Here is a 57,671-nt window from a genome sequence, read left to right on the forward strand (position 1 = left end):
CAAGGCTATTACCGAACTTAGCAAATTATCTAACACAGAGATCCAGATTTCGTATGATACCAAAGTGACACGGCTGCACGCCAAAACGTACATTTTCCACCGTGATACTGGATTCACCACCGCCTATGTCGGCTCTTCCAACCTGTCCAACCCGGCGCTGACCAGTGGTATGGAGTGGAACCTCAAGGTGACGGAGAAGGATTCACTCGACGTGCTGCGCAAGATTGAAGCGACCTTCGAGAGTTACTGGAATGACCGTGAATTCACGCGTTATGTAGCTGAAGATGAAGGCCATGAGGCACAGTTGAAGGCGGCTTTGAATCGTAAAAAAGATCAATCCAACCACTTTCACCTCGACATTCAGCCTTACGATTATCAAAAAGAAGTGCTGGAGCAGCTGCACGCTGAGCGTACGCTGTATGGACGAAACCACAACCTGATCGTCGCCGCCACAGGCGTTGGCAAAACGGTCATCTCTGCCTTTGACTACAAGCGATTCCGGGCAAGATATGCGGGAGCCAAGCTGCTTTTTGTCGCCCATCGGGAAGAAATCTTGAAGCAAAGCCGGGACACGTTCCGGTATATTCTGAAGGATATGAACTTTGGTGAGCTGCATGTCGGGAATCACCGAGCGGAGGCGCTGGACCACCTGTTTGTTAGCATTCAGAGCCTTAACGCTATGAAGCTGACGGAGATCACCAGCCCAGATTATTACGATTACATCATTGTGGATGAATTCCACCATGCCGCAGCGCCTTCGTACCAGAAGCTGTTGTCTCACTATGAACCGAAGATTTTGCTAGCACTTACTGCAACACCGGAACGAATGGATGGCAAAGATATTACCGCCTACTTCGATCATACGATTGCCGCCGAGATCCGTCTAACCGATGCGATTGACCGGAAACTACTGAGTCCTTTCCAGTATTTTGGCGTCACCGATACTGTCGATCTATCCCAGGTAAAGTGGTCGCGCAAAGGCTACGATCTGAACGAACTGGAAAAGCTCTATACCCATAACAAAATCCGTGCCAACCAGATCATCCAAAGTCTGAACAAATACGTAACCGATCTGGACGATGTGAAGGGGCTTGGTTTCTGCGTAGGGGTGGATCATGCGATGTATATGGCCAAAATATTTAACGAAGTCGGCATTCCATCCATAGCCCTGCATGGCGGGTCGAGCGAACAGGAACGTCATTCTGCGAAAGGACAGCTGGTGAACGGGGAACTGCGCATGATCTTTGTCGTTGATCTGTACAATGAGGGCGTGGATATCCCTGAGGTGAACACCATCCTGTTCCTGCGTCCTACCGAGAGTCTGACCGTATTCTTGCAACAGTTGGGACGTGGACTGCGGATGGCGGAGGGCAAAGAGTGCCTGACCGTGCTCGACTTCATTGGGCAAGCGCACCAGGAGTACAGGTTCCAAGATAAATTCCGCGCCCTGATTGGCGCTACCAAACATTCCATCTCGTACTACGTCGAGAACGGCTTTTCGAACCTGCCTCGCGTCACGTTCATTCAGTTGGAAAAGCAAGCGAAGGAATACATCATGCGCAACCTCAAGCAGATGAGTCGTAATCGCAGAGCGTTGATCCAGAAGCTGCAAACGTTCCAGCAAGACACCGGACTGCCGCTGACCTTGGCTCATTTTGTGGAGCATCACGGGATGACACTAGTTGAATTGTATGGTGGACGTACGGGGAGAAGGTATTTCCGGGGCATGTTGGCCGAAGCCGGATTAACAGCACCTATTGAAGATGAACACGAAGAGTACATCCGCAGATTGCCATCTGTGTTGACGATTAACTCCCGAAGCTGGCTGACGTTCCTGATCGACTTTATTGAAAAAGGGAAAGAACCGACCAACGCTGATGAACAGCGCATGTTGATTATGTTCTATTACACCTTCCACCGGGCTGCGCCCGAGAAACTAGGGTTGAGTAGTATCGAAGAGGGTGTGCAGCGTGTGCTGTCTTGTGAAGCATTCCGAGCAGAGCTTGTGGATATTTTTCAATATAATCGGGCTCATCTGCGATTTGTGGATAAAAGCAATTCGTTCCCGTACACTTGTCCACTGGATATCCACTGTATGTACTCCATGGACCAAGTGCTTGCCGCCTTCGGTTACTGGAGTGCTGAGCAATCTCCCACCTTCCGTGAAGGCGTGAAGTATTTTGCAGATGAACAGACGGATATTTTCTTCATTACACTGAACAAATCGGACAAAGATTTCTCTCCTTCTACGCTGTATGAGGATTATGCGATCAACGAGCGTTTGTTTCACTGGCAGACCCAGAGCCGCGTATCCGAGCATACAGCCACCGCGCAGCGTTATATTCATCATCGGGAGACGGGCAACCGAATCGTGCTGTTCGTGCGGGAGTATAAGGAGGAGCATGGCTATACGTCTCCATTTCTCTTTCTGGGCGAAGCCGATTATGTGAGTCATGAAGGGAACAAACCGATGAGCTTCGTGTGGCGATTACGGGACGAGATGCCTGCGAAGATGGTGGCGGTGGCGAATAAGTGTATTGTTTGAATTCAATCATTTATTTTATAAACAATTTAATTAAAAAAGTATTAAAATTTCCGTGCTGACCATTATTTTAAGTTAATCTTATTCTCTTCACAGTTAATAAAGAAATAAAAACAGCCTCTTCTTTTGGAAGAGGCTGTTTTTAATATACAACAAGTGAGGTTGATTTTCAAACAAGGGTATATTGTTTAAGATCAACGTACTGTCCATTAACTAGCTGATCATACACCTCTTTAGCAGTAACTGTAGAGTCAAGAAACCTAAAAGCAGAAGCAGCCACATATTCATTATCAAGGTCACAACTTAACCATTTTCTGTTATGAAGTTCAGCTATTTCTCCAGTTGTATTAGATCCACCAAAAATGTCAACAACAATATCATCAGGATCAGTAAGAAATTTAATAAAAAACTCCGGTAGTTTTCCTGGAAACCTGGCGGGGTGCCCTTTTACTCCGATTTTTTTGCAGTATCGAAGATACTTTGAGTTACTTTCAGAGTTGGGTATTTGAAGTAAATTTGAAGGTATTGCTCCACCATTGTCCTTATTAAACCCTTCACCTATGTCATGACCAGATGGTCTTTCTTTTGGATCATAGTATTTTTTTGAATCCTTTAATAACTTTTGCATTCTTTCAGAGTAAGGCACCAGTACATTACGAACATCCGCTTTCGGAAAAGCAGATTTGGAGAACCACCACACTGTATTAACTGAATCTTTAGCCCGAATTTTCCTTTTGTTTACCCATTCTATTGGGCTAGGTAACTTTGAGGAATTATACCAAAAGAATTCTTCCGCTAAATGGAACCCTAATTCTTCTACAAATTTAATAAGAATTTTATAGTTGTATAGCGAACGAACAGGCACTCCTCTTTCGTAGGCTCCTCCAAGATCAACTACAAAACTCCCATCCTCACACAGTTTTTCCTTGACTTTAGCAGCAAATTGACTTAACCACTCAATATAATCATCGCCAACTTTATTTCCATATGACTTTTGACGTAGTAATGCAAAGGGTGGTGAGGTCATTACAAGATTGATCGAATTATCATCTAAAGATTCAAGTAATTCAAGGGAATCTCCATTGTATGCTTTCCCTAACCTAGTTTCATAAGCAAGTCTTAAATTCATTTGTACAACTCCTATACTTTTCTTTTCACACAATAGGTTGAATTTCACACTATAGTGTGAAGAGTATATGTGTTAATTATAATATAATTCATGTAAAAAAGGAACCCTGCTTGAGGTGGCTAATGAACACAGATGATATTAAAGAAGAGTACAAATATGAACAAGAGTTACGCTCCTTAGGTGAACGTATAAGGGTATTGAGAGAAAAATCTGGATTTTCCCAAGAAACATTAGGTTTCAAGGCACGACTCCATCGTAATTACATAAGCAAACTTGAATTAGCTCAAAAAAACCCATCTTATACTACTCTTCTAAAGATAGCAGCGGCCTTATCCATTAGTCTAGAGGAATTAATTACTCAAAATTCAAAAGGGAACGACATTAAAGGAGATTAAAAATGCCATTTAACGACAGGGAGCATCAGGAGAAATTAGTAAATCTAAATGTAATGTGGGAAAATTTAAAGGTACTTAGTAGCTTTGCAAAACAAGAGTTTGGGATAGATGACATTTTTCAAGATAACGATGGTAAGGTAATGCAGCAGTTAACAATATTGAATTTTACCAATCTTGATGGACGTGAAGGTAATGATGGTATGGATGAAAATGGAGTAGAGTGGGAGATGAAGAGCGTAAACATAAATAAGACTTCTTCGATTTCCACACACCATCATTTAAATACGAAAATCATAGAGAAGTATAGAAAGGTTCCATGGTCTATTGCTGTATATAGAGGAGTAGAGTTACTGGAAATATACGCCATTCATCCTTATAAATTGAACGAAGAATATTTTAATAAATGGGAACTGTCGGTTATTAATCATAACAGACAGTTAAACAACCCTAAAATTAATTTAGAGTTTGTAAGAAGGGAAGGTACTCTTATTTATTTTGAGGGCGACTTGTTACGAGATCCAAAATCAATTTATGATTATAAATTTATGGAAGACAATGTAGCATATGATTTTTCTACTCGTATGACTAGGTCAATTGAAGAGGTTGTAGATGAATTAGATTCTTTGGTTTTTGGTTTATCTAAGGATATCAAGAAAATTGAGACCGCTGGAAAAACTGAATATTGTATAAATGAAGAAGGTTTTCTGAAAATCTTGCATCATCAAAAACATGTTCACTTATTTATATGGGTTGATATAGAAGAGCGTGATTGGGAAGAAAGCTTTGAATTGAAAGGTATGCTTAAAAAAGCTAAGGACAATAAGAAGAGTGAGAAAATGGGGAGTGGGAAGTATAACTATAGCTATAAACTGACTAATAAAAGGAGTCTTGAAACTAATCCTTTGGATGAACCAATGTCATTGATAAAAAGAAGTTTTGAGTGTGCTATATCCGGTAGACACTGTTAAATTTCAACGAATTCGCTTAAGAATAGTAAATTAAGGTTATTTTTTATATTTAGTTTAAGTCAGCTTACAGAAGATAATGTATCCGAAGGATAATGTTCAGTAGAGTGTGGTCTATCTAAGTATCATGCTGCGGCGAACTGTGGTTTTGCACAGCTATAGTTTAGCATTTATGAACCCTTGTCCATTCAAACCACTACATATGTTAAAGAAGTTGTTGGAATAGCCCCACTACAGTTGAAAGTACCGTTATTTCGTCATTACGACGATTTAACGGTACTTTTGCTTTATCAGTGAAGTGATACTGAATTACATATGTTTTTTTATAATAGTTAAACATATTGATTAACATATTTAATTGCATATGATATATTTATATTAAATTAGAACTAGGAGCTGATCGCTTGACAATGTCGCTTCAAGAAACGATTAGAAAAGCCTTGAACATGAGCAAGGAAGAAGGCGCAAAAAGACAAATTTCTCTCATGATTGATGAGAGAACACTACAGATGACTGATATTATTGTGGAGCAATTTAAGGGCTTAACTGGAGGGAAAATGGCAACATCTCGAAATCAATTGATTGAAACAGCAATTGATGAGTACGTTAAGGCTGCGGCGGAAGTGCTTTTGCAAGATCACTTAATTAACATTGAGGAATTGATTGACACTAAAGAAAAGGATGACGAAGCAGAATTCGAAAAACAATCCTCAGAAAGAATAGTGACGGGGGAGAAGAATCTAGCAATCTTTACAGCTAGAAATGAGGGGTTTGAACAGGTTTTCTTGAAAAAGCAACAATGGTATTCTGTGCGAATTGCTGAATGGCGAATCCCGACTTTAGAATATGTGGCTTGTTATCGAGGTGCTCCCTACAGTGGAATCACACACTACGCCAAGGTAAAAGATATTAAGCCATACCCAAATACAAACAAATACATCATTTTCTTCGATGGACCACCTGTTGAATTAGAGAAGAAGATTGGATTGGGTAGTACTCCTGTGATAGAAGTAAGGGGGAAGGTTAGATATTCATCGTTCGATTTATTACTAAAGGCAAATGAAATTTCAGATTTGTGGGAATAGAAATCACGTACCTCCCCAAACAATCGTATCATTAAGCGACGGAAAATTGTGGTTTTGTATAGCCGCGGGTCGCCTCCATGTGCAGTAAGTCAAATTGTCACCTGCCAGTCATCTGGTTGGTGGCTCTTTATGACATAATAAGCGTAATTATAAGGATTGAGGGATTCAAGATGTTCGATAATCGAGAACAACTCCAAAAAAAAGCTAACCAACATGCACGCGAGCAAGCCAAAGGATCAGGTGCATCCATATATTGTATAAAGAAATAAAAAACGTGTACTAGAAGATGCAGAAGGGAATAAATTCGAGATCGTTTCTGATTCAACTGGCAACCGGCGGGAATTATAATATAATGAATGATACTCGACCTATTATGACAGTTTTTGCAGGCATCAATGGGGGAAAAGCACAATTAGCTTGCATATGAGAAATTCGCTAGGGGAGCTGGTTGATCCAAACCAGATCGCACGGGAATTAACTCCTAATGATTAAAGAAGTGCAGACCTGTAGGTAGGGCGGGAAGCAGTAAAAAGAATTCGTTCCCTCAAAGGGAAGCCACCCTTCTACTATTGAAACGACCTTATCAGGTACACTCGTTTTGAAGCATATGCAAATTGCCAAAGAAGCCGGATATATGATTGTGTATTATATCGGCCTCCAAGACGTCCAAATGCATTTAGAACGTGTAGCTTCTCGTGTCCAGCAAGGTGGACATTGAATTGCTGAAAAGGACTGATAGGGTGTACTGCATTTCACATCACATCATTATGCCCTTAATAACATTTTTAGCTACGCGTATATTATCTGAAGAAGAATCTCTTAGCATCTGCACAATTTCGCTTATTTCTTTCTCATTCTCAGTTACCTCGAACTCTTCCTCCATCTCTATATAAGCAAATAATTGAATCAAATTAACATCTAAGGACTCAGCGATCTTTGCCAAGTTCACCAAAGAAACGTTCTTTTCTCCACGTTCAATCTGTCCTATGTATGAAAAATGAAATCCGCCTTTTTCTCCGAGGGATTCCTGTGAATACCCTCTTTCTTTGCGTAGTGCGCGAATTCTGGCTCCGACCAGCTTCAAAACTTCTCTGTCCTCGTTCACGGTATTCACCTCTCTATGTTCAAAAGTGTAGACAAGTTTCCTCAAGGTAAACACCAAACGAAGAATACAAATAATTTAATTGATTACTATAAGTATCATTTTATTGTATAATACTGGTATTAACTCTTTGGAGGGATGACAATGGCAAGAAATTGGTCCATAACCGGAGCACATTGTAATCACCAAGTAGATTTTACTCCACGTTTGCAAGACCATGATATATCCATACAACCTAGGTCCAAACATACTCCTGCTTACCACATGCTACGTACTACAACAATGGGCTATCACCAACATGCTAAGTATCATCTCAAACTTGCCGCCATCATGCGTAATCACAAACAGTTCAAAGTATGCCTGATTCTCTGCGATTGGGCTCTAGCCTCCATGATCAAGGCGCTTTATACCTATAAGTATCATTCAGTTCATCCACCCAAAGAACTCACCATGAATGAAATCTTGCCTCTAGTGCATACGGACACTGAACCCGGATTGGATATCGCTTTGTTCATCGGCACGATGCAACATATGTCATCTTTAGAGGAACGCCAAGAGGACCAATATTTAGACCTTGATAACATCGAAAAGCTTTTTCAACGGACAGAAGACATATTGGAGGAGTTAGCCACTCGATTGAATGATAATTCAACAAAGTTTTTCTGATATAAGGCGTATCATGATGACCTGGAGGTTCTTTTCATATGGAATGGGACTGAAGGGTTATAAGTAATGAAAGTTATTTATTTGGGGAAAGGGAAAATCAGGATAATAGGTGGATGTATTTGCAACAAACTTCTGCTAACATTGTAAAATCCTAATTCTAACGGCGGAGAATGATATGAGTACAATTAAAGTAACACCAGAGCAACTGTTGCATGTATCTAAACAGATTGAGCAGGGCAGGCAGCAGTTGGAAGGTATACGTAATGACCTGACTGCAAAGATCGGATTCATCCAGTCTCAGTGGGCGGGAGCGACGCAAGAACGGTTTTTCTATGATTTTCAGCAGTCACGTTCTGTTCTGGATCGAGCGCTGGAAAGTATGGTTAAGTCATCCCAAGATCTGTTCGCGATTGCCGAGAGATTCGACCAAGCAGATCAGGAACAGGTGAGCTTGGGAGCCGTTGCTGGACAGATTGCTGCCCATACAATGATGAACCATAATACAGGTAACCCAGAAGAGCAACGACGAATGGTATATAATCCTTTGTTTGGAGTTAACATGCCTGCCAGTGAAGCAGAGGATGGAATGCCAGGGCAAAAAGAGTTTGTTAAGTATTGGGAAAATGGTGGCACCTATGAAGAAATGAGAGCTGGACCGAAGCAACCGGAGTCTGGCGGTGGGGATATATATGATGAACAGATTAGTGCATTTAAGGAAGGTCATCATCCCGTAACTGGAGAATCCATACCAGCATGGCAAGCAGCAGTTTCTATAGGAGGTTTACAGACTGCTAAGCTAGTGTTGGCTTTTACAGGAACGTATAATAAGGGTTATAAGGTTCCGACTGGAGGATTGAAGTTTCCAAAGTCTAAGCTAGATAACTTGAATGGTGTAAACCCTGTGATATTTAACAAAGATACCGTTATTAGTTCTGCTACTGCTCCCAAAAAAGGTGGAGAAACCGTTGTAGGACATGCTTTGCAGAAACATGCAGGGCGAAACCCAGATATATGGGGAAGAGTTAGAGGTGGGCCTGAACAAATTAATCAAGTAGCTCAAAAGCATTTACAGGATATACTTGATGCTCCAAGTGAATTTAAGAAAACTACAAATAATAGAGGTATTACTTTCCTCGAAAAGAATTTACCTGATGGTCGCGGAGTAAGGCTTAACCAAGATGGTTCATTCAAAGGATTTATCGATCAATGATGGAGGTTGTGAATTTGGAAAGTTTAGAAATCATTTTAATTGATTTTAACAAAAATAATCTGGATCAATTCATGAAAAATGATTTGAACATTCAGGTGGATCGGATCAAAAGTTCTCACTTTTATGATAACCGTAGTAAAAACGATATTGAATTTCAGCAAATAGAGAGCCTTGAAGAGATTCTTTCTCCTAAGGGAACGGGGAATATATTATTATCTCAGCTTAACCTAGGTCATACCTATAACGACGTGATGATTGTATTTTCATTCGATGAGGAATCTGGAGATATCGTTATGAATTTTCCTGAAGAGGAGTTGTTCAGCGGAGAAAATTCAGAGACAACGTTAAATGCTCAGAAGTTAATAGAGTATATTCTTGATATTAAGAAGAAGTATGCAATTGAAAAAGTTAGAATCGGTTATGAACCAGCTATGGATGATGACACTTGCTTGGTCGAGATTGATAAAGAAATGATGGATACAAATGTTATTGTCTCGAAACTGTTAGCTTAGAATCCTTCTGAACCAGAGTTTGATGCAGAACAATTAGACTTTATATTGGCAGAAAGCCCATTTCAACTCGAATACGAGTAGTCATGGGTTATTCTCATCTCCTCAATCCAATCTACTGCACTACAAAATCAATCCTTCCCTTACCATGGCAAATGGTATAATGGCAAAAAGGGAGATTCTGGCGCGGGGCTCGAAGGCTCCCACAGCAGAAAGGATGTTATACCACATGCCTACATACAACAAATTGGTGCGGGACAAGATTCCGCATATTATCACATCCAGCGGTAAGGAATGCCGCACACGCATTCTGGACCCGGAGGAATATAAGCAAGAATTAAAAACAAAGCTGAGCGAAGAATCGGAAGAATACATGAGTGCAGCGAGTGATCAGGAAGCGCTAGAAGAACTGGCCGACATGCTCGAAGTGATCCGAGCGCTGGCGGAGGTACACGGGGCGAATGCGGCGCAGCTGGATAAGCTGCGGGCTGACAAAACCGAGGAGCGCGGTGGATTCCAGGAACGGGTGTATCTGATCGATGTCGACGAAGCTTAACGTTAAACTCAACTCATTACAAATAACTTGGCTGATGAACTGATCACCCGGATGCATCATGCGTCCGGGATTATTTTGTCACTGTGAAATAAATTCCCTTGCCGGAAATAATAGTGAATTCATTAATTCTTACATAATAGTTCCAGTGATATGGGGTGTTATCTGGATAAACAATAATATATTGTGGATCATTGAAGGAGTAACGTTGTTGCAAAGAGTAACTTATTATTGCATTAGAAATTCCTAAGCTTACAACAAATGAAGCCGCTAGTACTATTGAAACTATTGCAATGGGTTTAACCTTTTTATAAATTAATGTGATTGTAGTGGCGATGGTTAACAAAGCAGAAATGATGAGTTCATTATTTGATCCCAAGATCGCGAAATTCTGTTCTTGGTTCGTAAAAGGATAGAACAAATTAATTCCATTACCAAGAAGGTCTATAAGAAGATGCCCGATGAATAATGTGGCCATCGTACTTATCCATGCCCAGAAGAATCGAACGTTTAAGGTTTTATAGATGATCCAGCCATATGCAGCTCCAATTAAGGGAACCATAGCAAGAGAATGTAACAATATATCACCAAAGTACTTAGTGATGTCAGGAGTGATAGCAATAATACAACCCAAAACAATAGTAATTATATAGTCTTTAGTAAGAAATAACCGCTTATTTAGAAAAAGTAATAGAATCGTTCCGCCTGTAATCAAGTGTATAGCCATATGAAGAAACATTTGCATCAAGTTACCTCCTGAGCCTAGTTCATACATTTAATTCTTTTAGTGATGTTTTCTCACTTCACACAAAATCACTTTTCCCCACCCTCCACATAAACCATAATCGCTTGATACAAAAACCTCAAAAACCCCTCATCGCCAAATTGATCAAAATAACCCGCATAGCGACGATCTGTCGTATAGGCTTCTGCGATGCACCTCAGAATCTCTGCATCACAGACCATGAACTGTTCCAAGCAACTCTTCCATTCACGCACTAACGCTTGCACCTCACCAGAAGCAGGGGACAGATCCTGATGCTTATCTAATTCCCGAAATACCTGCTCCATGTTGACCGAGAACTGCTGGTAAGCTTGTTCTTGCTCTTCCGCAGACAGCTCGCTCACATTAGCTTCGAATTCCTGATATTTCTTCGTATCCCCGTAGACAAACTTCGCCTCGGATTCAAACTGTTCTTGAATAGACAGAATGGGAGAATCGTCAAACAGGTTGAGATGAGAGATATCTCTCCCATCCACATACTCGTCCAACTGGTCGATGATGGTTTCGAGCTTTTGTTTGCGTTGAACGAGTGTACTGCGATGCTCTCTTAGGATATCTTTCTGTTCTTTTTTGGAGAGTTGCATCATGGCTGCAATGTCTTTTAATGAGAAATTCATTTCTTTAAACAATAGAATCATCTGCAGATTCCCCAGTGCCTCTTGATCGTAATACCGATAGCCATTGTCCTCGACTTTACTCGGTTTCAATAGATCCGTTTTATCGTAATAATGTAATGCGCGTTTGGTGATGCCGGTAATCTGAATGATATCTTTAACGGTGAAATAGGGTGTCTTCATTCCAAAAGTCCTTTGTTTCAGCAAGGATGACACTTGCCGGAGTGATGGTTGCTTCGGTAATCGGTGTACCTGTTTTGTTCAGATAATATTGGATTAGGTGATAACCGCAGGCATAGCCAGCCGCATAGGGCATACCTACGGGAGTGAAGTTTTGCAGTGTGGCAAGTTCATCGCCGTATAGATAGGGATTAATCTGGTCAAAACCGGTGACATGCAGTTGGTCTTTTAATTTTGGTTTGATAACTTTATTCAAAGTCTCCATATCCGTTTTGGCTACCCAGGGGCCTAGCAACTCTTCTCCATACAGGGATGTCGCAAAGCTCTCGGCCAACCCCTCGCTAACAACCATCTCGCCAAGCGTGATCTGTGGATTCCACTGGATATATTGATATCTCACGTTATGATTGCATTCATGGGCTAACACGGATTGCATACGAGGTAGAGTATATCTACTCGGAATCAGGTTCGCAATAATATAACCCGGGATTCCACCATCTCCACTGATGCCTTTGTTCATGGTGAGTGAAGGACTGTTCTTATCGCCTAATAAAATCGTGTATAGATATTCGGAGACCGACAGGTCAATCCCTTGATCTGTAAAGGTGGATAGACTTGTACGAACAGCTTCATGACACTGTTGCCAAAATGCTTCAGACGAAATCGCTGCTAACGATTCGTTAAGCTCAGGTGTGATATCTGCGGGAGCGATATTCATAAAGTTATTCATCATGATCACGTCGAAGCCGTGAGGCTCATGAGAGCGAAACGGAATCTGTTGAATGTTCCATTTGTTCATGAATGGACTCATCATTCGCTCGCGGTATAACTCCAATTTGTCATCAGGTGCAGCCTTGATGATCTCTTCATAGATTTTATCTGAACGCAACGCTGTTATCTTCATCATTATTCTCTCCTTCAGGTAAGCTTGAGTTTATTATCAAGTATGACCTGACGTAACAGTCAAGGAGGAAGTTGCGATACGTTTAAGTGCATTAATCGATCCGATTCTAAGATAAGTTGTAAAAAAAATTTGGCTGCAATCCAGATATCTATGGAGAAAAAAACCAAAGTTTTTGAACGTTTATAATCGCCTCACACACGTTATCCACGTTTTTTTAATCCCCCAAGCCACATATATGAACAACGCTACCAATAGAAAGGCAGGTACGAAGATAGGTTGTGCCAGGTTGCCAACGGACATTGACGTGAGCTGTGAACCAACCAAACTGAACGCACCAACCCCAACAAACAAAGCGACATTCCATAAGGCAAAAGGGAGTAATCTTCCTACATTACTTCGATACCGGGTAATCATCATGATCATCACCAGTGTGAAAAGAACGAGGAACAGCGATTCAGTGATAGACGTCCATCTTCCCAGCTGACTCATTGACTCGATCGCTTGGTCGCTTATGGAACCACCTGAAGTCCACTGTTGTGATTGAGCTATCCGATCCGATTCCAAGGAAACATAAATGCCATAAAATAAAATCATTAGTACGAGATACATAAGCATCGCTACGTTTATACGACGTTTATCTGGTTGTTTGTTTAAAATAACGTTCATAGATTCACCTCTTAACCTGAATAGTGGGTTATCTCATGAAAATAACATTGAAACCGATCTGACACCAAAAATGGATATCTTTGTAGTATAATCCATTTGGTTCTGGATCGAAACCATGCACGAAGGAGGAGTGCTATGAAAAAGAAAATGTTCTTTTTGCTACTAGTTATAGTACTCGTTACTTCAGCGGTAATTATGATATGGTTTTCTAGGTTAGAACCTCCCGCATATCAGGTGGAAAATGATAACGATACCAACTCCACAGGCATGCATAACCAAGCATCTTCATTATCCAATATCATTGAAATCACGAATGAAGAAGCAAGCCTACAATTACCTCTTAACGACGTCCCAGAGTATAGGCGCTACCTGATGAATGAACCGGACTTCCAAACTGAAATAGATCGTACACAATTGGAGGTATTGGAGGTGCCTTCTTCGGAAACATATTCGATGCTGAAGTATGGCTGTGGAAACAAAGCTTGCTATACCCTTTTGGTGAAAACTGATGATAGAGAGACCCATAGCTTGCCGATGCCTGAGGGCATTTTACAAGATTATAAACTTTCCTCTGACTATCAGCAGGTGTTAATTCGATATGCTTATGATGAAGGCGGTCTGGTTAAGAGACAAATCCTTGTTGCCGTGGATCTCAAAAAATTAGAAATCATCCCATATGCATCAACTGATTTGGAAGAAGCATTCATGTTGAAACCGACTTGGCCCATCATCTCTTATGAATGGATAGACAATAACCATTTCACGATTGAAACAGCAGCATTAGAAACAAGTGAATATAACGTACTTAAAGACTGGTTTGATTCCAATGATCGTGAAACGAGGAAGGTAACCATTCGGTTAAATTCATTGGATTAATTTTAGCTATTTAGATGAGAGGGGCATGGATTTGAAAAAAGAAATAGCTTCATTGATATTGTTGAGTGCAGTTCTTTTTGGAGGATGCCAATCAGATTCGTTAGTTTCTATACAGCAGGAACGGGTTGTGTCTCCCATCATGCAGGTAACTAAGAAGCCGAAACAAGAAACAAATTCAAAATTGAAATTAATCGGATCTTCTAAGGATGAACAAGTAAAACTTTATGCAATTAAAGAAACGAAAGATGCAATTGAAAGAGTAACTCTAGATATAAATGGGCGCGCAAAAGATTTTGATTGGAGCATTTCTCATCATTCGGGAACGAAGCCGCAGTTATTTTATACCGATCTTACCGGTGATGGTAAGGAAGAGGCTGTAATAATCATTCAGACTGGTCGAGGGACAGGCTTGGATAACTATGAAATTCATGTCGTTAACTCCGATAACTTATCTGAAATTAAAGTACAGCGTTATGAGGATATTGTTGCTGAGCATATTGAATCGCGTATATCTAAAAATGATGATGGTACATTAGCTATTACAGTGAATTCAAAAGGACAAGTAGATAATTTCAATTATGATTTCGATCCAGCACCAGACTATAATCAAGATGAGCTTGCTTTCGGCGGTGTTGTTATTTATACATTGGATAATCACAAAATAAAATTAAGTCTTCCCGGCTCTGTTGGTATATCTCCTACATATGTGTGTGACTTCAATATCACGTATACCTTCGATAAAGCCGACAACGAATTTATCGTTGATCAGATTGAAGTTAAACCTGTTGAAGTAAGATAAAATGTCTTCAAAAAACGCTTACAAACTTTCAATTCTACCCTACCTTTTCGGAAATGAAGCTGAGATAATGGGAGAGTAAACGGGCATGAATTAATCCCTATATCGTCCATCATGCACCCACAATAGAAAAATAAATGCTGCATATCCATAGGAGGATTATCAATGAATACTCAACCACTGGAACTGATCCAGTCCACTTCAGGCCAAGCGCTGCTTGCCCAAATGTATGGTCAGCAGCAACTAGAAGAACAGACAGCACGTTATACAAAGCTCAATGAATCATTCGAACAGTATTTTGGCGTACAAGAGGGCAGCAAATTGTTCAGCGCGGCTGGACGTAGCGAAATTGGTGGCAACCACACGGATCATAATCATGGCAAGGTGCTCGCGGGAAGTATTACGCTGGATACGATAGCGGTGGCTGCGCCAACGACGGATTCGGTAATTACCTTTTATTCAGAAGGCTATGAACAGAAATATGTAATCGATCTCACAGATTTGGCACCGAAGGCTGAGGACGACGGCACTACGGCGTTGATCCGTGGTATGGCTGCGGGATTTGGGCAGTTCGGATACAAAGTGGGCGGCTTCCAGGCGTACATCTCCAGTAACGTGTTCTCGGCGTCCGGGCTGAGCTCGTCGGCATCGTTCGAGATGCTGATTTGTACGATTCTGAATCATTTCTACAATGATGGATCACTGGATGTGGTGGTTATGTCCAAGATTGGTCAGTATGCGGAGAACAACTATTGGAATAAACCATCCGGTCTGCTGGATCAGATGGCTTGTGCCTACGGTGGGCTGATTGCGATTGATTTTGAGAATCCGGCCGAGCCTGTAATTGAGCCTGTACAATGGGATTTCCAACAAAACGGCTACTCATTGGTCATTGTAAACACAGGTGGGAATCACGCGGATCTGACGGAGGATTACGCTGCTGTACCATATGAGATGAGAGCGGTTGCTAAAGCGTTGGGCAGCGAATATGTCCGAGAAATTACGGCCGAGGCGATGTATGCCAATCTCAAACAGGTACGTGAAGCAGCGGGGGATCGTGCGGTACTGCGTGCGCTGCATTTCTTGGAGGAAAACAATCGGGTGGACGGTCAGGTACAGGCCTTGCGTGAAGGGCGTTTTGCTGATTTCCTGAATCTGATTACGGCATCCGGGAATTCTTCCTGGAAGTGGCTCCAGAATGTATACCAGAGCGGCTCGGTGAAGGAACAGGAGATTGGTATCGCACTGGCGTTAACTGAAAATTATCTGCAAAAGCTGGGTGATGGCGCTTGCCGTATACACGGCGGTGGATTTGCAGGGGTCATTCTGACGATTCTTCCCAACGAAAAGGTTGAGGAGTATATGTCCTGGATGCACGGCATGTTGGATACGCCAATTATTGTGGTTAATGTGCGTGCGCAGGGTGCGGTATGTTTGAACACATTAATCGAAAACGTGGGTTAATCTTGTCGTTGTAACACACTGCCATATTTAACCTGTACAAGTAGTATTAAACGGTACATTATAGCGGTCCTCCAACTTGACACTGGTCATGGAAGAGGATCGCTTTTTGCTGTCTACATTAGGAAATAGCTCGCTCCGGACTTATTCTGAGGGAACGGTTCGTTATTAAAAACTTTAGATTAGGAGTTGGCGAAGATGATTGTAGAACGTGAGCAATCTTATGTTCAGTTCTCTATATAATTCCAAACTTTGGACGCGTTTCCGTGTTAATTAGGTAAAGGAGGGGATGCAGAATGACGACAACCACACTGGCTGAGCAGGAAGAGGCGCGTTTGTATGACGAGTTGCGACGTACGCTGGAAGAAGTGGAAGAAGGAAAGCAGCGGCAGAAAATGTTGAAGCGTATGATCGGGCAAATCAAGTTTGCCAAATGGCGGAAGGAACGATTTCACTGGTTTGATCAATACTTCCTGAATGTAAGGCCAGTAACACTTTGGATCATGTTAGCCACTGGGGCGCTTATGCCAGTAATGTTGTTCAGCATTTTTATATGGGTATCCTTGTGGGTGGAATGAATCATGATTGATTAGGGTAAATACCTTTGAATGAATAGCATGTTAAAGGGAGGGCAGTGGCATATATAGAAATTATGTGGACAGTTACTGCCTACTAACTTTATTAGGATAAAGCTAAATTTATTTCCTCACGTATACACGCAAAAGTGTGAGCTTATTACTGGTAACAACTGCCTAAGTACTTGAATGTACCTACTGTCTACTACCCAAAAGGATAAAGACTTTGTACTCATTTTTCAGTTGTTATGTACACGTCACGCCGAAGATGCACTATAATGATTCTACTTCTTTTGGAAAAAGAGGATGGAATCTAGTGAAGTGGTTCCTTATTACATAATTAAAGAGCCGAGTATATCTACAAGGCTCTCAGATAAAAAAATCGTATATGTTTGTTTGAGTTAAGTAGAATTCATTTATTGAAGAGGCTTGATTTCATCTGGCACTGAACCCGTTTTGACTTCATAGGTATCATAATCGACCATAGTGAATATTTCCTGATCTTTGTTTCCTTTCACATATCCAGTTAAAGAAACGGTATGGGATAAATCAGCGGGAATAAATTTATGGTCTGTGAATTCAACATCAATTCCATACTTTTCTTTAAAGTAGGCTTGGCTTGCTACCTGAGCTTTTTGAATAATCTCTTTTTTCTCGTTTGACATACATCCTCCTAAAGTGAATGATATGGCGCAGATCATTAATATAAAAAGTAATCCTGATTTTTTCAAGTAATCACCTCATATTCCTAATGTTGTCGTTTGATAATGTGCATTATACAACTTCCGTTAACTAGAAGAAAGGGTGAATAGGATGGATAAATACATGACTGACGAATTATATTTAAAAATATCTGAGCTTGCATATACGGATGTTCCTGCAGGTCGTAGTGATATTTTGGACAAGGATGAGTACAAGGATTGGAGAACGGTTGAACCAAAGGGTGCAAGTCTGCATAGTGCGTATTCAGGATTTGATGCTATAGTTCTTGAGAATCCCAAAACAAATCAAGTTATCATCGGTTATAGAGGTACTGAACCTGAAGGTATTATTGGAAAAGCAGCTGATATTGAGACAGATGCCTTCGATGTCGTAGGTGGCAGAACCAGAAGGCTTGAAGATGCGATAACCGATCCAGAACGTCATAATATATTTAAAAATAGTCCCTTCAAGCTTATGAAGGATAACATGGATTGGGAAAATAATCAGTTTCACCAAGCTGAGGAATTGTATGAGGCGGTGAAGGAGGCGTACCCTGATTCAGACATTTCATTGACGGGTCATTCCCTGGGTGGCGGTTTAGCTCAATATGTAGCTGCTCGTCAGGATGTGTCTGGGATGACGTATAGTGCTCCTAGTGTAACGAATCTCCTGGATGATGTCAGTTTGTCCAAGGTGAATGAGGGTCAGTTTGATAACAAAATGGTTAACGTGGTTCATCCCAATGATTCTGTAGGGGCTGGGGGAATAAGTGAATATGACAGGCACGTAGGAAGTACCGTGTATAAGGGTCAGGACTTTGACACCGCTAATGCGATGTATCAGAATTGGAAATTTCAGTTTCAGTTAAAGGTTCCTTTTCAGCCTCTGGGTGCAGGCTCGCCCATGTTAGTTCATGACGTAAGAATAGGTGTGGATCTGGACAAGCTTCATGTTGGTGATATTATAAGATTTTTTGATTCATTCTCGAAGGACGAAGGCAAAGGGTATCATTCCATGGATCAATATGAGTTTGATGAGAATGGAAATCTAAAAGGACCACTAATAGACCGGAACACTGGTGAAACCATTGATATTTCTCCTAGGTGGACGGCCCATCAGGAGGCATTAGCCACCTTCTCCAATTTGATGGCAGGTATTGTTCCTCCGTTGATCGCAGCAGCTACAGGAATTGTTAGTGGTAAAGGTGGGGGCAAGATTCAATTAACACCGGAAGAGTTAGCGCAGGCTGCTAGGGAGATGAGGCTAAGTTTAAGTGGCTTCTCGAATGATGCCCAGGCTTCGATTCAGATGTTTCAGACACATATATCTACCAGCGAAAGTCAGTCCTTTACACCCATCGCCTATAACGCAACAGCAACGTTACAAGCAATCAATCGTTGGTATCAGGAATCCATCAGCGAAATTGCGGAATATATTGAACGTAAAAGAGAAGATTTTGTAATCGCAGACCAACACTAATGCATTTCTACATAGAAGGACTAACAGGAGGAAATGAGAAATGGGCAGAATATCCGTATCCTTGTCTGATTTAAGAAGGGCTGTTCAGCAATGTGAGCAGTTGCAGCAACGGCTCATGCAGCAGGAACAGAAAATGCGCTCCATTCATGGCCGATTGAAGCAAGACTGGATCGGTACATCTGCAACAGAGCTGACACATAAGATGCAGTCATTTATGGATGGGGCATCTGCAAAGCTGAATGAACTCGAAGCTCATAAAGAAGAACTGATGCGATATATTCGTAAAATGGAGGAAGCGGACAGAGAAGATCGCAGGGATCGCAGCAGGGTACAGTAATACCTCTTTACAAGAAAATAGTTAGATAGGAATGAACCTTCCCACCTAACTATTATGCTTTGTTTTTTTATACAGTGGAGCAATGCTATCCGAGTAGCCGATACAGATTAATGTGTGGCAGACTTAGCCTTGTTTAAAGTCTGAATTTTCTCTAGCATGTACTGGTGGTAATCGCGAAAACTGCCAATGTGGTGCAAGGAATCGGAATTTTCAGACTGAATCTTAATTTTGCCGTCCTGAGGCAGTTTTTTCATCTCAGCAACCACTTCTTTCGAGCCTTGAATATCTCCAGCCATCTCCTGAATTCGTTGTAATAACGTTGGATGGCCCTCATGTTGCAGCATTTCAGCGAGAGGTCTCATTTCCTCCAGCTTCTGGGTGGATCGTTCAAGGGTGGTCATTACTTTGTCTTCATCCATGCTCGCATTTAGCGAAACCATGCGATGAATATGATCCTTTTCCATCCGTTCCAGCGCTTCCAGATGGGAAGCCTCCAGTCGTTTGGGATCGCTCCAGCTCTCGGTTTGAACAGTATCCTTCTGCTGTGAAGCATGGTTCATATTGGCATTGCCACAGCCCCATAACAGAGTCGAGCAAGTTAACACCGTTCCAACGGCGATGATGCTTTTTAACCTCATGTTGTCACTCCTTCAATAATTTCCTTATGGTAGTATGAGCCGTAAAATGGTAATTATGCATACAAACCAATGGATCAGAAGGTCCAACTTTTTAGCATGGGTATTGTTTATAGAGTAAAAGGGTTGTTTGTTACAAAGGGGGAAGCTTATGAGACTGTACACTAACAACATTTGGAAATGGAGCACGACGCTGTTGTATCCACTGCTAATATTCTTAGTTTGGAGCTGGATGGTTCCACTTCAAATGTGGTATCTGTTAACCATTTCCATTGTGTTTTGTTTTCTGTGGAGCGGGGTGAAGGAGTTGTTTATCTCTACCGGACTGACCTGCCTTGTTGCCATCCCGTGCTGGTGGTACTTCATTGAGCTTCCCAAACCATCGTTTGGTGCAGAGAATTTTGCCGCTCATCTGGTGATGATTGTGCCGCTTTTTATATTTGTGGTGCTACTGCCACAGACCCTGATTTTGACCACACGTATGCGAATAATGGAGTACTATAGGCAGAATGGAAAATAGTCTGATAGACGGTCGCTGCCTAGTGATGGATACGATAATTTAACATCATTAATGACTTCCTAACCTGTATGGTTGGAGGTCTTTTTATTAATCAGTAAGGAATAAACTATTTATATTTCCATATCCATCCTGTAAAATCTTCTGATAAGGTTATTCAAGTTGGGAGATTACGTTCATGCAATCAGGAGGGCATATGAGCAAGAGGAAAAATGAGAAGTTATACAATTATTTATTATTATTTTTGATTTTATATGGAGTTACTTTGTTTATTTGGCCTATGGCTCTTTTTGGACTTGGTATGTCCTTATCGGCACCGTATCCACACACATATGATACTTCCCGTGATCTAATGGTTAAAATTCTTTTCACCTATCCTTTAGGTGTATTATTCGCGATTTTTTATTGTGGGATCAGTTACGAGAACGGGCGATATAAAGCCCCTTACTGGGTCGTTCATGTTCCATTACTTTGGCCTGTTTCATGGATCGTAGTAGAATATTTAGGATTAAAATTTAGCTTTTAAAGAAAAGAAGGTTGCATTGGCATACATCCCTGGACAACGAAGATTAGATGATCTGACGAAAGTTATGAAACGTTTCAACCCCTACACAAAGTAATCGCAGCATCAACCCAAACAATCCCCTAGTCCGTTTCATACGGCAGGGGATTTGTTATGGCTACACTTTCCTACGGAATTTTCCCGTATATGGAATCGTAATATGAATGTCCAGCTTCTGAATGGAATCTTCCGTCAAGATCATCTTTGTGCCGTTGTTGGACAGCTTGCGCCACAGGCCTGGATTTTTGCGATAAACCTTCTCCTGAAGTCCATAGACATCGACTCCACGTTTCAGACCTTCGTGATACGTTTGTAAGATTTGCTCCCGCAGTGTCTTCTCGCTGAATTGGACCATCTCGTCATAGGAAACAGGGGTGAGATATTCATACAAGGCGGTCAGGTATTTGGCATCGATGTTGAAATGAACCTCATTCCCACGAATGACGGGTACAATTTTGACGTTGGGCAAACCAACGCTGAGCGCGCCATAGATGGTTCCTTCGTTTTCAATGATCAATGGCGCACGCCGCATATCCTTAAGTAACCAGTGAAATCCAGGAAGCTTGCTATGGGGCAAATATTCAAAGTCATCCCCGGTTCTTTCAAAAAAAGCACCGTCAATCATAAACAGCTCATAATTCTTTTTGTTCTGCGACCAGTGCTCCTTGTTCAAGGTGATGCAAGGCAGATAAGTTGTCGTGGACGCATTGTTATGGGTGGCAATGAGTTTGAAACTGAGCACTGGAGGAAACAGCGATTCTTCCAGGAACGAGGGAAGAGGGTTATGCAGAATGCTATCCAGCGGTGACAAATTGTATATGGACGTGGCACTCAGAATATTTTCCAGTGGATCGCGAGTGCCGTATACCCAGGTTGTGTAACGTGATTCCGGAAAACGTCCAAGCATGTCAAACACTTCCTTAATATGCTTGCTTGTCAGGATACTTTCGGCCATGACAATGGCCGTCACATGGCCCCAGGCGATATGCAGCTGGGAACTTCGGAACAGTTCGTTTACCGCCAGATTCAATGTTTTCCCCGACGCATGTCCAACCCATACAGGTGGAGCTTCCGCAGTTTTGGTTGAACTTTCGCTTTTGGCTACACTGGTAAAGTCCATGCTCTGAACATACATATGGTACAACCCGTCTTTGTAATCGATCCCGATCGCTTTGGCATAGTCCACCTGTTGGATCTCATAGGCACTCCAGCACCCGCTGGTCACAAAACAAAGAGAGAGACTTAGCAGCCCTAGCAACCATCGTTGTACAAGCCGCTTCATCGCTCATTCCCTTCTTTGCGCGGCTCCTGCGTTTCCAAATAGACAGGTCTGCGTTTCATCCATCCTTTCGGAAGTTTGAACAACGAGGCCAGCGCCTGTCTGAAATTAAGCGGACTGAGCGGCGTCAGATAAGGAATGCCGAACGATTTCAGATCGGTCAGATAGATCAGGAACAGGATAATGGACAGAATGAACCCGTAGATGCCAAGGGATGCCCCCAGTACAAAACAGAAAAAACGCAGAATCAGAACAGAACTGGTCATGACCTGATTCACAATCGTTGCGCCGGCCACTACGGTTACGGCAATGACGACAATCATGAGCGGGGAAACCATGCCTGCACGGATGGCCGAATCCCCAATAATCAATCCGCCAACAACGGTCAGCGTCTGACCAATAGCGCTGGGAAGCCTCACCCCTGCTTCCCGGAATAGCTCCATCAGAAGCATAATGAGAAACATTTCCACACCAGACTCCATAGGTAAACCCATGCGCCCAACCGAAATCGTGGCTACGAGCGGAAAGGGTAGCTGGTCCATGTGAAAAGAAGTCAGCGCAATATAGAAACCAGGCAAGAACACGGTTATTAATAGCCCGATAAAACGCAGCATACGGCCCACATTCACCGGAAGAAACGGGAAGCTGGCATCCTCAGGGGATTTGAGAAGCAGAAACAAATTGACGGGTCCGATGATGACGCTGGGATTGCCATCCACGATAATGACGAAACGTCCGTTCAGAAGACATTCCGCCGCAAAATCAGGTCTGCCCGTGTAGTGGGTTACCGGAAACAATGTGACTTTGGAAGGGGACAATAATTCCTCTAGTTCATTGGCGGTCATAATGCGTTCGATATCGATTTTGCGCAGCCTATTCTTCACATCATCAATCAGCTCGGGATTGGCAATGTCCTTAATATACATCAGGGCAACTTTGGTCACGGAGCGAGAACCAATTAATTCAATATTACAGGCTAATTCGGCCGTACGCAGGCGTGTGCGAATTAACGCAATATTGACTGATAGTCGTTCGATAAAACCATCTCGTGCCCCGCGGATCGATACTTCCGTAGTGGATTCATCCGGCGACCGTGTAGGAATGTTGGATATATCCATGCTCCACATCTTCTGGATGGAAGGAATGCAGATGAGCATATGCCCCTCAAACACTCGCAGGGACATGAGTTCCTTTCCCAGCGGATTGTTCTGTATGTCTATACTTGTCCATTGCAGGGTAATGGACTTCTCGATATCCGATGCACGAACAAAGTGAGTACTCTCGTACGTTCGCGTCAGTTCGGGAAGAATAATATCATATATGGATTTGCTATCGACCATACCGCTGCAATACACGATGACAATCTGCTGCGGAGACTCCCCAATCATATGACTGCTGATGATAACATCGTCTGAACCTGTAAAAAACGTCGTCAGATTATGCTCATTGATTCGGAATGGTTCAGCCAGATGGGGGTTCTTCTTTGGTGTGGTTGTGAGCGGCATGGGCGGGAGCCTCCTTGTCTTTTTTGTGTATAAATGCGGCGAGGGTCAACAGGACTGTTACCGTGGATACATAGGTCAGCATCACGGGAAATTGAATATGGTTTACATAATAGTCAACGTAATCAATTCTCCACCACTGTACAGCTATGGCGCACATGATGAAGGTGACGATTAGAACGGCAACGTACCTTTTCTTAGGTCTGCGAAAATCGAGCAGGTCCACAATAAGATAGATGGAGATCGCCACTCTGGCAAATGAACCACTTAGCCATTGATAGATGGACAAGAAGTCCACGTGCTGGAGCAATTTCCCTATATTCACCAGCTTCCATTGCTCATAGGGGCTATTTCGTTGTTTCGCAGCTTCCTCCGGACCGAACTCAACGATGGCTCCCAGCGTTGGACCAATCGCCATACTGAGCATGAATAACCCGAGCAGCAGAAGATGCCACCAGCGAATTTTACTTTTGATATCGTGTTGGAACAGCATCAATATCCAGATTTCCATCAGTCCGGCAAGCGAATAGATCATGCCCCTCAGGACAGGACCGGCACCGTATTCCATGATGGGAAACAACTGACCATAGTCCTTGTATTTCATGTTGGCTGACATCACGAAATATCCAAGCAGGATCACGAATGGAAGTAGCAGACTTGAAGTCATGGCAATGGAACGAATACCTTTGGCAGCCGCCCAGGCAGCAACCAGAGCACCCACGCCTGCGAGCACATAGGGTGGGGTGAATTGAAGATAGGTAGATACCGTCCAGTTCGTTGTTTCATATAAGGTATGTGAGCCGAGTGCAAGCAGCATGAGTGAGGCAGTAATACGGAATATCCATGAAGGAATTGCGCCAAATTCCCGCGTGATCCAGTCAGTTAAGCGCTGTCCGCGTACCCGTCGGATAATAACGAACATCATACATAGAAATAACAAAAAGAAGGGAGCAGCAGCGACTACCGATAGCCAGCCATCTCTGCCTGCATAATCCAGAATTGCTGGAATGGACAGAACATGGCACACGAGGCCTGCACTTAACAAAATGATGGAAAAGGACAGCCATATCGTGATTTCTCCCTTTTCACGGCTCATGGGAATCCTCCTTTCCGTTCAAGGAAGTTTCCGTTAGGTTGTACAGGAAATGGATTTTCGATTCCTATTTTATTTTTTTGAACAATAGAAGACGAAACAAGATAGACGGAAGAGACAGAAAGCATTAACATACAGATATAGCAAGTTTAGAAGACAAGCTCCAAGCGAAGTATAGAGAAATAGGAGGAAACCTACGATGACAAATACAACGAAGGCACCTGGAGAGACGAAAGTTGGCTTTATCGGTACAGGCGTTATGGGCAAAAGCATGGCAGGGCATATCCAGCAGGCAGGCTATCCGCTGCATGTCTATACGCGCACGGCCGCCAAAGCGGAAGCGTTGGTGAAGGAAGGTGCCGTATGGCATGACACACCAGGCAAACTGGCAGCCGAGTGTGATGTCATCATCACGATGGTGGGGTATCCGAAGGATGTCGAGGAGATTTATCTTGGTGAGGATGGTCTCGTGGCAAACGCCAAACTGGGCTCGTACCTGATTGATATGACCACATCCAGTCCACTGCTGGCTGAACGGATCTATGAAGCCGCGGAGGCTAATGGACTGCATGCATTGGATGCACCGGTTTCCGGTGGGGATATCGGTGCACGGGATGCCAAACTGTCCATTATGGTAGGTGGTAGTACGGAGGCCTTTGAAGCGGTTCGTCCGTTGTTCGAGCAAATGGGCACCAATATTGTGCTGCAAGGCAAGGCCGGAGCAGGACAGCATACCAAAATGTGCAACCAGATCGCCATTGCTTCAGGCATGATGGGTGTTTGCGAGGCACTCGCTTATGCCAAGACATCCGGTCTGGACGCGGAGAATGTGCTGAAAAGCATCGCTACCGGTGCAGCCGGAAGCTGGTCACTTAGCAATCTCGGTCCGCGCATGATCGCAGGCGATTATGAGCCTGGATTCTATGTGAAACATTTTATCAAAGACATGGGTATCGCTCTCGAATCTGCCAAAGCCATGGGTATGAAGACGCCAGGGCTGGCCTTGGCTGAATCCTTGTATCAGGAAATATCCAGCAACGGTCTGGATGAGAAGGGTACACAGGTGCTTTACACATATTATTTACAGGCTTAATCCTAACAACCAAGACAACAGCGTGTTCTTTTTCTTCAATAGAAAGGAATGCGCTGTTTTTATAAAAATTCTCCTTCCCGTATGCGTCTAAAGTCACAGTATTGGTTAAATATTGGTATATACTTTAGTTGAACAATGGATTTTTGGTCCTCTTCCCTTTATTTTTGCCCCTCTTTATCCGACATAAGTAATAGAAGTATACATAATGGATGTGCGAAACCCACACTACATAGAACGGAGCTTGCCCATGTTCAAAAAAATCCTGTCTCTGTTCAAGTCACAGCCAGAGCTCGCGAACCAGATCACAGCTTCCGCTTCATCTTTACCGTCAACGGCTCCCATTCCCACGCGTATGGTACGCAGTAGACGCAAAAAAACGAAATCAGATGGAGATTGGACCCGTCAGCCAGAGGAACCAAGCACTGCCCAGCAGCTGCATGCTCTTCCGGGTGAATACAAAGTGCTGAACGACTTGCTTGTTGCCAATACCAAGTCCCGCTCGGGTTACTCATCGATTGATCATGTCGTCATCGGTCCGCGGGGTATCTTCGTGATTGAGACACGAAACCTGACGACGGGTGAGATTCGTGGTGGTCGAAGAGAGGCCAACTGGACAGTCAGCAGCAGCCGAATCAAGATGTACAACCCATTGATGCAGCACCGAGGGCATGTGGAGGCCATTCAGGCACACCTCGGCGATTATAAAAGGGTTCGTCTCGTCTCCATGGTGACCTTCACCAATCGCTGCCGGATCAGTGTTGATCCCGCTGTGAGATATGTCAATTCGGATGAACTGATTATCTATGATCATGAATTGGTGGAGACCATTCTGCGCAAAACGGAAAGGCTTGAGACCGAAGTCCCCGAAACGTTGTATAAAGAACAGGATATTCAGGCGATCTACAACATGCTGTCCGCAGTCAATTCCACGGATCCCCAGATTCGGGCTGATCATATGGAGAAGGCGAAAGGCATTAAATAAGAGGAATCTGAATCTGTGGCAACATCCATGCGCGATGAATTGAAACGAATAATGCAACATAGCCAGTCAGACTTATCAACACGGTTGTCCTTCATGGATGACCGTGTTTTTTTGTTCTCTCCGTAAGTGAGAATAGGACAGGCAGAAATGTAGCATGAGCATGAGCATGCAGGCACATTGTCTTATACACCCAGTATTTAACTTATGATAAAATAAAGACCAGATTTCATAGTGATCTATCTATGTTATCCGAAAGGATATTTATGGAGTGAACTGTTCATGGATTGAAGTAGAGGTGGATGTAATACAGGTACATACAGAAGATAAGGGGAAGATTATACGATATGAGATGGAATCATAGAATCAAAATGTTTACGGCCATTTTCAGCTTGGTTGCCGTTCTGACCGCATGTGGCGGTGGGGCGAAGGAAGCAACAACGAAGGAGCCAATCCAGGATGCTGGTACAGTAGCAACAGCGACCAATAGCTCGGACACATCGACGGCTGACTCGTCGGCTGCAGATACGAATGCAGAAGACTCTGCGGACACCTCCTCAACTTCCGATACAACAGGGGCTTCATCTGAAGAAGGCAAGATTGGAGTGGACTCTACACTGGAGGAATTGAAGCAGAAGTATGCGGACAAGCTTGGCTATATCCGTGTGCCGCTTAATGATCATCCGGTGCGCAGGGTAAGTGAAGAAGGCTCCAAAAATATTAATATCGCCAACTATAGTGATGCGGTAGTGAATATGAACACAGGTATTCCGATCCATTCCGATTCACAGCGTTTGATCGATGATGCCTTTCCTTTTTTCACAATCGTTCAGGCACCGGAAGTGTCCTATGTGTCATGGGAAGAAGCAACCAATCTGGAGCGTGCCATGGTGAAGACATTGTTTATCTCTCGTCAGGCGCTGTTACTCACGGAGGATGCCATGAAGAACAAGGATTACACCAGTCAGTCCTTTACGGACTCGATGGAATTTTTCAAGAATGCAGCGGAGTTTGACTCCATGGCACCTGTCGCGCAGCATACGTATGACATCACTTTAACAAAACTTTACGATAAAGCTCGCGAGTCGTGGGCCAAACTGGCTGCAATAGATCCGGAACAGGACGAAGCTGCATTTGCCGAGAAGTATACGGAAGCCAGAACAGAAGCGAATAACGTGATGGGGCTGCTGAACATTTTGCTGTCCACCAATGAAGAAGAACGTTTGGAACAGACGTACGGCAAATAAATGTGATCTGTCGTTGTAAGAGTAAGTTTGCTGTAACTGGAACATTTCAATCGAAAACAAAATCATCGCACCTGGGCAGTCTGCCCAGGTTTTTTGTTGCAGATGCATGTTCTCTCACCGCCTATTTCAGGTTAATAATAAGATGGAAAGAAGATATTAGCGATTTGAAGGTTCAAAATGCGATATAATAAGCGTATTGGATACGTGAAATTTTACATAGAGTTATGGAAAGAGACTAACGGAGCTGGCTGCGTGAACATACCAAATCGTCACGAAGATTAAACGCTCTGGGCCGGAGGAATGGTTATGATCAAGCTGTTGTACTACTTGAAGAAGTATCGAGTCGCCGCCATCGCAGCACTGGTCATGATGCTGATTGAATTGACGGTCGAATTGGCTCAACCCTATTTGATCTCGAAGATCATTGATAACGGTATCCAGCAAGGAGATCTGTCAGTGGTTTGGCTATGGGGTGGGGTGCTTGTGGGCAGTGCTGTCGTGGCGTTTGTCGCGGGTATTGCGAGTTCTTTTTTTGCGTCACATGCGAGTCTCGGCTTCGGTTACGATCTGCGGGAGAAGCTGTATGATAAAGTGCAAGCGTTCTCTTATGCGGTGTTTAACCGTTTTGCCACATCATCCCTGATTACCCGATTGACCGGGGACGTCACACAGGTGCAGGATACGGTGTTTATGAGTCTGCGATTCATGACACGTGTGCCGCTAGTGGTGATTGGGAGCATGATTATGGCGGTTGTGGTGAATCCGAAGCTGGGTCTGCTTCTCGTTGTGATGGTGCCTGTACTGCTCGTGTTTGTCATCTGGATGATCAAAAAGGCAGCGCTGCTGTTCCGCAATGTGCAGCGCAGACTGGATGCCGTCAACGGAGTCATCCAGGAAAATCTGACAGGCATTCGGCTGATCCGTGTCTTCGTCCGGATGGGCCACGAGATTGAACGCTTTGCCGGATATAGCGGCAAACTGATGAAGGGCACGATCTCCGCGCTGCGCTTGACGGAGACGACGATGCCATTCATGTTGCTCATGATGAATGGTTGTATCATCGCCGTACTATGGTTTGGACGACGTGACATTACTACCGGAAGTGCAACCGTGGGTGAAGTCGTCGCAGTTATTAACTATCTGCTTCGCACCATTGGCGCCATGTCTGCACTGTCCTGGATTCTGGTGACCTTCTCCAGAGCGAGTGCTTCGGCACAGCGGCTTAACGAAGTTTTTGACACGGAGGAAGTCTCGGAATCAGCTCAAACATTGAATACAGATCGTTCTGCACAAGCTGGGAAAGGGAATCCTGTTATCCAGGGTGCAGTTGATTTTCAGGGTGTAGGATTCAGCTATCCGGGCAGTGAAATTACCGTGCTGGAGGATATTACATTCTCAGCCAAACGAGGAGAGCGTATCGCCATCATGGGAGCAACAGGCTCGGGTAAATCCTCACTGGTACAGCTCATTCCAAGGCTCTATTCCGAAGATCAAGGCGAGGTTCGTATAGATGGTAATGATGCAGAACGGTTGGACATAGCCACATTGCGCGGAGCTATCGGTTATGTGCCGCAGGAAGTGGTCCTCTTTACCGGATCGGTACGGGATAACATCGCCTGGGGACGGGAGGACGCAACGCTCGAAGAGATTAAGGAAGCAGCGCGGCGTGCACAGATTCACGAGACCATAGAGAAGCTGCCGAATGGCTACGATACACAGCTGGGTCAGCGGGGAGTCAATCTGTCGGGTGGACAGAAACAGCGGCTCTCGATTGCTCGTGCATTGATTCGTCGTCCAAGCATCTTGATTCTGGATGACAGTACAAGTGCTCTTGATGTAGCCACGGAAGCAAGGCTGCTGGGTGCACTGGAAGATTTATCGTGTACAACGTTTATCATTACGCAGAAGATCAGTTCAACCACCTCTGCCGATCTGATTCTGTTGTTGGATGACGGGCGTCTGATTGGACAGGGGAAACATGAGGATCTGATGGATTCATCTGAATTGTATCGCCGAATCTATGAATCACAATACGGGGAGGGTACACCACATGTTCAAAGCATTCATTGAACCTTTCCGTCAGCCCCCACCGCCGATTGATCCCGAGACGCTGAAGGCAGGTGGAGGTCGTAAGCCGAAGGTACGGGCGAAGAACTGGTCCGGTACGTTAGGCCGGATCTGGGCGTATCTGGCCCGTCGCAAGGTCAAGCTGACGATGGTGCTGTTGATGGTATTTGCCAGTTCCGCGCTCGCTTTGCTTGGACCTTATATGGTCGGTGTAGCTGTGGATAAATTCATTGATGGAGAAGCAACGAGTTCCAGCTGGACGACATTTTTATTGGGCCTGTTGGCAGTCTATGTTCTCTTCTCCTTGTCGTCATGGCTTCAAAATATCTGGATGATTGAAATTGCACAGGAGACCGTATTCCGCATGCGGTATGATCTGTTCTCCCATCTGCACAAACTGCCGATTCCATTCTTTGGCAAGCGTCAGCAAGGGGAGATCATGAGCCGGGTTACCAACGACATTGAGAATGTCAGCGGTACGCTGAACAGCTCAGCGATCCAGATTTTCTCCAGTGTGTTAACACTGATCGGAACGTTTGGCGTGATGCTCTGGTTAAGTCCGTTGCTGACCTTGCTTACATTTATCGTGGTACCACTGATGGCTATTGGCATGCGCTGGATTACGCGTAGAACCGGGCCGTTGTTCAAACAACGTCAGCGTAATCTCGGCGAACTCAATGGGTACATTGAGGAAACCTTGTCCGGACAGAAGATTATCAAGGCGTTCTCGCAGGAAGAACGGGTCATTCGCGGGTTTGAGGAACGAAATACGAAGATCCGGTTGTCCGGTTTCTGGGCACAGACCATCTCCGGTTTTATTCCAAAGCTGATGAATGGCCTGAACAACCTGAGCTTTGCGATTGTCGCAGGCATCGGCGGGATCTTGGCGATTCAAGGTTCCGTTACCGTCGGCGTGATTATCATTTTCGTAGAATATGCCCGTCAGTTTACCCGGCCGCTCAACGATCTGGCCAACCAGTGGAACACGTTGTTGTCTGCGATTGCTGGTGCGGAGCGCGTGTTCGAGGTATTGGATGAGGATGAGGAAGCGAAGGATGAAGGCGCAGCAGTATCTCTCGAAAAGGTGGAGGGAGCCGTTCGCTTCGACAAGGTATCCTTTGGATATGATGAAGGACGCAATATTTTGCGTGAAATTAACTTTGAAGCCAAGCCTGGCGAGATGATTGCTCTCGTAGGTCCGACCGGGGCAGGGAAAACAACTCTGATTCAGCTGTTATCTCGCTTCTATGATCCTACAGCAGGTACGCTAACGGTGGATGGACGTGATATTACGACCATTCGGCGCGAGAATTTGCGCTCACATATGGCATTTGTTCTTCAAGATTCATTCCTGTTCCAGGGTACGATCCGGGAAAATATCCGTTTCGGCCGCCTGGATGCGACCGATGAAGAGGTGGAAGCTGCTTCGAGGCTGGCGAATGCCCATTCGTTCATCATACGGATGAAGGACGGATACGACAAAGTGCTTCAGGCCGACGGAAGTGGCATCAGTCAGGGACAGAAGCAGCTGCTTGCGATTGCCCGGGCAATTCTGGCCGATCCGTCCATCCTTGTATTGGACGAGGCGACCAGCAGTATCGATACCGTCACGGAGATCAAGATCCAGGAAGGGTTGCAGCGCCTGATGCAAGGCCGTACCAGCTTTGTCATCGCCCACAGGCTGAATACAATTCGCCAAGCTGATCGTATTCTTGTCCTGAAGGATGGTCAGCTCCTGGAGCAAGGTTCGCATGACGCATTGCTGGAACAAGGCGGCTTCTACAGCGAACTGTATTACAGTCAGCTGCGGAACAAGGCACAGTAGTAAAAAAGAGGAATAACCTGAATCTTAAGCAGCCATAGCTGCATCAAGTAATCACAATAAAAAAAAGAAATGCTCTTAATCGACGACTTGTTCCCAGATCTCTATCGGGGAAAGGTCGTCGTTTTTTGAGAGCATTTCTCTTTGTGTAACATGGTCCATAATTTGGTTTAGTGTTCTTTCCAGATTCTGAGGCTTCTCCTCAGGAATGTGAGATGTAATGTATCTATAAATTTTTTTGAAAAAAATCAATAATTCAACAGGTGTTGTATCGCAATATATAGAATAACAAGATTATAAAAAAAGGTATTAAAACGGGAAATTATAATATCTCAATGAATTAAGGGGCTGATAAAACTATGGTTAATAGTAAAGTGAAGAAGATAAGTCTGTTTGGTGCAATTTCTGTTACGTTAACCATGATTTTTGTTTGTTCGTATCAAGTTTATCAAAATGTTGAAACGGTACATAATTATTTTTCTCCTAAAACGACTTCAATTCTCGCTCTTAATGTAGAAAATGATGAATGGAACAGTGTTAAATTTAATGGGAATGACTCTGTTAAATTTGATACTGTATTCTGGGATAAAACAATCATTAATGATGCAAAAAGTGCGGGTAACATACGGATGAGAGTTAAAGATGAAAAGGGTAATATTGTAATAGCTGAGTTCGAAGTGTTTCCAGGAACAAGTACAAGCTTAAAGGATTTAAATAAGGATAAGCAGTACTACTTCGAGGTAAAAGCTGAAAATGGTCAATTTATCATTAATTTAATATAAGAAGAGGGACTCGGAAAAAAATCTGAGTCTCTCTTCTTTAGCATAATTAGAAAAGGTTTCAAATTATATACCTTCCTGGTCCCAAAAATTCAGAGTTTCAACGTTATGTCCATATAAAGCAGGAATGAGAGCATAGTGCTCTCATTCCTGCTCTTTTTCATTTTCACTAGTCGAAGCAACCTGAGATTACTTCGTTACACTGCTCAGTTTGAACGAGCCGTCGGTCAATTTATTTGTATTGGCAAAGTCTACACCAGGTTTATTCGTTTCCGGGTCAATGATCGCAATCGCGATATCATAGGTTCCGGCAGCAAGACCGGAGACCGGAATGGAATCGGTCAGGGTGTAGGTACCCGTTTTCCACGTGGTCAGATTAACGTTTGTTGTTTTCTTGGCGACCACGGTATTGCCGCTGCGCAGTTGAATTTCAACCGGCCAGGCAAACGGGAAGTGCTGTACGCCTTTATTCTCCACTTTAATGGTTGTTGTAAATGTGCTTCCGCTAATGGTGGATGGATGCGAAATCTCCTTCACTACAAAGTGGTAACCCATTCGTTTCTTGAGTGCATCGATATTGGCCTGTAAGGCATGATTCAGAGGAAGCGAGGCAGGGGAATTTGGTCCCAGCCAGCTTGGTTTACTTAGCTCCGTTTGACGCAACGTTTCCGTAAATCCGCTACCGGTAGTTAATGCTGCAAGCATGCCGGAAGCTCCCCCGTAAAATTCGCCGCCTGAGATACGTGTCTCCCAGAAGTTCGCATGTGCAGGCTGCTGTTGACCAATGTCATCCCAATAGCCATTCTGGGTGCCTGTGTACCAGCCCCAATCCGCATCGAAGCTGTCTTTATGTCCAAACACATCGTTGAACATGCCCATGACCATGCCTTTATTATTGGTTTTGGCGAGGGCGATACTGCGCCGGATCAGAACCTGCATTTTGTCCTCTTTGCCAGCAAAGGCATCAATATAATGCTGAACGTATTTGTTCGAGATGTCATTGGTAGGGAACGCGCCTGTGTAATTGGTTTCACCATTTGGTCCGACATAAGGCCATGTATGGAACTCGCCCCAGTGTCCGAGTGAACCGATCTGGACAAAGGCGACCGGACGATCATTGGTGTTGTATCTTGCCGCAATGGCTTCGATGGCTAATTTGTGCCTTTCTTGCAGATAGGTGGAGTTGTAGTTGGGAGAGAAGCCCATGTTGTTCCCAGTACCCATGCCTCCGGTTGTATCGTTATATACGGTTCCAGGTGATTCTCCGCGGGCAATCATGTCATTGTAGAGCCAGTCGGGAATATCTCTGTGAGCCTGTCCTGTCGGGCTGTCCAGAATGAAGCGGAACACCACTTTGACGCCTTTACTTTTCCAGTAGGCAAAATTGTTGGCGGCTTCAATCGCACTAAAATCAAATGTGCCTTTGGTGGACTCAAGCTCCTTCCAAGTCACTCCGGCATATACGAGCCTGTGTGGCTGTGCATAAGTTGTACTCTTGGCCGAAGGCGCCCAGCCTTTGAATGGATTGTTGAGTGGGCTGTCCAGCTCTACGGGATTCACCACAGTATTGTTCCCCGTACCACCACCTGATCCAGCCGAGGTCAGAAGGTAAGCTGGCAGTGTTTGTCCAGACGCGGGCAATCTCGATGTATCCGAGCTGTTGTCGATATACCCGACTCGCACTGTGCTGCCTGCACTGATTTGCAGTGTGGCGAGAGGAATAGCGACCTCAATGACGGTGGAGCTGCGGTAGAATTGGGAGCTGGTCAACGTGCTGTTGAAGTTCCAGACCCAGTCGGTACCGCTGCCACCATAGCGATATAAACCCGTATTTTCAAGCAGCCACTCCACACCTGTAGCTCCCCAGCCCGCAGCCTGGTAACCGGTTGAAGTATTGTTATCGGTATTGATCCAGAAGTTGCCCATCGTTGTACTCAGACCAGAGCCTTGAATAAGCAGATAGAGGTTAGTTCCATCATTGGTTACTTTGAGCGTCTGGGCAGTGCCGCTATTGGTGGTGAGAACACTAACGCTGCTCCAGTCGCTGACATTGCCATCAATGGTGATGGTTGCAGCAGAGGCTTTGGGTAAGGCTGCTGCAGGCAATAGCAGGGTAATCATGAGGACAAAAGCCAAAAACAATCCAAAGCTCCGCTTGCTTCTATCAAATAATCTTGTCATGGTATACCTCCTGAATAATGGATTTTGAATGATAACTCGTTCTGCCCACCCCGAATTTCGTTATGAGGGGAGAGTTAGGAGAGCTCAACTCCTTTCTGATCCACATGAAGTAGCGGAATAGTAACGTTTTATGTAAGAGTCATGGTAGTAATCGGGAAATAAACAACTAAAAAGGTGTGAATTTGGTTTGCGGCAAATATAAAATGTGTTTTTGGTTCTTGGGTTCCGTGTCTAAATTGCATTATAGGGGATGAATACAGGAGATTCAACAGATATTTTTCCAGGATTTATTGTGTTTTCTATTGAAAATAGGCGTGTTTTATTGAATTTTGAACATGAGTATTCATAACTTAAACATAATATTTGCCGCAAATAAAAATGAATTCAAATTAAAGTATATGATAATACAACAAAAATGTAAACGCTTAATTTATGATGAATAAAGAGTTATACTGTTTAGTAGTATATAGAATAGAGCGCAAATATGTTGCCGCAAAATAATTTAAAATTTAGCCAAAATCAATTGACAAGGAATAAAAACTATTTTACTATCGTTACATAGTCACAGTCCTGTTAGATTTATTAACATCGAATTGGCTTCATGGCATTTGCCGCAAATTTACGAGCAACGGAGAGTGTAAGCATGGGGAAGATAAAAATGGCTTTTATCGGTGTAGGAGACATGGGGTCACATCATTGCATTGGTTTTGATTTGCTCGAGGAGAGTGAGGTTCGTTATATCTGTGATATGAATGAAGCCAATGTGGCACGTACGCTGGCTGAACTCAAGAATAGCAACCCCACCATAGTTAGCGATTATCGTGAACTGCTTGCTAAGGAAGATTTGGATGCGGTGGTTATCAGTGTTCCGAACTATTTGCATCGCGAAGTGGCAGTCGCTTTTCTGGAAGCTGGCAAGCATGTATTTCTGGAGAAACCGGTTGCCCATACCATTGAGGACTGTGATGCCATTATAGAAGCGGCGGAAGCCTCGGGACGGGTATTGCAGATCGGATTGGTTTATCGATATTCGAATCTGTATCGCCGAATGGAGAAGGAATTGGAGAACGGACGTCTCGGTGACGTGAAATTGATGTGGTGCAAGGAATTCCGTGACCCGTTCCCGCCTGCGGATTGGTTCTATGACAAGACCAAGTCTGGGGGAGCGATTGTAGAGAAGGATTGTCATCACTTCGATATTTTCAACTGGATGATCCAGGCGAAGCCTGTCCGCGTGTTTGCCTCTGGAGGCCAGCATGTCATGAAGCAAGGAGAGCCTAATCGGATTCAGAATTCATACAGTCACTATCCGACGAAAGAAATTTCGGATACCTCCATCGTCGACCATGCATTTATCACCATTGATTATGATAACGGCAGTAAGGCCAATCTGGGCTTGTGCATGTATTTGAAACCGCGCAATCTGATGGGAGAAGGGCTTGAGATTGGCCTGATCGGAGAGAACGGTGGCCAGATGGTTGCCCGTAATGACAAGACGATTGACATCGTTGGCGGGCAGGACTGGACGAAGGACCATCTGGAGATTGATGTGACCTCGGATTCCATTATGGGTGGACACACGGGTGGACAGACCCAACGCATTGATTTTCTGAAATGTGTAAAGGAAGGCAGACAACCTTTTGCTAGTGCGCAGGTTGGTCGTAACGCGTTGCTTATTGCCCTGGCGGCAGAGAAATCCATTTTGGAAGAACGGTACGTCTATTTAGAAGAAATTTCAGGCTGAGGGGTGTCATCATGAACAGGTTGAGAAAATATGACACACTGCTGTTTTTTCTCTTCATTTTGCCTTGGATTATCGGATTTATCACCTTTTTCCTATTTCCTTTTGGGACTTCGGTTTTCTACGCCTTTACGGATGCGAGACTTCCGGGAGCGACCAACTTCAACTTTGTCGGCATTGATAATTTTACGCACATGATGGATGATCCCATCTTCTTGAAAAGTTTGATGAACACGATGTTTTTCGTTGTATTCGGTGTTCCGATCGTAACGGCAGGTATGCTGGGTCTGGCGATGCTGCTTAATTTTAATGTCAAAGGTATTGCCTTGTTCCGCACCTTCTTCTATTTACCGACCCTGGTGCCCATTGTGGCAACAGTTATTATCTGGCGGCTGGTGTTCAACTCCGAATTCGGCATCCTGAACGCCGGACTTGGCGCGCTGGGTATAGGCAAAGTGGACTGGATTGGCGGGGAGCATACGATCAAGCCTGTCATCATCATGCTTCAGGTCTGGATCTCGGGCAGTGGAGTACTGATCTTCCTGGCTGCACTGAAAAATGTACCCAGACATTTGTATGAAGCTGCTGCCATTGACGGTGCAAGCGGGATTCGCCGATTTTTCCAGATTACACTGCCGATGATCAGTCCTTCCATCCTGTTTGTCATCATTATTCAGACGATGTATAACTTTCAGATGTTTACGGAAGCGCTGCTGCTATCTAAGGGTGGTCCGAACTACTCTGCTTATACGTTTGTCTACAATATTTACAAGTCGGCCTTTACCGATCTGAAATTCAGCATGGCGATGACGCAGTCGATTTTCCTGTTCGCCGTGATCTCGCTTGTCACCCTGATCCTGATGAAAGTATCAAACCGCTTTGTGTATTACGAGGGAGAACGATAGGAGGAGAGTTACATGAACAGCCGAAAAATAGCGGTAAAAGCGTCCCAATATACCATGCTGATTGTAGCATTAATGCTGTTCGCAGGGCCTCTTGTATGGATGCTCTCGACCATGCTGAAAACCAAAGCGGAAACCTACAAGGTACCTCCAACCATCCTGCCAGACACATTCAGTCTGGAAGCCTTTGAACGGTTGTTCGCTGTGCAGCCGATGATGTGGCAGTGGATTCAGAACTCATTTATCATTTCCTTTTTTGTTGCGGCGGGAGCGGTGGTGTCCAGTTCACTTGTCGCTTACGGTTTCTCCCGTTTTGCAACCAAGTATCGGAATATTCTGTTCCCGGTTGTACTTGTTACCTTAATGATCCCTCCATCCATTATGATGATTCCCTCGTACGTTCTTTTTTCTAAACTGAACTGGATTGATACCTGGTTGCCTCTCATTGTGCCAGCCTGGCTCGGAGGCGCCTATTATATCTTCCTGTTCCGACAGTTTTTCATGACCATTCCCCAGGAGCTGGACGAGGCTACATATCTGGACGGCGGCAATCGTTGGACGGTATATGCACGAGTCATTATGCCGCTGTCCAAACCGATTATTATGACGACCATTATTTTTGCCTTTGTGAACTCTTGGCTCGATTTTCTGGGGCCGTTCCTGTATATCAAAAACCCAGAAATGTTCACGCTGAGTGTGGGCTTGCAGCTGCTGATTGGTCAGACGAGCCAGGATTTGCCGGCGCTCGCTGCGGGTGCATTTATCAGTATTGTACCTATCGGTCTGCTGTATCTGTTTGCACAACGTTATATCGTCGAGGGGGTGGTGCTTACGGGCACCAAAGGGTAGAGTGGCTACCTGCTTTCCGGTTTTCAGGTGAACAGGACTTATTGATATGACTTAAAGGGGAGCTGTGTATATGAGAGCGAAGAGTAAACGGCTATTCAATGTTTGGGCACTTGTACTTGCTACAATGGTGGTGATCAGTGGATGTGGAAACGGGGGATCGTCCGAAAACGCCGACTCTTCTGGTTCCGGCGGCAGCCAGAGTGAACCTGTAACAATCACATACTCCCAGTGGGGGACGGCAGAAGAGCTTCATCGTACACAGGAACTGTTGGATCAGTTCATGAAGGCCAATACCGATATTAAGGTCAAACTCGAAGGCAAGGATTGGGGCAGCTACTGGGACGGACTGACAGCGAATGCAGCAGGGGGCACACTTCCGGACGTGTTCAAAACGAGTTATGCATACGTGGAGAAATACGCCGAGCTGGGCATTTTCAAGGAATTGGACGGCTTGCTCGCGGAAAATCAGTTTGATCTGAACAATGTGGACAAAAGTCTGCTCGGTCTTCACCAATATCAGGGCAAACAAGTATCCTTGCCTATCGATGCCAACGTCATCGTATGGTATTACAACAAAGCGATCTTTGAGAATGAAGCCACGAACCCTCATAAAGCTCCCGTTCCATCGCTTGAGCCAACGTGGGATGAAATTACCGACATTGCAACCAAGCTGACGCTGGATAAGAACGGGAAAAGCGCAGACGAAGCAGGTTTTGACGCCGGAAACATTGTGCAGTGGGGCTTGTCCATTTCACCAGGGTCAACGATGGATTGGTTCCTGGAGCCGGAATTGTGGTCCAACGGTGCGAAACTGGTGAATGACGATGGTTCCCTTGCACTTGAGACACCTGAAGCGATGGAAGTGCTGAACTATTTTATCGACTTGACCAAAAATAAAAAGATCAACACCACACCTGCACAGATTGAAGGTTTGGGTGGACAGGTGAACCTTGCGATTACTACATCCAAAGTAGCGATGAATCCGGGTGGCAGCTGGAATACAACCAACTACCAGGAGGCTGGTGTGGATTACGGTATCTCTTATTTGCCGAAATTCAAAACCAACCAAACCGTTGTTCAGCCAGCAGGTCTTGCCATCAGCTCCAATACAAAGCATGAAGAGGCAGCTTACAAGCTGTTGGCTTGGCTAGCAGGTCCGGAAGGACAGACAGAACTGGCGAAACAGGGATACTCGATTCCGGCTAACAAGGCCGCAGCGGATGCTTATATTGCCACTGTAGGTGAAGATAATAAAATCTTCCTGGATGCGCAGCAGTATGGCATTGTATCTCCCTTTACAACCAAGAAAACCGATCTGGTCTGGACGTATGGTGAGCAATCACTCAAACTTCCACTTGCCGGAGATGGTGATCTGAACGCAGCGCTTAAGGATTTGGCCTCCAAGATGCAATAAGCAGATAAAGAGGTGGCAAAGCTTCATACGTTTTCTTAAAAAGAATTAAAATTGCGGCAGTTATGGGGGACAGCAAGCTCCCTGACTGCCGCTATTATTTTATAAAAGACTGCGCCTGTGCACCATTTCATTGACTTCTGTCCAGTAGAAATATAGAATTATATTTGCCGCAAATTTGTGTTTGCAGAGATGAAATTGCCCCAATACGAATGGGGTTTAAATACATAGGTTGAGGAAAGGTGGGGGACTTCACATGGCAAAATTGAAGGATATTGCAGACCGCGTTGGTGTATCGATCTCTACCGTTTCACGTGTGATGAAGAACGATGTCAATCGATCAGTCAGCGATGAAACCCGCAAAAAAATATGGGACACCGCTGAGGAACTGGGCTATCGTTCACAGCGTCCGGCCAAGAAGAAGAAGGTCCAGCCCAAAACGGCATATGCGATCGGCTGTGTGGTGGCTATTCCCCAAAATAAATACAACAGTCCTTATTTTTCAGTCATTATGGAAGGGATTGAGAAGCAGCTTGCTGAAGCAGGCATGCGCCTGGAATTTGTGTATAGCATCGAAAACGATGGGGATATCGTTCAGTTGCAGGCTCTGGTGAAGGAACATCAGATTGATGGCATGATTGTGGTAGAACGGATTGATCCGGAAGCCTATCGCTGGCTTAAGACCAATGTACGGACTGTTGTGGGTGTGGATATTACGGACCCGGACATTCCGGTCGTCGGTTATGATCGTGAAGAGGCAGCGAGGGAAGCAACGAATCATCTGATTGCCCAAGGTCATCGGATCATTGCTTACATTGGCGGAGCAGAATTCAAGAATGATTTTCTGGAGGAAAAACGATTTCTTGGTTACCGGCGTGCCATGACGGATGCGGGATTACCTATTGATCATGATTGGGTGATCGATGTGAAATGGGATGTTTCTCTGAGTTATGAATTGACCAAGCAGGCATTTACCAACAATGCGAACAGACCTACAGCCATCTTTGCAGCCAGTGATATGATGGCAATTGCGGCCATGCGTGCTGCAACCGAACAAGGGCTCCGCATTCCGGAGGATATCGCCTTTTTTGGGGTAGATAATATTGAAATATCCGAATTCACTTCTCCCCCGTTGTCGACCATTCATGTACCCAAGCTGGAGATGGGTATGTTCGCGGTTAAACAGCTGCTCGATTATCTGGATCATCCATATGAAGTGGCTGTCAAAATGATCGTCCCGTACCGCTGCATATTCCGCCAGTCTTCCAATGGCAAAATAGAGTAGCTTTCAACCAAAGAGTTCCCTTGTCCAGTTTTGGGCGGAGGGAACTTTTTGGTTGAAAATTAATCGTAGATCACATTTTTCCCTTCTTCACTTAATTTTTTTAAAGATGTAAGCATATGATTTATCTCTTCATCGGAGTGTCTCTCCCATAAAGCTAATTCAGCTACTATTTTTAGAGGTGATTTAGATCTGTATGAGCGTGTTGGGTTGCCGGGAAATTTTTTATCAGTCAAGTTAGGATCATTTTCAAAATCTCCTAATGGTTCTACAATGTAGATTCTTTCTTTTGCATTCGTTTTTGCTAATTCAGCACCCCACTTGGCAGCATTTAATGTTCCCGTAAAGTAAATATGGTTAGATTTTTTATCTTGGTAATTGGATAAGTATTGCGGTTCTAATAAATCTCCAATGTTCAGTTCTGCTTTAGTACCATGAAAAAAGGGTCCATTATCTAAGACATTTTTTTGGTCATCCATACTGATGCACCTCTTTTTTAGATTTGTATTAAGCAGTATAGTGTAGGAATCGCCAAAAAAACAGTCTATAAAAAACATAAAAATAAAGGTATAATCTAAGTAGAGAGAATGATATTGAGCGGAAATTACCTATATAGGCTGAATTAAAGGGTATAGTTTGGTACGGGAAAATGAACCATTTGGGTTAGCGATATTTCAAAAAGCATGGAGCAGACTGCACATTGGCAGGCTGCTCTTTTTTTATAACATTCTGGACAATTTCCGGTATTCCCGGGGGGAAATGCCCTCATATCTGCGGAACATGCGGCTGAAGTAATGAATGTCCGGGTAACCACTTTGTACACCCACAGTCTCAATGGAATGATCGGTTTCCCGCAGCAGCTTACGTGCCTCACTCAGGCGGATGGATTGAATGTATTCGTTGGGAGGCATGCCCGCAATCTGTTTGAACAATTTGGCCATATGATCCACACTCAGGTTCAATTGTTTGGCGATGCCCGAATTGGTCCACGGGTCGGAAGGGGCGGCCTCAATACGTTTCATGAGTTCGAGCAGCTTCTCTCCGTGTACCGAATCATGGCGTGACGAACTTCGCCAGGATGAACGCAGCAGATGAGTCAATATTTGCAGCATCAAGGCTTTGCATACCAGTTCATATCCCGGTGGGCGCATCGTAAATTCATGTACCAATTGCTCCATAAGCTGCACGGCAGCTGGAGAAGGGGTATACACGGGGTTAATAGATAGCGGCGTCATGCCCTCTGCGCAAGCTTCTACTGCGAATTTATGGTGCAGGACAGTCTCTTCGTTAACAACCATATCTGCCTCGGTCTGAATGGTCAATTCGTTGAAGAAATCAAAATGAATGCCAATGAAACGTGCTTCCGGGCTCGAAACCACCTCATTCTGATGATAGACACCGGCAGATAGCAAGATTAGCTGACCTGCCTTCAAAATATGGTGTTTATCCTTCATATAAGTTGCAGCTTCACCTTGAGAGACGTACAGAAGTTCAAAATCATACAAACGCCGCTTTGCCAGCTTGCCGGGAGGAAGACTCTGGAACTGAGCATAATGCACGTTGGGAGACCATTCTTTGTAAGTGACGGTTCGTTGCAGAGGATATACCGCTTGCTGGAGAGACATAAATTCCATCTCCTTTTTCAATGAGATTGGCACAAACAGATTTAATTAAAACTGAACGGAATTGTGCAAATAATCTCTTTATCTCCTAAATAAATAATCAGGTAATTTATTTATAATATATGTATTATCACATGTTCTTACGAGAGTGACAATATCACGGATTAAGCTAAAAAAGGAGAGGATTCAGATGGACTCTCTCCCTGTGGACCGGAGCACGAGTTATTGCTGCGAACCACTTAGGTCAGTTGCACAGAGTGGATTCCCCTCGACTGCGGATTGGGAACGATGTGTTCCAGTGGAACTGGTGGACACGGTAACAGGCAGACCACCTCATCAATCCACAGAAGTCCGTTTTGGCTGGAGTCCCGAATATTTGCATATTCGGTTTGTATGCCAGGATGATCACGTTGTATCTGATTTCACGGAAAGGGATCAGCCATTGTATGAGCAGGATGTGGTTGAACTGTTCATTGATGAACAGGGCGATGGCAGGAATTACATCGAACTGGAGGTCAGTCCGCACAACGTAATATTTGATGCACTCATTCACAATAACAGCGAAGGTTCCGAATTGAAGGCAGATGTAACCTGGCAGCTGGAGGGGTTGCAAACGGCTGTAGAAGTGGATCGTCAGGGCCATCGGGTGTATTTGATCCATATTCCAGCGAGTAACTTCAAGTCGCCCCTGACTAAAGGCGTATGCTGGAGGATCAATGTTTACCGCATTGATGAGAATATGCAGGGAGATCGGGAGTATCAGGCATGGCAGCCCACGGGGGCTGTAAACTTTCATTTGCCTGCCCGGTTTGGTCATTTTCAATTAGGATAGCTACGCGATGCTGAACAGGTATTCATATTTTGAAGGAGGGTATTCGGATGAAAAAAGGGATTAACATATGGTCGTTTCCAGGAGAGGCATCTATTGCGGATTGTATTCAGACGGCGAAGCAAGCTGGCTTTGAGGGGATTGAACTTTCGCTTAATGGAGAAGGCGAGCTGAGTCTGTCTGCCACGGATCAGGAGGTTCGTGATATTCAGGGACGTCTCGAAGAGGCCGAACTCGAAATCGCGGGACTAGCAACCGGATTGTACTGGGATTACCCGATGACGAGCGCTCGTCCGGAGATCCGAACGAAAGCTCTGGATGTGTGTAAAAAACAGCTGGAGCTTGCCGCAGCATTTGGTGTGGATACCATTCTGGTCATTCCGGGTGCGGTTGGTGTGGACTTTATTCCAGATAGCGAAGTGACGGATTATGAAGTTGCTTACAAACGAGCGCAAGAAGCCCTTGCGCATCTGCTGCCGTACGCGGAAAGTGCTGGAGTATCGATTGGTATTGAGAACGTATGGAACAAATTCTTGGTGTCACCGCTTGAGCTGCGTACCTTTATTGATTCTTTTAGCTCAGATTATATAGGTTCGTATTTCGATGTGGGCAATGTGGTGCAGAATGGTTACCCAGAGCAGTGGGTTCGCATTCTGGGTCACCGGATCAAGAAAGTGCACTTCAAGGATTACCGGCGTCAAGCGGGAGGACTTCATGGATTTGTGGATCTGCTGGCTGGAGATGTGAATTATCCGGCGGTGATGCAGGCATTACAGGATATTGGTTATGACAACTACGTGACTGCCGAGATGATTCCGCCATACACCCATCATTCGAAACAGATCATATTCAATACATCCAAAGCGATGGATGCCATTCTTGGACGTTCTCAGGGTTAAGTACAGATAACAACGTTTATTCGATATAAAATCTATTTTTATGGGAGGTAAAAACATGTTAAAAGTGGGATTGATCGGTTTTGGGTTTATGGGACGTATGCATTTTGACAACTATGTACGCCTTGCCTCAGAAGGGGAACCCGTGGAATTGGTAGCCATCTGCGATCTGAGAATAGAGGAACTGAAGAACGGTAAAGCAGCCGGCAATATGGCGACGGAGCAAGAGGTATATGATCTCACACCTTATCATTTGTACGACAACATCGACGCAATGCTGGAACAAGAAGAACTGGATATCATTGATATTACGCTGCCTACGCCACTGCATGCTGAACTAACGTGTTCCTTGCTGGAGAAAGGCTTTCATGTGCTGTGTGAGAAGCCGGTTGCGCGCCATTCGACGGAAGGCTGGAAGATGGCACAGACGGCCAAAGCGACCGGGAAAACACTGATGATTGGTCAATGTTTACGCTTCTGGCCAGCCTATGCGTATCTGAAATCCGTAGTAGAAGACGGGCGTTATGGAGCGGTCAACGCAGGTTATTTCTTCAGGGGTTCAGGTTTGCCTCAAGAGTGGTTTTTGGATGGGGAGAAAAGCGGTGGCTGCATATTAGATATGCACATCCATGATGCGGATATTATTCACTGGTTGTTTGGCGAACCGGATCAAGTATCCACGCTGGCTCGCAACGTCATTCCGGGAAGCGGCTATGATACCGTGTCGACCAATTATGTATACCCTGACGGAAAAGTACTGAATGCCCAAGCGGACTGGACGCTGGGGGGAGACTACGGTTTCTCGATGACCTATCGCGTTAATTTGGAGCAGGGGAATCTGGTCTTTGAGAATGGTGAGCTGAAAGTAAATCCGAACGATGCTCCCGGTTTCGTCGCTGAGCTGTCACCCGACTCGGGATATTACCACCAACTCAAATATTTTATCCAATCTGTTCAAGCAGGTACGCCTGTATCTGTATGTACACCGGAAAGTGCAACAGGTACACTTGAGTTAATTGAAGCGGAGATGCGCTCGGCGGATGAGCGGGGGGCATTGGTTTCATTATAATAGAAAGAGCAGAACCTGTGATGCGGGTTCTGCTCTTTGCATTTCTGAAGTAGTACGGGTCTTTGAAAAAGAGAGGATACATGAATTTATTTATATTCTTTTAAACTTTCGTTATTCATTGTGCGTTCAATTTCGGCAAGTCTACTATTAATTCTCTTGATCTTATTATTCATAGTAATCAAAAAGTAAACCAGAGATATAATGCCTATAATAAAAACGAATTGAATTATAGTTGCAGACCATATAAAGCTCATTCGTACACCTCCCGAATTTCTGTTGATTAACTATAATTATACATAATTTGGGAGGCGTACGATGAGAAAATTAATTTTATGATCTTGTGGTAATGATTTTACTCTTTCAATTAGAGTAATTACTCAGTACGACCAACAACCCGCCAGTTATTCGCCTGCTCCACTGTTAGTGGTTGATGTCTGCGAATATAATCCTCCACCAGTGCCGCCATATCCGTGGCGCCTTCGTGAAGTACCTTTTTGCCCGGATACATCGCATAATCACCGCCACCTGCTGCGCGATAACTGTTCATCACTACAGAATACGTCGCGTCCATCGCAACAGGTATGCCCTCGCGTTCCAGCTTCACCACACGACTTCCCACAGGTTTGGAGATATCCAGCTCATATTCGACGCCCGCCCACATGTCATAATTATAATGCTGTGGTTTCGGCTGCATGTAAGCAGGATTAACGACAACTTCGCCTGATGTCTCCACTTCAAAGTAACGCGCCGTTTGTTCTAATGCATCCCGAATGTCCTGACCACGAAGCTCCAGCACCGTCAGTGTATTGGGATAGATAAAGTTAGACAGCACATCCCGAACGGTAATGAGGGAACCGAAACCGCGGGCCTCTTCACTGAGTAATGCGGTATTCGATATTTGTGCTCCCGTTGCTTCCATCTGCACCTGATGTACAAAAGCAATAAAGGGATGCGCCGCAAGCCGCAATGCGGCAGGATCGGTGATGGATAAGTCTCCGGCCACCTCGCCAATCGGCTGGTCCAGCCATGCCTGTGCTTTTGCTTCCAACTCATCCGTCAGTTTCATAACAGCCGCATCGGGCTGTACATCACTATCTTCATCCAAGAGCAACAAGCGAGCCTGTTTTCCGGCAATCTGCCACTTTCCATTCGATAACCGGTCCAACTGGGTGGATACATGACCTACACCGTTCCCACTAAATCCAGGCTGAACCACGGTCACACCATGTATTTCAGCGGTAAGCTGACGGTGTTGATGTCCGGTAAGCAGAACGTCAATCCCTTCAATGTCACGGCAGATCGCGTACGCCTGATTTTCTCCGGTTAACCGCTCAGCAGGTTCGCCTGTCTCCAGATCACTCTCAAAACCACCATGATAACTGACCACGAGCACATCCGGCTGTTCATGTTCACGAATATAGCCAACCCATGCACGAATAGTCTCCATAGCATCAAGGAACTGTAAACCTTCTATGTTTTTCGGATGCTCCCAATTCGGAATATAGTGCGTCGTTGCGCCCAGCAAAGCAATTTTAACGCCTGAAGACAAGGTTTTGATCAGATAGGGAGGACCGAAGGCGGGAATGGCTGCTCCAGTAGGTGCAGTGTGTAGTACCTCTTCGTCAGGCTTTCCTTCATTAACAATATTTGCAGATAGCCAAGGGAAATGGGAGTCTTGCACTGCTTTACGCAGCAAGTCCTGGCCGTAGTTGAATTCATGATTGCCCATTACGGCAGCATCATAGCCCAGTTCATTCAGAACATTAATGAAGGGATGCACTTCGTGATTCGAAACAAAGGAAGCAGCATATGAGGCCAAAGGAGAGCCTTGCAACAGATCACCGTTATCCACGAGCAGCAATTCGGGTGAACGATCCCGTTCACGCCGAATCAGCGAAGCAAGCAAAGCAAGTCCGGCTGGACGATAGGCATTGGTGTTGTAATGTATGGGACGAATGGCCCCATGAAGGTCACTGGTTACCATGATGTCGAAGTTTGCCGTAGTTGTTATGGATGTCATTTTACAATCTCCTCTAAATATATAAGTTTAAACATATCAAATCACAGGACATTCTAGCGGCAGAGTACAAGGGAATTCACCATTTCTACTTGTATTATCAACTGTAATGAGGCTATTCTAACAGATCAAAGCCGCTCTGACAGCCTGACAGGAAACTTTACAAAACTCCAAATTTCGTTTCACATCGCGCAAATAATTGACGACTATAGTAGACAAGTAATGAAAAATAGAAACTCTTTGGAGGGTGTTCGCTTGAAGAAGTCTGCTTTATTTTTACCATTGTTGATTTTGGTTCTGTTTCTAAGTGCTTGTGGGTCTAACAGTAGTACAACAGGTTCGGCTAACGGGGCTGATACGAGCTCGAATTCATCCGGTACTGACACGGCAGAGACAGACAAAGCCGCTGAAGGTTATGTGCCGACTGAGCTGACTGTACAATTCGTTCCATCACAAAATGCAGATACACTCGAAGCCAAAGCAAAACCGCTCGAGAAGCTGCTGGGTGACAAATTGGGTATCCCGGTGAAGGTCAGCGTATCCACAGACTACAACACAATTATTGAAGCAATGGCTTCCAATAAAGTGGACGTAGGTTTCCTGCCTCCGACGGCTTATGTACTTGCCAAAGAAAAAGGCGCAGCTGAAGTTATCCTTCAGGCACAACGTTTTGGTGTAAATGATGAGACTGGCGCTCCAACTGAGGAACTGGCAGATTCGTATAAATCCATGATTATTGTGAAAAAAGACTCGCCGATCCAATCCGTTGAGGATCTGAAAGGCAAAAAAATCGCTTACCAGAACGTAACTTCTTCTGCAGGTTATGTATGGCCGGCAGCCCTGTTGCTCGACAGAGGCATTAATCCTTTGAAAGATGTACAGGCAATCACGGTTAAAGGCCATGACCAAGGTGTGCTGGCAGTGCTGAACGGCGACGTTGATGCCGCAGCGATTTTCCAGGATGCTCGTAACACTGTAGTGAAAGACTACCCGACTGTATTTGAAGATACGCGTGTACTGGCGTTCACTGAGCCGATTCCTAACGATACCATCACAGTACGTACAGACATGAATGCAGATTGGACAGCGAAGATCAAACAAGCATTCATCGACATCGGTAAAGATCCACAAGGTCACGAAATTATCAAAGAAATCTACACACACGAAGGTTATGTAGAGTCTGATGACAGCAAGTTTGATATCGTTCGTGAGTACGGGGAGAAAGTAAAAACCGAGTAGTTCTCTGTTCAAGAAATATCGTGATGGATTGATCGCATTGTATTGCATTGATTATCTTTTCATTGGATAACTTCATCGGTTCAGCGGGCAGGCCAGTTCAGCGTGATACACGCTGCGCTGGCTTGTCCCATTACAGCGTGACCCTGCGAAATACCATATTAATGAAAGAAGGATTACAGCCATGATTGAGCTTCACAACGTAACGAAAACATATGCTAACGGCACCAAGGGCCTGAATAATATTAATCTGAAATTTAAACAAGGGGAATTCATTGCCGTAGTTGGTTTGTCTGGTGCGGGAAAATCGACGCTTCTGCGTTCCATTAACCGACTTCATGATATCAGTGACGGTGAGATTTTGATCAATGGCAAGTCGATCACGAAAGCTCATGGCAAGTCACTTCGCATGATTCGCCGGGATATCGGTATGATCTTTCAGAGTTTCAATCTTGTGAAACGTTCCAGTGTGCTTCGTAACGTGCTTGCTGGACGCGTGGGATATCATTCCACGATGCGTACCATTCTGGGCCGTTTTCCCAAAGAAGATACAGAACTCGCATTTGGAGCACTGGAACGGGTAAATATCGCAGAAAAAGCCTATTCCCGTGCTGATCAGCTGTCCGGTGGGCAGCAGCAACGTGTGGCCATAGCGCGAGTACTTGCACAGGAAGCCAAAATCATTCTGGCAGACGAGCCTGTCGCTTCACTCGATCCACTAACAACGAAGCAGGTAATGGATGATCTGAAACGCATCAACCAGGATCTTGGCATTACAACGATCGTGAACCTTCACTTTATCGACCTAGCCAGAGAGTATGCGACCCGTATTGTTGGATTGCGTGCTGGCGAAGTGGTGTTTGATGGTCCGGTATCCGAAGCAACGGATGAGCGTTTTGCAGAAATTTATGGCAGACCTATTCTGGCAGACGAGCTGCTGGATAAACAGGCTGTACAGGAACAGCGGGGAGAAGTTCTGGTATGAAGCAACCCGTAAACGTATCGATAGATGGATCATTGCAGAACGAATCAGGAAAGGGAAAGCGTCCTGGAACAGGTTCAGGCTCGGCTGTCCACCGTCCCAAACCACCAGGGCGTACCAAACATCTGCTCACGCTAGTGATCATTCTGCTGCTTTTGTGGGCAAGTGCCAGACAGACCGATGCCAGCTTCAGTGAGCTGTTTGAAGGTTTACCCAACATGCTGGATTTGCTGCGTGAGATGTTCCCGCCGCGGTGGACTTACTTTGACAACATCATTCAGGGCATGCTGGAGACGATCCGTATGGCTCTGATCGGTACAACGATCGGTGCGATCATCGCAATTCCGGTCTCGATTATCTGTGCAGGCAACTTAATGCCTAGCCGTTGGATCTACTATCCAGCGCGTTTTGTACTGAACCTAATCCGTACCGTGCCTGACCTGCTACTTGCGGCACTGTTCGTTGCTGTGTTTGGACTGGGACCGATTCCTGGTATATTGGCACTCGCCGTCTTCTCGGTGGGACTGATTTCCAAGCTGACCTACGAAACGCTGGAAACGATTGATCAGGGACCGCTTGAAGCGATGACGGCTGTCGGCATGAACCGGATTCAACTGATTGTTTATGGCGTGGTGCCACAACTGGCTGCCCAGTTTACTTCCTATGTACTGTATGCCTTTGAGATTAATGTACGTGCCGCTGCGATTCTCGGATTGGTTGGAGCTGGGGGCATCGGACTGTATTATGAAGCAACACTTGGATTCCTGGAATATGACAAAACGAGTGTAATCATTCTGTTTACCCTTGTCATTGTTCTGATCATTGATTATGTAAGTACTAAGCTGCGGGAGAAATTGTTATGATGAAAAATGAAACAAGCGTAATCCGGCGCAAACCACGGAAGAACCCGCTTCGCTGGGTCATTGTAATCTTGCTTATACTTGTGTACGCTTGGGCACTTGCCGGTGTACCGTTTACCGGTTTGAAGGAAACGGCTGGTCAGATCATGAAGGCAATTGTCGCCGGGATTTTCTCCCCGGATTGGGACTTTGTTTATCTGCCTGAGGGTGAAGATTTGCTGCGAGGATTGCTGGATACACTGGCGATCTCGGTGCTGGGTACCGTCATTTCCGCTGTACTGTGTATCCCGTTTGCGTTCTGGTCTGCCCGAAATATGAGCAGCTTCCGTCCTGTATCGGGTACGGGTAAAATGGTGCTCAGCTTTATCCGTACGTTCCCGGAGATTATTATGGCTTTGCTGTTCATCAAGGCGGTGGGTCCGGGTTCCTTCGCGGGTGTACTCGCCCTTGGGCTGCATTCCATCGGGATGCTTGGTAAACTGTTCGCTGATGAAGTGGAAAATATTGATTATGGTCCTTCTGAAGCGTTGCTCGCTTCCGGGGCGACTCGTATGCAGCAGTTGTGGTTTGCTGTACTGCCACAGGTTTTGCCCGGATTCCTTAACTACACGTTGTATCGGTTCGAGATTAATGTGCGTTCCGCAACCATTCTGGGGGTTATCGGGGCAGGAGGGATCGGTACACCGCTGATCTTTGCACTCAGTACTCGGAACTGGCCGCGAGTAGGGATTATCTTGCTGGGGATTATCGTGATGATCACGATCATTGATCTGATCTCTGGATACATTCGCAAGAAGCTTGTATAGGAAGAAAGGGTAAGATTGTTTGCTAATAAAGACGAATAAAATAAAGAACATGATGGATATGTTTCAATCCATTGTTGATCTATCGGAAGAGCAGCCCATGCAATAGCAGGTGCTGCTTTTTGTATTTTATAGGAAGTTAATATCAGCAAAATGTTGAGCCTATATGAAATTACTGTTTTAGAAGTAGACTCATCTTATGATACTGTATAGTTATAAATTTAGTAATGGAGGTAAATTGTGAGAAAAAACAATAATGTATTATGGGTGTCTATTTCTATACTTATTTTAATAGTCGCGATGTCTCTCACTGGTTGTTCCAAAATGCAAACAAGAATTAATCTCATGGGAGAGAGTGAACATTGGAGAGGCGAGCTAGATACGACAGTAACAAATGAAAGAGCGGAAAATGGAGAATATACTATATTTTATAAAAAAGATAATTTGGAAGATATTAAAGAATATAAAATTAACATTAATGAAGGAAGAATAATTAGAAAGGAGAGCGATTTAACTTCGAAATCTATAGAGTTCCCTATAACGAGTACAAAAGGTTCAATGGTTAGTAGGAATGAAGACCAAACTATTGTCATTGAGTGGACAGATATGAATGGTAACAATTTTGAAGAGAAACTGATCTTATCAGAAAAATAACCGAAAAAAAACCGAAGCGAGTGCCTGGAGTCCCGGCAAACTTGCTTCGGTTTTTCAATGCTTGGTTAAACGTTAGGCATTCCTTATTGAGACTTAGCTTGCTGCTGGCAAAGATACAGCGGATTTCGTTACTTGTACCGTAATCGTTTCAGTGCTTGTCACACCCGCTGCATTGATCAGCTCGGCACGATACGTGTACGTTCCATTCGCGTGACCGGATACATCTGTCACAGCGCTTTGTGCATTAGGTGTTACTGCGTTCAGTGCTTTGGTATCGATCAGTTGACCATTCTCATAGAGACGGTATTCTGATGCGTTTGTTCCCCACCACAGATTCATCGTCACTTTGTAGTTGCCGTCCCCATCCCAATTGTCTTGGGAGAGAACTGCTTTGCCAGGGGCAGCATTCGCAACTTGCACCGTGAGTACTTCACTGCGAGTTGTACCCTTGGAGTTCGACAGCTCAGCTACGTAGGTATAAGTACCGTTAGCTTTACCATTGATCGTTGTTTGGGCCGATTGCGCCGCTGGTGTAGCGTCTGTCAGCTTTTGTGTGTCAATCAGCACGCCATCTTCATACAGCTTATAGCTTGTGCCATTGTCACCCCACCAGAGGTTCATAGTAACGGTATAAGACCCTTCAGAGAGACCGTTGCTGTAACCATTGTTGGATGTAAGCGCTGGTTTACCTGGTGCGCCAACAGCTGGCGTCGAAGGTCCTTCTTCGCCGCCTTCTTCAACGGCTACGAAATCGTTCAAGCTTCTAGGCTTCAGTTGAAATACATCTTTGAAAATAGCGGCAACACCTGTCACGCTGATTTTATCGCCTGCTGCATAAGGGAAGGTCGTTTGCGTTACACCTGTGCGTGTATCCACACGTACATGCGTGCTTGTTCCGTCCGCTGCAACTGCATCGAATTCAAACGAACCTACCGGTGTTGCACTGATGATGTTCTGAACAGTTACTTCTTTCAATTGAACGAGTTGACCCTGGTTTGCAGCCGTAACTGCTGGCACTTCAATGGCAGCAGGGATGGAGGCTGTACCCGTTTTCTCGATCGCTACGATATCCGTAAGCTCAAATTCACTGTTGTATAGCGCCGTTGCTGCGGTTACTTTAACCACATCTCCAGCGTGGAAGCCGGCAGTACTTTGGAAAACATAAAGGCCACCGGTGGTGTCTTGAAGATAGAAGGATTGTCCACCAAAAGCACCTGGCTCTGTAGTAACTACACCCTCAACTGTAACCGTTGAACCAGCTGCTTTGGTGCGTGCATCAGCAATGCTGATCGTTGCCGGGATTGGTCCTTCTTCTTCCGGAAGCTGCTCAGCCGGAACATTGCCGACGGTAACTGCAGTCGTGATCAGGTTGCTGCCGTTCAGACGCAGACGCAGGCTGGCAGCGCCCGTTGTACCTGATTTAATGCGGACATTCAGGTCTTTGATTGCGCGACCTTTGCTGTCGGAAGTTACGCTAAAGTTGGAGCTATAACCGTACGAAGTCGGCCATGTACCACCTTCATTCTGAATCATGGCGACCTGTGTTCCGCCAGTCAGGTAAATTCCTGCACTGTAACCGGAAACGGTTGTGTTAGCAGGCATGTTCTCTACAACCACACGGATCTGGAAATCCTCCGCATTAGGCAGGGTTTCCTGCTTCACGATGCTGTAGGAAGCGTTCGCGCTTGAAGCTGGTCCACCATAAGAACCTGCTTTGAACGTGGAACGATCATACCACTTGTATCCTGCAGCTGGTGCAGCCCAAGGTTCAGCCTGTGGTTCTGTGGAAGCAGCAGGTTGTTCGAACGGAAGCAATGCTGTTGCATTATCCAGTTGAAGTCCGTTCACTTGAGTCAAGCTAGTGTAATTTTCTTGATTAGCAAGCCAGTTAACGGTATTGACCAGCAATTTGCCGTCATCAACTTCTTTGAAGCCGTCATACGTTGTTTTGCGAGCGCCAGTCTCTTCGCGAAGATACTTCGGTGAAGCATCTTCAACCGGAGAGGAATCGCCGATAAATGCTGCTTTACCTGCACCCAGCTTGGAAACGGCTACGTAAGGACCTTCCTCAACTCCACCGCCATTGTATACGCCCTGGTCAACAGCGTTCGGCCAAGCGTCATTCGTTTTCGGCAGGTATACAATACCTTTAGCCTTTGTTGGATCGGTGATCGCAAGAGTGGACCCTGCGTGCATGGCTACCGCAGATACACCTTCTGTAATACCAAATGCCTGTCCAGCAGGCACAATGTTAGTAGCATTAATATCGCCTAATGCGTTGTAACGGAAGCGTACTCCGAAATTATCGGACAGCCAGTCCGTGCTGGTTACATTTTGCATAGCCTCAGAGTTACGCTCCTCTGTGCTCATGCCTTTGGCTGGATCTTCGAATGCGCCACGACGATAGCCGTTAATCGCTTCAGAACCGTCCCAGCGGTTTTTGTTACGGTCAGCATTGTAGTGATCTCCAATGAAGAAGATGCTGCCGCCTTTTTCTACATACTCTTTCAAGGCTGCCTGTTCTGTCGTTTTGAAGGGAACATTGGGTTCAGCAATGACAAACACGTTATATTCTTTCAGATCGTCATAGGTAAAAGGAGTCGTCTTGCGCAGTTCCTTTACATAATATCCATCATTCGCGAGTGCATTGCCGAAGTCTGAGAAGCCTCCGTCAATGACCCAGTCAGCTGCTCCAGCTGTCTGTGCATGAGTATTGTCGAACAATACTTTCTTGCCTGCATTTCCGTTAACAACCTTTGCCTGAATGAACGGTGCAGGGTCTGTCGCCCATTCGGCCTGAACCGATGCATCTCCATTCCACAATCCAATCTGAAGCGGCAATGCCATGGACAATGCCAGGAGTGATTTTACCCATACTCCTCGCATACGTGTCAATTTACCCAACCAAATCCCTCCCAAATATTAGTTGAAACATGAGTTCGTCCATATTCTAACACACCAAAATCTCACATAGTCATAACAATTTGTAAAAACGAACTCGACTTTTGTAAAAATGAGTCCTTTGTCATGCTCCATCTAACAAATTTTGATACTTTCTAACATCAGATGTTGATTTCACGTCATTTCTGCTCATGAAAAAAAGCCATCTCTTATGAGATGACTTTGGCCCGAATCCGATTGACAGCATGGAATACCGAGGATTTGATCATGCCTTCACTACGGTTAACGAGCTGGGCGGTTTCTTTGATGCTGTACCCGTGAATCACGCGTAATTCAAGAATTTTGCGATGCTCTGTATTGTTAATGATCGACACAAGGTCGTTAACACCTTCAGAGATCTCCAATTCGGATGTATCACAGTGATACGTCTGCATCTCCAACTTACTGTCCCGCTTCAGTGTACGGGTCCGCTTGCGGAATGTATCCATGGCGAGGTTACGGGCAATTCTTTTGAGGTAGTAGAGAAGTCGTTCTTCCGGAATGTCTGCCGATACATTCATCATTCGAATGAAACACTCCTGCGTGAGATCCTCTGCATCCTGTTGATTTTTGACGATCTGAGATAGATACCGTGTCACTTCTGATTTATAGTTTACATAAGCATCATGAATGGTTGTTTTGTTCACGTGATGTTTTCCCCTTTGGATACCGATCTGGCTTTGTCCGGTCTGGTTTGTTCTCTGTGTTCCAAGTATATCGGGATGATGTTTCCAAAGACGCCAGACTTGTATCCGAGTTGTAACATTTCCGGTGAACCTCTGTTCAATCCTAGAGCAGAGATACAAAATATAAGGCAGATGAAATTCATAGAGCAGGGAGATTAAGATTCATCATGAGACCGAAACAGATTTTGATTATTGAAGACGAAGAGTCCATTCGCGACATCCTATCCTATTCTTTGCGTAAGGAAGGATTTGAGATGACTGAAGCAGCAACAGGCAGAGAGGGCTTGGATCTGCTCAGGGAGTCCAGACCAGACTTGATCCTGCTCGACCTGATGCTGCCGGACATGAGCGGGTTCGATGTATGCAGACAACTTTCCGTGAATTCGAAGATTCCCGTAATTATGATTACGGCGAAGTCCGATATGCTGGACAAGGTGCTCGGCATGGAGCTGGGGGCGGACGATTATATTACCAAGCCATTCGACATTCGTGAGGTGGTTGTGCGCATTCGGGCCATTTTCCGCCGGATTGATCTAATCAGCGAGACGCTGGAGAATCAGTCTTATGAAGTGGTACGGCTTGGCAGACATATTGAGATCCGCAAGGATGAGCGTGAAGTCTGGAAAGATGGGGAACGCGCCGGACTGACCAATAAGGAGTATGATCTGCTCTTATATTTGGTCAACCATCACCGCAAAGTACATACAAGGTCCGAGTTGCTGGATAAAGTGTGGGGATTTGATTTTCCCGGAGATACCCGGACGGTAGACATTCATATTCAGCGTATCCGCAAGAAGCTGGATAGCGGGGAGCAGGGGATTTCACTTATTGAGACGGTCTTCGGCGTGGGTTACAAACTGAATATTCAGGTGCATACATGAAGTGGACGATCCAGTTCAAAATGGTCGTTCTTTTCTCGGTCATCGTATTTATTGGTTTTTCGGCCTTGCTCATTATTTCGAATAAAGTGGGTGAGGAGAACATGTACAGGGAAGTGCAGGAGGACATGGTGCAATCCAAAAAAAATCTGGATATCGCGCTCAATCAATACTTCCTGATTCATAATAAACGGATTAGTGAGGACTCCCTGGGAACAGGGAATCGGGACCTCGCAGAACAGATCGGCTCCGCAGTAGGCGGCAAGGTCATAGTCTATCGGTCTGATGGCACTCCGTTTAGCAACGTGGGTGCGGAGGCGAAGCTGGCTGCTGCTCAAACCTCTGATCTACAGGCTGCCATGAAATCAAAGATCGCCTATACAACCGTGGTGGACAAAGGCAGAGTAACAGGGAATCTGTCCTTTCCTGTGCTGTCGGAGGGGAGCATCCTTGGCATTATCCAGCTGGAAAGGGATTATACGGATCTGTTCAAACGGCATCTGCGATTTCAGAACACCATCAAGGGCTTTGCAGCCGTCATTTTTGTGTTTGTTTTCATTGGATCTGTCTTTATTTCACGCCAGATTACGAAGCCGATTCGTGTGCTGACAAAACGTTCAGCCGAAGTTGCACAAGGCAGCCTGAATGCAGACATCCACATCTCAACGAAGGATGAGATTGGAGAGCTGGCTTCCAGCTTTACCGTCATGATTGCTCGGGTAAAGGAG

At 44.8% G+C, this 57,671-nt stretch carries 54 protein-coding genes (2 of these 54 running past the window's edge); 37 read left to right on the top strand and 17 right to left on the bottom strand.

What is annotated here, in order from left to right; genetic code table 11:
- On the top strand, positions 1-2,545 hold the 3' portion of the coding sequence (locus tag BLV50_RS11340; RefSeq protein WP_090807725.1) for a DUF3427 domain-containing protein. The gene continues 593 nt to the left of window position 1, outside the view; 2,545 of the gene's 3,138 nt are visible here — the last part of the coding sequence; its start codon lies off the left edge, out of view; the stop codon is at positions 2,543-2,545.
- Between the two features lie 166 nt (positions 2,546-2,711).
- Here the strand turns inward: BLV50_RS11340 and BLV50_RS11345 are convergent, their stop codons facing one another.
- Positions 2,712-3,671: a DNA-methyltransferase gene (locus BLV50_RS11345; RefSeq protein ID WP_090807727.1), complete on the bottom strand. Its 960-nt coding sequence runs from the start codon at positions 3,669-3,671 to the stop codon at positions 2,712-2,714.
- A gap of 122 nt (positions 3,672-3,793) precedes the next feature.
- Here BLV50_RS11345 and BLV50_RS11350 point away from each other — a divergent pair, with 122 nt between their 5' ends.
- From BLV50_RS11350 to BLV50_RS11360, 3 genes are all read left to right on the top strand, one after another.
- Positions 3,794-4,066, top strand: a complete 273-nt coding sequence (locus tag BLV50_RS11350; protein ID WP_090807729.1) for a helix-turn-helix domain-containing protein — start codon at positions 3,794-3,796, stop codon at positions 4,064-4,066.
- A 2-nt stretch (positions 4,067-4,068) separates the two neighbouring features.
- A complete protein-coding gene (locus BLV50_RS32450) occupies positions 4,069-5,034 on the top strand; it encodes a PDDEXK family nuclease (protein WP_143038110.1) in 966 nt (321 codons plus the stop codon).
- A 401-nt stretch (positions 5,035-5,435) separates the two neighbouring features.
- Complete coding sequence (locus BLV50_RS11360; protein WP_143038111.1) at positions 5,436-6,116, top strand: hypothetical protein; 681 nt, start codon at positions 5,436-5,438, stop codon at positions 6,114-6,116.
- A gap of 757 nt (positions 6,117-6,873) precedes the next feature.
- Here the strand turns inward: BLV50_RS11360 and BLV50_RS11370 are convergent.
- Positions 6,874-7,221, bottom strand: coding sequence for a helix-turn-helix domain-containing protein (locus BLV50_RS11370; protein WP_090807733.1), 348 nt, complete (start codon positions 7,219-7,221; stop codon positions 6,874-6,876).
- 141 nt (positions 7,222-7,362) lie between these two features.
- On the opposite strand from BLV50_RS11370, the gene BLV50_RS11375 reads away from it, so the two are divergent.
- The 4 genes from BLV50_RS11375 to BLV50_RS11390 all read left to right on the top strand — a co-directional run bounded on the left by BLV50_RS11375 (position 7,363) and on the right by BLV50_RS11390 (position 10,159).
- A complete protein-coding gene (locus tag BLV50_RS11375) occupies positions 7,363-7,884 on the top strand; it encodes a hypothetical protein (RefSeq protein WP_090807734.1) in 522 nt (173 codons plus the stop codon).
- A 175-nt stretch (positions 7,885-8,059) separates the two neighbouring features.
- Positions 8,060-9,094 (top strand): WXG100 family type VII secretion target, encoded by a 1,035-nt coding sequence (locus BLV50_RS11380; RefSeq protein ID WP_090807736.1) that lies wholly within the window; start codon positions 8,060-8,062, stop codon positions 9,092-9,094.
- 8 nt (positions 9,095-9,102) lie between these two features.
- A complete protein-coding gene (locus BLV50_RS11385) occupies positions 9,103-9,606 on the top strand; it encodes a hypothetical protein (RefSeq protein ID WP_308737408.1) in 504 nt (167 codons plus the stop codon).
- A gap of 226 nt (positions 9,607-9,832) precedes the next feature.
- Complete coding sequence (locus tag BLV50_RS11390; RefSeq protein ID WP_090807740.1) at positions 9,833-10,159, top strand: nucleoside triphosphate pyrophosphohydrolase; 327 nt, start codon at positions 9,833-9,835, stop codon at positions 10,157-10,159.
- Between the two features lie 70 nt (positions 10,160-10,229).
- Here BLV50_RS11390 and BLV50_RS11395 read toward each other — a convergent pair whose 3' ends face one another.
- From BLV50_RS11395 to BLV50_RS11410, 4 genes are all read right to left on the bottom strand, one after another.
- Positions 10,230-10,901, bottom strand: a complete 672-nt coding sequence (locus tag BLV50_RS11395; protein ID WP_090807742.1) for a metal-dependent hydrolase — start codon at positions 10,899-10,901, stop codon at positions 10,230-10,232.
- A gap of 68 nt (positions 10,902-10,969) precedes the next feature.
- Positions 10,970-11,737, bottom strand: a complete 768-nt coding sequence (locus BLV50_RS11400; protein ID WP_090807744.1) for a MerR family transcriptional regulator — start codon at positions 11,735-11,737, stop codon at positions 10,970-10,972.
- The gene (locus tag BLV50_RS11405; protein WP_090807746.1) at positions 11,712-12,638 is read right to left on the bottom strand and encodes a DUF2268 domain-containing putative Zn-dependent protease; all 927 of its coding nucleotides are present in this window, start codon (positions 12,636-12,638) and stop codon (positions 11,712-11,714) included. The genes BLV50_RS11400 and BLV50_RS11405 overlap by 26 nt, the downstream gene beginning before the upstream one ends.
- 180 nt (positions 12,639-12,818) lie before the next feature.
- The gene (locus BLV50_RS11410) at positions 12,819-13,304 is read right to left on the bottom strand and encodes a hypothetical protein (RefSeq protein WP_090807748.1); all 486 of its coding nucleotides are present in this window, start codon (positions 13,302-13,304) and stop codon (positions 12,819-12,821) included.
- Positions 13,305-13,439: 135 nt separating this feature from the next.
- Between BLV50_RS11410 and BLV50_RS11415 the strand changes: the two genes are divergently transcribed.
- The 4 genes from BLV50_RS11415 to BLV50_RS11430 all read left to right on the top strand — a co-directional run bounded on the left by BLV50_RS11415 (position 13,440) and on the right by BLV50_RS11430 (position 17,015).
- Complete coding sequence (locus BLV50_RS11415) at positions 13,440-14,180, top strand: hypothetical protein (RefSeq protein WP_090807750.1); 741 nt, start codon at positions 13,440-13,442, stop codon at positions 14,178-14,180.
- Between the two features lie 25 nt (positions 14,181-14,205).
- Positions 14,206-14,979 (top strand): hypothetical protein, encoded by a 774-nt coding sequence (locus tag BLV50_RS11420; protein ID WP_371129243.1) that lies wholly within the window; start codon positions 14,206-14,208, stop codon positions 14,977-14,979.
- Positions 14,980-15,141: 162 nt separating this feature from the next.
- A complete protein-coding gene (locus BLV50_RS11425; RefSeq protein WP_090807752.1) occupies positions 15,142-16,440 on the top strand; it encodes a galactokinase in 1,299 nt (432 codons plus the stop codon).
- Positions 16,441-16,733: 293 nt separating this feature from the next.
- Positions 16,734-17,015 (top strand): hypothetical protein, encoded by a 282-nt coding sequence (locus BLV50_RS11430; RefSeq protein ID WP_090807754.1) that lies wholly within the window; start codon positions 16,734-16,736, stop codon positions 17,013-17,015.
- Between the two features lie 413 nt (positions 17,016-17,428).
- Here BLV50_RS11430 and BLV50_RS11435 read toward each other — a convergent pair whose 3' ends face one another.
- A complete protein-coding gene (locus BLV50_RS11435) occupies positions 17,429-17,743 on the bottom strand; it encodes a DUF1433 domain-containing protein (protein ID WP_125477260.1) in 315 nt (104 codons plus the stop codon).
- Between the two features lie 94 nt (positions 17,744-17,837).
- Between BLV50_RS11435 and BLV50_RS11440 the strand changes: the two genes are divergently transcribed.
- Together BLV50_RS11440 and BLV50_RS11445 are read left to right on the top strand one after the other, a co-directional pair.
- A complete protein-coding gene (locus tag BLV50_RS11440; RefSeq protein WP_177031169.1) occupies positions 17,838-19,193 on the top strand; it encodes a Tle-like phospholipase domain-containing protein in 1,356 nt (451 codons plus the stop codon).
- A 40-nt stretch (positions 19,194-19,233) separates the two neighbouring features.
- Positions 19,234-19,530: a WXG100 family type VII secretion target gene (locus BLV50_RS11445; RefSeq protein WP_063565971.1), complete on the top strand. Its 297-nt coding sequence runs from the start codon at positions 19,234-19,236 to the stop codon at positions 19,528-19,530.
- A 107-nt stretch (positions 19,531-19,637) separates the two neighbouring features.
- Here the strand turns inward: BLV50_RS11445 and BLV50_RS11450 are convergent, their stop codons facing one another.
- Complete coding sequence (locus tag BLV50_RS11450) at positions 19,638-20,168, bottom strand: hypothetical protein (RefSeq protein WP_079695040.1); 531 nt, start codon at positions 20,166-20,168, stop codon at positions 19,638-19,640.
- 148 nt (positions 20,169-20,316) lie between these two features.
- Between BLV50_RS11450 and BLV50_RS11455 the strand changes: the two genes are divergently transcribed.
- Together BLV50_RS11455 and BLV50_RS11460 are read left to right on the top strand one after the other, a co-directional pair.
- Complete coding sequence (locus tag BLV50_RS11455) at positions 20,317-20,685, top strand: hypothetical protein (RefSeq protein ID WP_090807760.1); 369 nt, start codon at positions 20,317-20,319, stop codon at positions 20,683-20,685.
- Between the two features lie 193 nt (positions 20,686-20,878).
- Positions 20,879-21,208, top strand: a complete 330-nt coding sequence (locus tag BLV50_RS11460; RefSeq protein ID WP_143038112.1) for a hypothetical protein — start codon at positions 20,879-20,881, stop codon at positions 21,206-21,208.
- A gap of 154 nt (positions 21,209-21,362) precedes the next feature.
- Here the strand turns inward: BLV50_RS11460 and BLV50_RS11465 are convergent, their stop codons facing one another.
- The 3 genes from BLV50_RS11465 to BLV50_RS11475 are packed head-to-tail and all read right to left on the bottom strand — an operon-like array spanning position 21,363 to position 25,121.
- Positions 21,363-22,526 carry a Ger(x)C family spore germination protein gene (locus BLV50_RS11465; protein WP_090807764.1) on the bottom strand — a complete coding sequence of 388 codons (1,164 nt, stop codon included), beginning with the start codon at positions 22,524-22,526 and terminating at the stop codon, positions 21,363-21,365.
- Positions 22,523-24,028 (bottom strand): spore germination protein, encoded by a 1,506-nt coding sequence (locus BLV50_RS11470; protein WP_090807766.1) that lies wholly within the window; start codon positions 24,026-24,028, stop codon positions 22,523-22,525. Before BLV50_RS11470 ends, BLV50_RS11465 begins: the two co-directional genes overlap by 4 nt.
- Positions 23,985-25,121 carry a GerAB/ArcD/ProY family transporter gene (locus tag BLV50_RS11475; RefSeq protein WP_090807768.1) on the bottom strand — a complete coding sequence of 379 codons (1,137 nt, stop codon included), beginning with the start codon at positions 25,119-25,121 and terminating at the stop codon, positions 23,985-23,987. The genes BLV50_RS11470 and BLV50_RS11475 overlap by 44 nt, the downstream gene beginning before the upstream one ends.
- 196 nt (positions 25,122-25,317) lie before the next feature.
- Here BLV50_RS11475 and BLV50_RS11480 point away from each other — a divergent pair, with 196 nt between their 5' ends.
- From BLV50_RS11480 to BLV50_RS11505, 6 genes are all read left to right on the top strand, one after another.
- Positions 25,318-26,211: an NAD(P)-dependent oxidoreductase gene (locus tag BLV50_RS11480; RefSeq protein ID WP_090807770.1), complete on the top strand. Its 894-nt coding sequence runs from the start codon at positions 25,318-25,320 to the stop codon at positions 26,209-26,211.
- A 247-nt stretch (positions 26,212-26,458) separates the two neighbouring features.
- Positions 26,459-27,193: a nuclease-related domain-containing protein gene (locus tag BLV50_RS11485; protein WP_063565963.1), complete on the top strand. Its 735-nt coding sequence runs from the start codon at positions 26,459-26,461 to the stop codon at positions 27,191-27,193.
- Positions 27,194-27,537: 344 nt separating this feature from the next.
- The gene (locus tag BLV50_RS11490) at positions 27,538-28,437 is read left to right on the top strand and encodes a hypothetical protein (RefSeq protein ID WP_090807772.1); all 900 of its coding nucleotides are present in this window, start codon (positions 27,538-27,540) and stop codon (positions 28,435-28,437) included.
- A 306-nt stretch (positions 28,438-28,743) separates the two neighbouring features.
- Complete coding sequence (locus BLV50_RS11495; protein WP_090807774.1) at positions 28,744-30,507, top strand: ABC transporter ATP-binding protein; 1,764 nt, start codon at positions 28,744-28,746, stop codon at positions 30,505-30,507.
- Complete coding sequence (locus BLV50_RS11500) at positions 30,488-32,329, top strand: ABC transporter ATP-binding protein (protein ID WP_090807776.1); 1,842 nt, start codon at positions 30,488-30,490, stop codon at positions 32,327-32,329. Before BLV50_RS11495 ends, BLV50_RS11500 begins: the two co-directional genes overlap by 20 nt.
- A gap of 356 nt (positions 32,330-32,685) precedes the next feature.
- Entirely contained in the window at positions 32,686-33,108 is a 423-nt protein-coding gene (locus BLV50_RS11505) for a hypothetical protein (RefSeq protein ID WP_090807778.1), read from the top strand.
- Between the two features lie 186 nt (positions 33,109-33,294).
- On the opposite strand, the gene BLV50_RS11510 is transcribed toward BLV50_RS11505, so the two are convergent.
- A complete protein-coding gene (locus BLV50_RS11510; RefSeq protein ID WP_090807780.1) occupies positions 33,295-35,286 on the bottom strand; it encodes a DUF4832 domain-containing protein in 1,992 nt (663 codons plus the stop codon).
- Between the two features lie 643 nt (positions 35,287-35,929).
- Here BLV50_RS11510 and BLV50_RS11515 point away from each other — a divergent pair.
- The 5 genes from BLV50_RS11515 (at position 35,930) to BLV50_RS11535 (ending at position 41,474) form a co-directional block, all read left to right on the top strand.
- Entirely contained in the window at positions 35,930-37,030 is a 1,101-nt protein-coding gene (locus BLV50_RS11515) for a Gfo/Idh/MocA family protein (protein ID WP_090807782.1), read from the top strand.
- An 11-nt stretch (positions 37,031-37,041) separates the two neighbouring features.
- Positions 37,042-37,932 carry a carbohydrate ABC transporter permease gene (locus tag BLV50_RS11520; protein ID WP_072735121.1) on the top strand — a complete coding sequence of 297 codons (891 nt, stop codon included), beginning with the start codon at positions 37,042-37,044 and terminating at the stop codon, positions 37,930-37,932.
- Positions 37,933-37,944: 12 nt separating this feature from the next.
- Complete coding sequence (locus tag BLV50_RS11525; RefSeq protein WP_053784043.1) at positions 37,945-38,778, top strand: carbohydrate ABC transporter permease; 834 nt, start codon at positions 37,945-37,947, stop codon at positions 38,776-38,778.
- A gap of 70 nt (positions 38,779-38,848) precedes the next feature.
- On the top strand, positions 38,849-40,192 hold the full coding sequence (locus BLV50_RS11530; RefSeq protein ID WP_079695049.1) for an ABC transporter substrate-binding protein: 1,344 nt from the start codon (positions 38,849-38,851) through the stop codon (positions 40,190-40,192).
- Positions 40,193-40,445: 253 nt separating this feature from the next.
- Complete coding sequence (locus BLV50_RS11535; RefSeq protein WP_090807784.1) at positions 40,446-41,474, top strand: LacI family DNA-binding transcriptional regulator; 1,029 nt, start codon at positions 40,446-40,448, stop codon at positions 41,472-41,474.
- A gap of 59 nt (positions 41,475-41,533) precedes the next feature.
- On the opposite strand, the gene arr is transcribed toward BLV50_RS11535, so the two are convergent.
- Entirely contained in the window at positions 41,534-41,950 is a 417-nt protein-coding gene (arr, locus tag BLV50_RS11540) for an NAD(+)--rifampin ADP-ribosyltransferase (protein ID WP_063565954.1), read from the bottom strand.
- A gap of 240 nt (positions 41,951-42,190) precedes the next feature.
- On the bottom strand, positions 42,191-43,096 hold the full coding sequence (locus BLV50_RS11545; RefSeq protein ID WP_090807786.1) for a helix-turn-helix transcriptional regulator: 906 nt from the start codon (positions 43,094-43,096) through the stop codon (positions 42,191-42,193).
- Between the two features lie 187 nt (positions 43,097-43,283).
- Here BLV50_RS11545 and BLV50_RS11550 point away from each other — a divergent pair, with 187 nt between their 5' ends.
- The 3 genes from BLV50_RS11550 to BLV50_RS11560 are packed head-to-tail and all read left to right on the top strand — an operon-like array spanning position 43,284 to position 45,887.
- Positions 43,284-43,925 (top strand): carbohydrate-binding family 9-like protein, encoded by a 642-nt coding sequence (locus BLV50_RS11550; protein ID WP_090807788.1) that lies wholly within the window; start codon positions 43,284-43,286, stop codon positions 43,923-43,925.
- Positions 43,926-43,972: 47 nt separating this feature from the next.
- A complete protein-coding gene (locus tag BLV50_RS11555) occupies positions 43,973-44,821 on the top strand; it encodes a sugar phosphate isomerase/epimerase family protein (RefSeq protein WP_090807790.1) in 849 nt (282 codons plus the stop codon).
- A 55-nt stretch (positions 44,822-44,876) separates the two neighbouring features.
- Positions 44,877-45,887: a Gfo/Idh/MocA family protein gene (locus tag BLV50_RS11560; RefSeq protein ID WP_090807792.1), complete on the top strand. Its 1,011-nt coding sequence runs from the start codon at positions 44,877-44,879 to the stop codon at positions 45,885-45,887.
- A 373-nt stretch (positions 45,888-46,260) separates the two neighbouring features.
- Here BLV50_RS11560 and BLV50_RS11565 read toward each other — a convergent pair whose 3' ends face one another.
- Positions 46,261-47,907 (bottom strand): bifunctional metallophosphatase/5'-nucleotidase, encoded by a 1,647-nt coding sequence (locus BLV50_RS11565; RefSeq protein ID WP_090807794.1) that lies wholly within the window; start codon positions 47,905-47,907, stop codon positions 46,261-46,263.
- Between the two features lie 252 nt (positions 47,908-48,159).
- Between BLV50_RS11565 and BLV50_RS11570 the strand changes: the two genes are divergently transcribed.
- From BLV50_RS11570 to BLV50_RS11590, 5 genes are all read left to right on the top strand, one after another.
- Positions 48,160-49,143 carry a phosphate/phosphite/phosphonate ABC transporter substrate-binding protein gene (locus tag BLV50_RS11570; protein WP_090807796.1) on the top strand — a complete coding sequence of 328 codons (984 nt, stop codon included), beginning with the start codon at positions 48,160-48,162 and terminating at the stop codon, positions 49,141-49,143.
- A gap of 181 nt (positions 49,144-49,324) precedes the next feature.
- Complete coding sequence (gene phnC, locus BLV50_RS11575; RefSeq protein WP_063565947.1) at positions 49,325-50,125, top strand: phosphonate ABC transporter ATP-binding protein; 801 nt, start codon at positions 49,325-49,327, stop codon at positions 50,123-50,125.
- On the top strand, positions 50,122-50,985 hold the full coding sequence (gene phnE / locus BLV50_RS11580) for a phosphonate ABC transporter, permease protein PhnE (protein ID WP_090807798.1): 864 nt from the start codon (positions 50,122-50,124) through the stop codon (positions 50,983-50,985). The genes phnC and phnE (BLV50_RS11580) overlap by 4 nt, the downstream gene beginning before the upstream one ends.
- Positions 50,982-51,788, top strand: a complete 807-nt coding sequence (phnE, locus tag BLV50_RS11585) for a phosphonate ABC transporter, permease protein PhnE (protein WP_063565946.1) — start codon at positions 50,982-50,984, stop codon at positions 51,786-51,788. The genes phnE (BLV50_RS11580) and phnE (BLV50_RS11585) overlap by 4 nt, the downstream gene beginning before the upstream one ends.
- 237 nt (positions 51,789-52,025) lie before the next feature.
- Positions 52,026-52,439 carry a hypothetical protein gene (locus BLV50_RS11590; RefSeq protein ID WP_063565945.1) on the top strand — a complete coding sequence of 138 codons (414 nt, stop codon included), beginning with the start codon at positions 52,026-52,028 and terminating at the stop codon, positions 52,437-52,439.
- A gap of 93 nt (positions 52,440-52,532) precedes the next feature.
- Here the strand turns inward: BLV50_RS11590 and BLV50_RS11595 are convergent, their stop codons facing one another.
- On the bottom strand, positions 52,533-55,343 hold the full coding sequence (locus BLV50_RS11595; RefSeq protein ID WP_371129244.1) for a chitinase N-terminal domain-containing protein: 2,811 nt from the start codon (positions 55,341-55,343) through the stop codon (positions 52,533-52,535).
- Positions 55,344-55,549: 206 nt separating this feature from the next.
- Positions 55,550-56,026, bottom strand: coding sequence for an RNA polymerase sigma factor (locus BLV50_RS11600; protein ID WP_063565944.1), 477 nt, complete (start codon positions 56,024-56,026; stop codon positions 55,550-55,552).
- Between the two features lie 206 nt (positions 56,027-56,232).
- Here BLV50_RS11600 and BLV50_RS11605 point away from each other — a divergent pair, with 206 nt between their 5' ends.
- On the top strand, positions 56,233-56,946 hold the full coding sequence (locus tag BLV50_RS11605) for a response regulator transcription factor (RefSeq protein ID WP_024628875.1): 714 nt from the start codon (positions 56,233-56,235) through the stop codon (positions 56,944-56,946).
- Positions 56,943-57,671, top strand: the 5' end (the start) of a protein-coding gene (locus BLV50_RS11610) for a sensor histidine kinase (RefSeq protein ID WP_090807800.1). It continues 735 nt past the right edge of the window; only the first 729 of its 1,464 coding nucleotides appear in the window; its start codon is at positions 56,943-56,945; its stop codon lies off the right edge, out of view. Before BLV50_RS11605 ends, BLV50_RS11610 begins: the two co-directional genes overlap by 4 nt.

Source organism: Paenibacillus sp. 276b (assembly GCF_900107875.1).
In the GTDB taxonomy this organism is placed as follows: domain Bacteria; phylum Bacillota; class Bacilli; order Paenibacillales; family Paenibacillaceae; genus Paenibacillus; species Paenibacillus marchantiae.

What these genes read in the sequence shown, in the direction of transcription:
- BLV50_RS11345 (WP_090807727.1), bottom strand. Translation starts at nt 3,671, where the DNA reads ATGAATTTAAGACTTGCTTATGAAACTAGGTTAGGGAAAGCATACAAT.
- BLV50_RS11350 (WP_090807729.1), top strand. Translation starts at nt 3,794, where the DNA reads ATGAACACAGATGATATTAAAGAAGAGTACAAATATGAACAAGAGTTA.
- BLV50_RS32450 (WP_143038110.1), top strand. Translation starts at nt 4,069, where the DNA reads ATGCCATTTAACGACAGGGAGCATCAGGAGAAATTAGTAAATCTAAAT.
- BLV50_RS11375 (WP_090807734.1), top strand. Translation starts at nt 7,363, where the DNA reads ATGGCAAGAAATTGGTCCATAACCGGAGCACATTGTAATCACCAAGTA.
- BLV50_RS11380 (WP_090807736.1), top strand. Translation starts at nt 8,060, where the DNA reads ATGAGTACAATTAAAGTAACACCAGAGCAACTGTTGCATGTATCTAAA.
- BLV50_RS11390 (WP_090807740.1), top strand. Translation starts at nt 9,833, where the DNA reads ATGCCTACATACAACAAATTGGTGCGGGACAAGATTCCGCATATTATC.
- BLV50_RS11395 (WP_090807742.1), bottom strand. Translation starts at nt 10,901, where the DNA reads ATGCAAATGTTTCTTCATATGGCTATACACTTGATTACAGGCGGAACG.
- BLV50_RS11400 (WP_090807744.1), bottom strand. Translation starts at nt 11,737, where the DNA reads ATGAAGACACCCTATTTCACCGTTAAAGATATCATTCAGATTACCGGC.
- BLV50_RS11405 (WP_090807746.1), bottom strand. Translation starts at nt 12,638, where the DNA reads ATGAAGATAACAGCGTTGCGTTCAGATAAAATCTATGAAGAGATCATC.
- BLV50_RS11410 (WP_090807748.1), bottom strand. Translation starts at nt 13,304, where the DNA reads ATGAACGTTATTTTAAACAAACAACCAGATAAACGTCGTATAAACGTA.
- BLV50_RS11415 (WP_090807750.1), top strand. Translation starts at nt 13,440, where the DNA reads ATGAAAAAGAAAATGTTCTTTTTGCTACTAGTTATAGTACTCGTTACT.
- BLV50_RS11420 (WP_371129243.1), top strand. Translation starts at nt 14,206, where the DNA reads ATGGATTTGAAAAAAGAAATAGCTTCATTGATATTGTTGAGTGCAGTT.
- BLV50_RS11425 (WP_090807752.1), top strand. Translation starts at nt 15,142, where the DNA reads ATGAATACTCAACCACTGGAACTGATCCAGTCCACTTCAGGCCAAGCG.
- BLV50_RS11430 (WP_090807754.1), top strand. Translation starts at nt 16,734, where the DNA reads ATGACGACAACCACACTGGCTGAGCAGGAAGAGGCGCGTTTGTATGAC.
- BLV50_RS11440 (WP_177031169.1), top strand. Translation starts at nt 17,838, where the DNA reads ATGACTGACGAATTATATTTAAAAATATCTGAGCTTGCATATACGGAT.
- BLV50_RS11445 (WP_063565971.1), top strand. Translation starts at nt 19,234, where the DNA reads ATGGGCAGAATATCCGTATCCTTGTCTGATTTAAGAAGGGCTGTTCAG.
- BLV50_RS11450 (WP_079695040.1), bottom strand. Translation starts at nt 20,168, where the DNA reads ATGAGGTTAAAAAGCATCATCGCCGTTGGAACGGTGTTAACTTGCTCG.
- BLV50_RS11455 (WP_090807760.1), top strand. Translation starts at nt 20,317, where the DNA reads ATGAGACTGTACACTAACAACATTTGGAAATGGAGCACGACGCTGTTG.
- BLV50_RS11460 (WP_143038112.1), top strand. Translation starts at nt 20,879, where the DNA reads ATGAGCAAGAGGAAAAATGAGAAGTTATACAATTATTTATTATTATTT.
- BLV50_RS11465 (WP_090807764.1), bottom strand. Translation starts at nt 22,526, where the DNA reads ATGAAGCGGCTTGTACAACGATGGTTGCTAGGGCTGCTAAGTCTCTCT.
- BLV50_RS11470 (WP_090807766.1), bottom strand. Translation starts at nt 24,028, where the DNA reads ATGCCGCTCACAACCACACCAAAGAAGAACCCCCATCTGGCTGAACCA.
- BLV50_RS11475 (WP_090807768.1), bottom strand. Translation starts at nt 25,121, where the DNA reads ATGAGCCGTGAAAAGGGAGAAATCACGATATGGCTGTCCTTTTCCATC.
- BLV50_RS11480 (WP_090807770.1), top strand. Translation starts at nt 25,318, where the DNA reads ATGACAAATACAACGAAGGCACCTGGAGAGACGAAAGTTGGCTTTATC.
- BLV50_RS11485 (WP_063565963.1), top strand. Translation starts at nt 26,459, where the DNA reads ATGTTCAAAAAAATCCTGTCTCTGTTCAAGTCACAGCCAGAGCTCGCG.
- BLV50_RS11490 (WP_090807772.1), top strand. Translation starts at nt 27,538, where the DNA reads ATGAGATGGAATCATAGAATCAAAATGTTTACGGCCATTTTCAGCTTG.
- BLV50_RS11495 (WP_090807774.1), top strand. Translation starts at nt 28,744, where the DNA reads ATGATCAAGCTGTTGTACTACTTGAAGAAGTATCGAGTCGCCGCCATC.
- BLV50_RS11500 (WP_090807776.1), top strand. Translation starts at nt 30,488, where the DNA reads ATGTTCAAAGCATTCATTGAACCTTTCCGTCAGCCCCCACCGCCGATT.
- BLV50_RS11505 (WP_090807778.1), top strand. Translation starts at nt 32,686, where the DNA reads ATGGTTAATAGTAAAGTGAAGAAGATAAGTCTGTTTGGTGCAATTTCT.
- BLV50_RS11510 (WP_090807780.1), bottom strand. Translation starts at nt 35,286, where the DNA reads ATGACAAGATTATTTGATAGAAGCAAGCGGAGCTTTGGATTGTTTTTG.
- BLV50_RS11515 (WP_090807782.1), top strand. Translation starts at nt 35,930, where the DNA reads ATGGGGAAGATAAAAATGGCTTTTATCGGTGTAGGAGACATGGGGTCA.
- BLV50_RS11520 (WP_072735121.1), top strand. Translation starts at nt 37,042, where the DNA reads ATGAACAGGTTGAGAAAATATGACACACTGCTGTTTTTTCTCTTCATT.
- BLV50_RS11525 (WP_053784043.1), top strand. Translation starts at nt 37,945, where the DNA reads ATGAACAGCCGAAAAATAGCGGTAAAAGCGTCCCAATATACCATGCTG.
- BLV50_RS11530 (WP_079695049.1), top strand. Translation starts at nt 38,849, where the DNA reads ATGAGAGCGAAGAGTAAACGGCTATTCAATGTTTGGGCACTTGTACTT.
- BLV50_RS11535 (WP_090807784.1), top strand. Translation starts at nt 40,446, where the DNA reads ATGGCAAAATTGAAGGATATTGCAGACCGCGTTGGTGTATCGATCTCT.
- arr (WP_063565954.1), bottom strand. Translation starts at nt 41,950, where the DNA reads ATGGATGACCAAAAAAATGTCTTAGATAATGGACCCTTTTTTCATGGT.
- BLV50_RS11545 (WP_090807786.1), bottom strand. Translation starts at nt 43,096, where the DNA reads ATGTCTCTCCAGCAAGCGGTATATCCTCTGCAACGAACCGTCACTTAC.
- BLV50_RS11550 (WP_090807788.1), top strand. Translation starts at nt 43,284, where the DNA reads ATGGACTCTCTCCCTGTGGACCGGAGCACGAGTTATTGCTGCGAACCA.
- BLV50_RS11555 (WP_090807790.1), top strand. Translation starts at nt 43,973, where the DNA reads ATGAAAAAAGGGATTAACATATGGTCGTTTCCAGGAGAGGCATCTATT.
- BLV50_RS11560 (WP_090807792.1), top strand. Translation starts at nt 44,877, where the DNA reads ATGTTAAAAGTGGGATTGATCGGTTTTGGGTTTATGGGACGTATGCAT.
- BLV50_RS11565 (WP_090807794.1), bottom strand. Translation starts at nt 47,907, where the DNA reads ATGACATCCATAACAACTACGGCAAACTTCGACATCATGGTAACCAGT.
- phnC (WP_063565947.1), top strand. Translation starts at nt 49,325, where the DNA reads ATGATTGAGCTTCACAACGTAACGAAAACATATGCTAACGGCACCAAG.
- phnE (WP_090807798.1), top strand. Translation starts at nt 50,122, where the DNA reads ATGAAGCAACCCGTAAACGTATCGATAGATGGATCATTGCAGAACGAA.
- phnE (WP_063565946.1), top strand. Translation starts at nt 50,982, where the DNA reads ATGATGAAAAATGAAACAAGCGTAATCCGGCGCAAACCACGGAAGAAC.
- BLV50_RS11605 (WP_024628875.1), top strand. Translation starts at nt 56,233, where the DNA reads ATGAGACCGAAACAGATTTTGATTATTGAAGACGAAGAGTCCATTCGC.